This window comes from Terrabacter terrigena, assembly GCF_042676085.1.
GTDB classification, from domain to species: domain Bacteria; phylum Actinomycetota; class Actinomycetes; order Actinomycetales; family Dermatophilaceae; genus Terrabacter; species Terrabacter terrigena.
In genome coordinates this window covers 1-48,436 of the sequence record NZ_JBHTKH010000009.1, presented here as the reverse complement: position 1 = coordinate 48,436, position 48,436 = coordinate 1, and the positions used below count along the sequence as shown (strand labels likewise).

The 48,436-nt window shown below is 70.8% G+C and carries 77 protein-coding genes and 2 tRNA genes (1 of these 79 cut by a window edge); 66 read left to right on the top strand and 13 right to left on the bottom strand.

Annotated features, from left to right (window positions below):
• The 20 genes from ACFQ2V_RS14240 to ACFQ2V_RS14145 all read left to right on the top strand — a co-directional run.
• Positions 1–46, top strand: the 3' portion of a protein-coding gene (locus ACFQ2V_RS14240; protein ID WP_386053505.1) for a hypothetical protein. The gene continues 131 nt to the left of window position 1, outside the view; only the last 46 of its 177 coding nucleotides appear in the window; its start codon lies beyond the left edge, outside the window; its stop codon occupies positions 44–46.
• Positions 43–354, top strand: a complete 312-nt coding sequence (locus tag ACFQ2V_RS14235) for a hypothetical protein (protein WP_386053504.1) — start codon at positions 43–45, stop codon at positions 352–354. The genes ACFQ2V_RS14240 and ACFQ2V_RS14235 overlap by 4 nt, the downstream gene beginning before the upstream one ends.
• 88 nt (positions 355–442) lie before the next feature.
• Positions 443–1,159 (top strand): ParB/RepB/Spo0J family partition protein, encoded by a 717-nt coding sequence (locus ACFQ2V_RS14230; protein WP_386053503.1) that lies wholly within the window; start codon positions 443–445, stop codon positions 1,157–1,159.
• The gene (locus tag ACFQ2V_RS14225) at positions 1,156–1,461 is read left to right on the top strand and encodes a helix-turn-helix domain-containing protein (protein WP_386053502.1); all 306 of its coding nucleotides are present in this window, start codon (positions 1,156–1,158) and stop codon (positions 1,459–1,461) included. The genes ACFQ2V_RS14230 and ACFQ2V_RS14225 overlap by 4 nt, the downstream gene beginning before the upstream one ends.
• Positions 1,458–1,700: a hypothetical protein gene (locus tag ACFQ2V_RS14220; protein WP_386053501.1), complete on the top strand. Its 243-nt coding sequence runs from the start codon at positions 1,458–1,460 to the stop codon at positions 1,698–1,700. Before ACFQ2V_RS14225 ends, ACFQ2V_RS14220 begins: the two co-directional genes overlap by 4 nt.
• Positions 1,697–2,569, top strand: coding sequence for a hypothetical protein (locus tag ACFQ2V_RS14215; RefSeq protein WP_386053500.1), 873 nt, complete (start codon positions 1,697–1,699; stop codon positions 2,567–2,569). The genes ACFQ2V_RS14220 and ACFQ2V_RS14215 overlap by 4 nt, the downstream gene beginning before the upstream one ends.
• Complete coding sequence (locus ACFQ2V_RS14210) at positions 2,566–2,901, top strand: WhiB family transcriptional regulator (protein ID WP_386053499.1); 336 nt, start codon at positions 2,566–2,568, stop codon at positions 2,899–2,901. Before ACFQ2V_RS14215 ends, ACFQ2V_RS14210 begins: the two co-directional genes overlap by 4 nt.
• Positions 2,898–3,803, top strand: a complete 906-nt coding sequence (locus ACFQ2V_RS14205; protein WP_386053498.1) for a PD-(D/E)XK nuclease-like domain-containing protein — start codon at positions 2,898–2,900, stop codon at positions 3,801–3,803. Before ACFQ2V_RS14210 ends, ACFQ2V_RS14205 begins: the two co-directional genes overlap by 4 nt.
• The gene (locus tag ACFQ2V_RS14200) at positions 3,800–4,705 is read left to right on the top strand and encodes a recombinase RecT (protein ID WP_386053497.1); all 906 of its coding nucleotides are present in this window, start codon (positions 3,800–3,802) and stop codon (positions 4,703–4,705) included. The genes ACFQ2V_RS14205 and ACFQ2V_RS14200 overlap by 4 nt, the downstream gene beginning before the upstream one ends.
• Positions 4,702–4,884, top strand: a complete 183-nt coding sequence (locus ACFQ2V_RS14195; protein WP_386053496.1) for a hypothetical protein — start codon at positions 4,702–4,704, stop codon at positions 4,882–4,884. Before ACFQ2V_RS14200 ends, ACFQ2V_RS14195 begins: the two co-directional genes overlap by 4 nt.
• Positions 4,881–5,198, top strand: coding sequence for a hypothetical protein (locus ACFQ2V_RS14190; RefSeq protein ID WP_386053495.1), 318 nt, complete (start codon positions 4,881–4,883; stop codon positions 5,196–5,198). The genes ACFQ2V_RS14195 and ACFQ2V_RS14190 overlap by 4 nt, the downstream gene beginning before the upstream one ends.
• Before the next feature lie 14 nt (positions 5,199–5,212).
• Positions 5,213–5,587 (top strand): hypothetical protein, encoded by a 375-nt coding sequence (locus tag ACFQ2V_RS14185; protein WP_386053494.1) that lies wholly within the window; start codon positions 5,213–5,215, stop codon positions 5,585–5,587.
• Positions 5,584–6,132 (top strand): endonuclease domain-containing protein, encoded by a 549-nt coding sequence (locus ACFQ2V_RS14180; RefSeq protein WP_386053493.1) that lies wholly within the window; start codon positions 5,584–5,586, stop codon positions 6,130–6,132. Before ACFQ2V_RS14185 ends, ACFQ2V_RS14180 begins: the two co-directional genes overlap by 4 nt.
• Positions 6,129–6,632, top strand: coding sequence for a hypothetical protein (locus tag ACFQ2V_RS14175; protein ID WP_386053492.1), 504 nt, complete (start codon positions 6,129–6,131; stop codon positions 6,630–6,632). The genes ACFQ2V_RS14180 and ACFQ2V_RS14175 overlap by 4 nt, the downstream gene beginning before the upstream one ends.
• Positions 6,629–7,255, top strand: coding sequence for a hypothetical protein (locus ACFQ2V_RS14170; RefSeq protein WP_386053491.1), 627 nt, complete (start codon positions 6,629–6,631; stop codon positions 7,253–7,255). The genes ACFQ2V_RS14175 and ACFQ2V_RS14170 overlap by 4 nt, the downstream gene beginning before the upstream one ends.
• Positions 7,255–7,521, top strand: coding sequence for a hypothetical protein (locus tag ACFQ2V_RS14165; protein WP_386053490.1), 267 nt, complete (start codon positions 7,255–7,257; stop codon positions 7,519–7,521). Before ACFQ2V_RS14170 ends, ACFQ2V_RS14165 begins: the two co-directional genes overlap by 1 nt.
• Entirely contained in the window at positions 7,521–7,709 is a 189-nt protein-coding gene (locus ACFQ2V_RS14160) for a hypothetical protein (protein WP_386053489.1), read from the top strand. Before ACFQ2V_RS14165 ends, ACFQ2V_RS14160 begins: the two co-directional genes overlap by 1 nt.
• Before the next feature lie 391 nt (positions 7,710–8,100).
• On the top strand, positions 8,101–8,343 hold the full coding sequence (locus ACFQ2V_RS14155) for a hypothetical protein (RefSeq protein WP_386053488.1): 243 nt from the start codon (positions 8,101–8,103) through the stop codon (positions 8,341–8,343).
• A complete protein-coding gene (locus ACFQ2V_RS14150) occupies positions 8,340–9,038 on the top strand; it encodes a hypothetical protein (protein ID WP_386053487.1) in 699 nt (232 codons plus the stop codon). Before ACFQ2V_RS14155 ends, ACFQ2V_RS14150 begins: the two co-directional genes overlap by 4 nt.
• Positions 9,035–9,244, top strand: a complete 210-nt coding sequence (locus ACFQ2V_RS14145) for a helix-turn-helix domain-containing protein (RefSeq protein ID WP_386053486.1) — start codon at positions 9,035–9,037, stop codon at positions 9,242–9,244. The genes ACFQ2V_RS14150 and ACFQ2V_RS14145 overlap by 4 nt, the downstream gene beginning before the upstream one ends.
• A 152-nt stretch (positions 9,245–9,396) precedes the next feature.
• On the opposite strand, the gene ACFQ2V_RS14140 is transcribed toward ACFQ2V_RS14145, so the two are convergent.
• Complete coding sequence (locus ACFQ2V_RS14140; protein WP_386053485.1) at positions 9,397–9,594, bottom strand: type II toxin-antitoxin system HicB family antitoxin; 198 nt, start codon at positions 9,592–9,594, stop codon at positions 9,397–9,399.
• Positions 9,595–9,654: 60 nt separating this feature from the next.
• Between ACFQ2V_RS14140 and ACFQ2V_RS14135 the strand changes: the two genes are divergently transcribed.
• Positions 9,655–9,906: a hypothetical protein gene (locus tag ACFQ2V_RS14135; protein ID WP_386053484.1), complete on the top strand. Its 252-nt coding sequence runs from the start codon at positions 9,655–9,657 to the stop codon at positions 9,904–9,906.
• On the opposite strand, the gene ACFQ2V_RS14130 is transcribed toward ACFQ2V_RS14135, so the two are convergent.
• Positions 9,854–9,964 carry a hypothetical protein gene (locus ACFQ2V_RS14130; protein WP_386053483.1) on the bottom strand — a complete coding sequence of 37 codons (111 nt, stop codon included), beginning with the start codon at positions 9,962–9,964 and terminating at the stop codon, positions 9,854–9,856. The genes ACFQ2V_RS14135 and ACFQ2V_RS14130 overlap by 53 nt on opposite strands.
• 129 nt (positions 9,965–10,093) lie before the next feature.
• On the opposite strand from ACFQ2V_RS14130, the gene ACFQ2V_RS14125 reads away from it, so the two are divergent.
• The 37 genes from ACFQ2V_RS14125 to ACFQ2V_RS13945 all read left to right on the top strand — a co-directional run bounded on the left by ACFQ2V_RS14125 (position 10,094) and on the right by ACFQ2V_RS13945 (position 31,814).
• The gene (locus ACFQ2V_RS14125; RefSeq protein ID WP_386053482.1) at positions 10,094–10,249 is read left to right on the top strand and encodes a hypothetical protein; all 156 of its coding nucleotides are present in this window, start codon (positions 10,094–10,096) and stop codon (positions 10,247–10,249) included.
• Between the two features lie 127 nt (positions 10,250–10,376).
• Positions 10,377–10,676 (top strand): hypothetical protein, encoded by a 300-nt coding sequence (locus ACFQ2V_RS14120; protein WP_386053481.1) that lies wholly within the window; start codon positions 10,377–10,379, stop codon positions 10,674–10,676.
• Positions 10,677–10,764: 88 nt separating this feature from the next.
• The gene (locus ACFQ2V_RS14115) at positions 10,765–11,121 is read left to right on the top strand and encodes a hypothetical protein (RefSeq protein ID WP_386053480.1); all 357 of its coding nucleotides are present in this window, start codon (positions 10,765–10,767) and stop codon (positions 11,119–11,121) included.
• Between the two features lie 127 nt (positions 11,122–11,248).
• Positions 11,249–12,565, top strand: coding sequence for a DEAD/DEAH box helicase family protein (locus tag ACFQ2V_RS14110; protein ID WP_386053479.1), 1,317 nt, complete (start codon positions 11,249–11,251; stop codon positions 12,563–12,565).
• A gap of 10 nt (positions 12,566–12,575) precedes the next feature.
• Complete coding sequence (locus ACFQ2V_RS14105) at positions 12,576–13,799, top strand: phage portal protein (protein ID WP_386053478.1); 1,224 nt, start codon at positions 12,576–12,578, stop codon at positions 13,797–13,799.
• Positions 13,796–14,464 (top strand): HK97 family phage prohead protease, encoded by a 669-nt coding sequence (locus ACFQ2V_RS14100; protein WP_386053477.1) that lies wholly within the window; start codon positions 13,796–13,798, stop codon positions 14,462–14,464. The genes ACFQ2V_RS14105 and ACFQ2V_RS14100 overlap by 4 nt, the downstream gene beginning before the upstream one ends.
• Positions 14,465–14,607: 143 nt before the next feature.
• The gene (locus ACFQ2V_RS14095; protein ID WP_386053476.1) at positions 14,608–15,849 is read left to right on the top strand and encodes a phage major capsid protein; all 1,242 of its coding nucleotides are present in this window, start codon (positions 14,608–14,610) and stop codon (positions 15,847–15,849) included.
• A 40-nt stretch (positions 15,850–15,889) separates the two neighbouring features.
• The gene (locus ACFQ2V_RS14090; protein WP_386053475.1) at positions 15,890–16,342 is read left to right on the top strand and encodes a hypothetical protein; all 453 of its coding nucleotides are present in this window, start codon (positions 15,890–15,892) and stop codon (positions 16,340–16,342) included.
• 79 nt (positions 16,343–16,421) lie between these two features.
• Positions 16,422–16,991: a hypothetical protein gene (locus tag ACFQ2V_RS14085; RefSeq protein ID WP_386053474.1), complete on the top strand. Its 570-nt coding sequence runs from the start codon at positions 16,422–16,424 to the stop codon at positions 16,989–16,991.
• Positions 16,991–17,443: a hypothetical protein gene (locus ACFQ2V_RS14080; protein WP_386053473.1), complete on the top strand. Its 453-nt coding sequence runs from the start codon at positions 16,991–16,993 to the stop codon at positions 17,441–17,443. The genes ACFQ2V_RS14085 and ACFQ2V_RS14080 overlap by 1 nt, the downstream gene beginning before the upstream one ends.
• An 11-nt stretch (positions 17,444–17,454) precedes the next feature.
• Positions 17,455–17,769 carry a hypothetical protein gene (locus ACFQ2V_RS14075; RefSeq protein WP_386053472.1) on the top strand — a complete coding sequence of 105 codons (315 nt, stop codon included), beginning with the start codon at positions 17,455–17,457 and terminating at the stop codon, positions 17,767–17,769.
• 3 nt (positions 17,770–17,772) lie between these two features.
• Complete coding sequence (locus tag ACFQ2V_RS14070; protein ID WP_386053471.1) at positions 17,773–18,363, top strand: hypothetical protein; 591 nt, start codon at positions 17,773–17,775, stop codon at positions 18,361–18,363.
• Complete coding sequence (locus ACFQ2V_RS14065) at positions 18,356–18,883, top strand: hypothetical protein (RefSeq protein ID WP_386053470.1); 528 nt, start codon at positions 18,356–18,358, stop codon at positions 18,881–18,883. The genes ACFQ2V_RS14070 and ACFQ2V_RS14065 overlap by 8 nt, the downstream gene beginning before the upstream one ends.
• Before the next feature lie 11 nt (positions 18,884–18,894).
• Entirely contained in the window at positions 18,895–19,089 is a 195-nt protein-coding gene (locus ACFQ2V_RS14060; protein ID WP_386053469.1) for a hypothetical protein, read from the top strand.
• Complete coding sequence (locus ACFQ2V_RS14055) at positions 19,086–19,568, top strand: hypothetical protein (protein WP_386053468.1); 483 nt, start codon at positions 19,086–19,088, stop codon at positions 19,566–19,568. Before ACFQ2V_RS14060 ends, ACFQ2V_RS14055 begins: the two co-directional genes overlap by 4 nt.
• On the top strand, positions 19,568–21,640 hold the full coding sequence (locus tag ACFQ2V_RS14050; protein WP_386053467.1) for a phage tail tape measure protein: 2,073 nt from the start codon (positions 19,568–19,570) through the stop codon (positions 21,638–21,640). Before ACFQ2V_RS14055 ends, ACFQ2V_RS14050 begins: the two co-directional genes overlap by 1 nt.
• Before the next feature lie 3 nt (positions 21,641–21,643).
• Entirely contained in the window at positions 21,644–22,903 is a 1,260-nt protein-coding gene (locus ACFQ2V_RS14045) for a hypothetical protein (protein WP_386053466.1), read from the top strand.
• 18 nt (positions 22,904–22,921) lie between these two features.
• The gene (locus tag ACFQ2V_RS14040) at positions 22,922–23,425 is read left to right on the top strand and encodes a hypothetical protein (RefSeq protein ID WP_386053465.1); all 504 of its coding nucleotides are present in this window, start codon (positions 22,922–22,924) and stop codon (positions 23,423–23,425) included.
• Positions 23,425–23,784 (top strand): hypothetical protein, encoded by a 360-nt coding sequence (locus ACFQ2V_RS14035; RefSeq protein WP_386053464.1) that lies wholly within the window; start codon positions 23,425–23,427, stop codon positions 23,782–23,784. The genes ACFQ2V_RS14040 and ACFQ2V_RS14035 overlap by 1 nt, the downstream gene beginning before the upstream one ends.
• A gap of 3 nt (positions 23,785–23,787) precedes the next feature.
• Complete coding sequence (locus ACFQ2V_RS14030) at positions 23,788–24,054, top strand: hypothetical protein (RefSeq protein ID WP_386053463.1); 267 nt, start codon at positions 23,788–23,790, stop codon at positions 24,052–24,054.
• Positions 24,051–24,272 (top strand): DUF7620 family protein, encoded by a 222-nt coding sequence (locus tag ACFQ2V_RS14025; protein WP_386053462.1) that lies wholly within the window; start codon positions 24,051–24,053, stop codon positions 24,270–24,272. Before ACFQ2V_RS14030 ends, ACFQ2V_RS14025 begins: the two co-directional genes overlap by 4 nt.
• The gene (locus ACFQ2V_RS14020) at positions 24,269–24,694 is read left to right on the top strand and encodes a hypothetical protein (RefSeq protein WP_386053460.1); all 426 of its coding nucleotides are present in this window, start codon (positions 24,269–24,271) and stop codon (positions 24,692–24,694) included. The genes ACFQ2V_RS14025 and ACFQ2V_RS14020 overlap by 4 nt, the downstream gene beginning before the upstream one ends.
• Before the next feature lie 16 nt (positions 24,695–24,710).
• Positions 24,711–25,493 (top strand): hypothetical protein, encoded by a 783-nt coding sequence (locus ACFQ2V_RS14015; RefSeq protein WP_386053458.1) that lies wholly within the window; start codon positions 24,711–24,713, stop codon positions 25,491–25,493.
• Between the two features lie 26 nt (positions 25,494–25,519).
• The gene (locus ACFQ2V_RS14010; protein ID WP_386053456.1) at positions 25,520–26,101 is read left to right on the top strand and encodes a glycoside hydrolase family 25 protein; all 582 of its coding nucleotides are present in this window, start codon (positions 25,520–25,522) and stop codon (positions 26,099–26,101) included.
• The gene (locus ACFQ2V_RS14005; RefSeq protein WP_386053454.1) at positions 26,098–26,490 is read left to right on the top strand and encodes a hypothetical protein; all 393 of its coding nucleotides are present in this window, start codon (positions 26,098–26,100) and stop codon (positions 26,488–26,490) included. Before ACFQ2V_RS14010 ends, ACFQ2V_RS14005 begins: the two co-directional genes overlap by 4 nt.
• Positions 26,487–26,642: a hypothetical protein gene (locus ACFQ2V_RS14000; protein WP_386053452.1), complete on the top strand. Its 156-nt coding sequence runs from the start codon at positions 26,487–26,489 to the stop codon at positions 26,640–26,642. The genes ACFQ2V_RS14005 and ACFQ2V_RS14000 overlap by 4 nt, the downstream gene beginning before the upstream one ends.
• Positions 26,639–27,322 carry a hypothetical protein gene (locus ACFQ2V_RS13995; protein ID WP_386053451.1) on the top strand — a complete coding sequence of 228 codons (684 nt, stop codon included), beginning with the start codon at positions 26,639–26,641 and terminating at the stop codon, positions 27,320–27,322. The genes ACFQ2V_RS14000 and ACFQ2V_RS13995 overlap by 4 nt, the downstream gene beginning before the upstream one ends.
• Positions 27,323–27,440: 118 nt before the next feature.
• Complete coding sequence (locus ACFQ2V_RS13990; RefSeq protein ID WP_386053449.1) at positions 27,441–27,773, top strand: hypothetical protein; 333 nt, start codon at positions 27,441–27,443, stop codon at positions 27,771–27,773.
• Between the two features lie 4 nt (positions 27,774–27,777).
• A complete protein-coding gene (locus tag ACFQ2V_RS13985; RefSeq protein WP_386053447.1) occupies positions 27,778–27,963 on the top strand; it encodes a hypothetical protein in 186 nt (61 codons plus the stop codon).
• A complete protein-coding gene (locus ACFQ2V_RS13980; RefSeq protein WP_386053446.1) occupies positions 27,960–28,181 on the top strand; it encodes a hypothetical protein in 222 nt (73 codons plus the stop codon). Before ACFQ2V_RS13985 ends, ACFQ2V_RS13980 begins: the two co-directional genes overlap by 4 nt.
• 3 nt (positions 28,182–28,184) lie before the next feature.
• The gene (locus ACFQ2V_RS13975; protein WP_386053444.1) at positions 28,185–28,589 is read left to right on the top strand and encodes a phage tail fiber protein; all 405 of its coding nucleotides are present in this window, start codon (positions 28,185–28,187) and stop codon (positions 28,587–28,589) included.
• Complete coding sequence (locus tag ACFQ2V_RS13970) at positions 28,589–28,912, top strand: hypothetical protein (protein ID WP_386053442.1); 324 nt, start codon at positions 28,589–28,591, stop codon at positions 28,910–28,912. Before ACFQ2V_RS13975 ends, ACFQ2V_RS13970 begins: the two co-directional genes overlap by 1 nt.
• A gap of 6 nt (positions 28,913–28,918) precedes the next feature.
• Positions 28,919–29,647, top strand: coding sequence for a hypothetical protein (locus ACFQ2V_RS13965; RefSeq protein ID WP_386053440.1), 729 nt, complete (start codon positions 28,919–28,921; stop codon positions 29,645–29,647).
• Between the two features lie 12 nt (positions 29,648–29,659).
• On the top strand, positions 29,660–29,860 hold the full coding sequence (locus ACFQ2V_RS13960) for a hypothetical protein (RefSeq protein WP_386053438.1): 201 nt from the start codon (positions 29,660–29,662) through the stop codon (positions 29,858–29,860).
• Entirely contained in the window at positions 29,853–30,299 is a 447-nt protein-coding gene (locus ACFQ2V_RS13955) for a hypothetical protein (protein ID WP_386053436.1), read from the top strand. Before ACFQ2V_RS13960 ends, ACFQ2V_RS13955 begins: the two co-directional genes overlap by 8 nt.
• 6 nt (positions 30,300–30,305) lie before the next feature.
• On the top strand, positions 30,306–31,535 hold the full coding sequence (locus ACFQ2V_RS13950) for a hypothetical protein (protein WP_386053434.1): 1,230 nt from the start codon (positions 30,306–30,308) through the stop codon (positions 31,533–31,535).
• Positions 31,536–31,544: 9 nt separating this feature from the next.
• A complete protein-coding gene (locus ACFQ2V_RS13945; protein WP_386053433.1) occupies positions 31,545–31,814 on the top strand; it encodes a phage fiber-tail adaptor protein in 270 nt (89 codons plus the stop codon).
• A 139-nt stretch (positions 31,815–31,953) separates the two neighbouring features.
• Here ACFQ2V_RS13945 and ACFQ2V_RS13940 read toward each other — a convergent pair whose 3' ends face one another.
• The gene (locus ACFQ2V_RS13940) at positions 31,954–32,409 is read right to left on the bottom strand and encodes a hypothetical protein (RefSeq protein WP_386053432.1); all 456 of its coding nucleotides are present in this window, start codon (positions 32,407–32,409) and stop codon (positions 31,954–31,956) included.
• Between the two features lie 229 nt (positions 32,410–32,638).
• Here ACFQ2V_RS13940 and ACFQ2V_RS13935 point away from each other — a divergent pair, with 229 nt between their 5' ends.
• Positions 32,639–33,070, top strand: coding sequence for a helix-turn-helix domain-containing protein (locus ACFQ2V_RS13935; RefSeq protein ID WP_386053430.1), 432 nt, complete (start codon positions 32,639–32,641; stop codon positions 33,068–33,070).
• 15 nt (positions 33,071–33,085) lie between these two features.
• Here ACFQ2V_RS13935 and ACFQ2V_RS13930 read toward each other — a convergent pair whose 3' ends face one another.
• The 4 genes from ACFQ2V_RS13930 to ACFQ2V_RS13915 all read right to left on the bottom strand — a co-directional run bounded on the left by ACFQ2V_RS13930 (position 33,086) and on the right by ACFQ2V_RS13915 (position 35,407).
• On the bottom strand, positions 33,086–33,460 hold the full coding sequence (locus ACFQ2V_RS13930) for a hypothetical protein (RefSeq protein ID WP_386053428.1): 375 nt from the start codon (positions 33,458–33,460) through the stop codon (positions 33,086–33,088).
• An 80-nt stretch (positions 33,461–33,540) separates the two neighbouring features.
• Entirely contained in the window at positions 33,541–34,086 is a 546-nt protein-coding gene (locus tag ACFQ2V_RS13925) for a hypothetical protein (protein ID WP_386053426.1), read from the bottom strand.
• Positions 34,087–34,112: 26 nt separating this feature from the next.
• Complete coding sequence (locus ACFQ2V_RS13920; protein ID WP_386053425.1) at positions 34,113–35,081, bottom strand: hypothetical protein; 969 nt, start codon at positions 35,079–35,081, stop codon at positions 34,113–34,115.
• Between the two features lie 255 nt (positions 35,082–35,336).
• Positions 35,337–35,407, bottom strand: a tRNA-Gly gene (locus ACFQ2V_RS13915).
• A gap of 130 nt (positions 35,408–35,537) precedes the next feature.
• Here ACFQ2V_RS13915 and ACFQ2V_RS13910 point away from each other — a divergent pair.
• Positions 35,538–35,611 (top strand) — tRNA-Pro (locus tag ACFQ2V_RS13910).
• Between the two features lie 72 nt (positions 35,612–35,683).
• On the opposite strand, the gene trmB is transcribed toward ACFQ2V_RS13910, so the two are convergent.
• The 4 genes from trmB to ACFQ2V_RS13890 are packed head-to-tail and all read right to left on the bottom strand — an operon-like array spanning position 35,684 to position 38,824.
• Positions 35,684–36,442 (bottom strand): tRNA (guanosine(46)-N7)-methyltransferase TrmB, encoded by a 759-nt coding sequence (trmB, locus tag ACFQ2V_RS13905; RefSeq protein WP_386053423.1) that lies wholly within the window; start codon positions 36,440–36,442, stop codon positions 35,684–35,686.
• 49 nt (positions 36,443–36,491) lie between these two features.
• Positions 36,492–37,607, bottom strand: coding sequence for a PP2C family protein-serine/threonine phosphatase (locus tag ACFQ2V_RS13900; RefSeq protein ID WP_386053421.1), 1,116 nt, complete (start codon positions 37,605–37,607; stop codon positions 36,492–36,494).
• 57 nt (positions 37,608–37,664) lie between these two features.
• A complete protein-coding gene (locus tag ACFQ2V_RS13895) occupies positions 37,665–38,147 on the bottom strand; it encodes a ribose-5-phosphate isomerase (protein WP_386053419.1) in 483 nt (160 codons plus the stop codon).
• A gap of 26 nt (positions 38,148–38,173) precedes the next feature.
• Positions 38,174–38,824, bottom strand: a complete 651-nt coding sequence (locus tag ACFQ2V_RS13890; protein ID WP_386053417.1) for a mycothiol-dependent nitroreductase Rv2466c family protein — start codon at positions 38,822–38,824, stop codon at positions 38,174–38,176.
• A gap of 149 nt (positions 38,825–38,973) precedes the next feature.
• On the opposite strand from ACFQ2V_RS13890, the gene pepN reads away from it, so the two are divergent.
• The 4 genes from pepN (at position 38,974) to ACFQ2V_RS13870 (ending at position 43,850) form a co-directional block, all read left to right on the top strand.
• Positions 38,974–41,547 (top strand): aminopeptidase N, encoded by a 2,574-nt coding sequence (gene pepN, locus ACFQ2V_RS13885; RefSeq protein WP_386053415.1) that lies wholly within the window; start codon positions 38,974–38,976, stop codon positions 41,545–41,547.
• Between the two features lie 210 nt (positions 41,548–41,757).
• Positions 41,758–42,681, top strand: coding sequence for a mechanosensitive ion channel family protein (locus ACFQ2V_RS13880; RefSeq protein ID WP_386053414.1), 924 nt, complete (start codon positions 41,758–41,760; stop codon positions 42,679–42,681).
• Positions 42,682–42,712: 31 nt separating this feature from the next.
• The gene (locus ACFQ2V_RS13875; protein WP_386053412.1) at positions 42,713–43,099 is read left to right on the top strand and encodes a globin; all 387 of its coding nucleotides are present in this window, start codon (positions 42,713–42,715) and stop codon (positions 43,097–43,099) included.
• A gap of 130 nt (positions 43,100–43,229) precedes the next feature.
• Positions 43,230–43,850 (top strand): hypothetical protein, encoded by a 621-nt coding sequence (locus tag ACFQ2V_RS13870; protein WP_386053410.1) that lies wholly within the window; start codon positions 43,230–43,232, stop codon positions 43,848–43,850.
• 66 nt (positions 43,851–43,916) lie between these two features.
• On the opposite strand, the gene ACFQ2V_RS13865 is transcribed toward ACFQ2V_RS13870, so the two are convergent.
• Positions 43,917–44,324, bottom strand: a complete 408-nt coding sequence (locus ACFQ2V_RS13865; RefSeq protein ID WP_386053409.1) for an NUDIX hydrolase — start codon at positions 44,322–44,324, stop codon at positions 43,917–43,919.
• A 475-nt stretch (positions 44,325–44,799) separates the two neighbouring features.
• Between ACFQ2V_RS13865 and ACFQ2V_RS13860 the strand changes: the two genes are divergently transcribed.
• A complete protein-coding gene (locus ACFQ2V_RS13860) occupies positions 44,800–45,285 on the top strand; it encodes a MarR family winged helix-turn-helix transcriptional regulator (protein ID WP_386053407.1) in 486 nt (161 codons plus the stop codon).
• A 76-nt stretch (positions 45,286–45,361) separates the two neighbouring features.
• On the opposite strand, the gene ACFQ2V_RS13855 is transcribed toward ACFQ2V_RS13860, so the two are convergent.
• The gene (locus ACFQ2V_RS13855; protein WP_386053405.1) at positions 45,362–46,216 is read right to left on the bottom strand and encodes an LLM class flavin-dependent oxidoreductase; all 855 of its coding nucleotides are present in this window, start codon (positions 46,214–46,216) and stop codon (positions 45,362–45,364) included.
• Positions 46,217–46,325: 109 nt separating this feature from the next.
• Here ACFQ2V_RS13855 and ACFQ2V_RS13850 point away from each other — a divergent pair, with 109 nt between their 5' ends.
• Positions 46,326–48,128: a glycoside hydrolase family 13 protein gene (locus tag ACFQ2V_RS13850; RefSeq protein WP_386053403.1), complete on the top strand. Its 1,803-nt coding sequence runs from the start codon at positions 46,326–46,328 to the stop codon at positions 48,126–48,128.
• Positions 48,129–48,436 lie beyond the last annotated feature (308 nt).

Below are 48,436 nucleotides of genomic sequence, written 5' to 3'. Positions count from 1 at the left end.
CGGCATCTACCGCTCGCACGTCTCCGCCATCCGGGGCCGACGATGACCGCCCAGCCGACCGCCCCGCCGCGCAGCGACGTCGAGGTCCTCGAGGCCCTCGACTTCCAGCCCGCACCTCCGTGTGAGTGGCTCCTGACTGGCCAGCCGTGCGGGGCTCCGGCCGACCTCCTCGTCGTCAACCGCTCGCGGTGCGGCTGCCCCAACCCGCCCATCCCGACCTGCGCCCCGTGCTGGGCCCGGCTCGGGCAGCTCGCGCCGGCGTGCTGGCACTGCGGCCGCTGCAACGTCCACATCGGGCGCAGCCGCGACGAGACGCTCGTGATCGTCTGCCACCTGAGAGGCGGCAGACCGTGAGCTGGCGCATGTTCCTGACCTGCCTCGCCGGGTTCGCCGTCGTCGCGGCCGTCATCGCGTCGCTGCTGATGCTGACAGGGGCGGTCCGATGAGCACCGTCACCCTGCGCAGCGTCCCCACCGACCAGCTCGTCGCGAACCGCCGCAACGTCCGCGAGGCCCTCGAGGACATACCCGAGCTCGCCGCGTCGATCCGCGCCAACGGCCTGCTGCAGCCGATCATCGTCAACGACCAGGGCGGACGCCTCGTCGTCACCGACGGCCACCGCCGCCTCGAGGCCGCCCGGCTCGCCGGCGTCCCGACGGTTATGTGCCTCGTCACGACGGGCGCCAGCGTTCGCCGCGTCACGACAACGATGCTCGCGGCCGCCATGCACAAGGAACTGCGGCCGCTCGAGCAGGCCCGCGCGTTCAAGGCGCTGCAGGACGAGGGCGTCATCGTGGCCGAGATCGCCCGGTCGACCGGGTACTCGCAGGCGCTCATCCGGGGCCGGCTGCTGCTCCTCGAGCTGCCGGCCGAGGCGCAGGACATGGTCGAGGATGACGAGCTGACGATCGGGCAGGCGACCGAGCTCGCGAAGCAGGTGCGCTCGCGCAAGTCCGGCGGTGTCGCGCAGGTCGGCAGCGGCAAGGAGACAGGCCGCTACTGGCAGGGACACCCTCTGCGCGGCGTCGTCAACGACTTCTGCACCCATCGGGACATCCGCCGCACGCTGGGCGGCCGCATCGGCGGCTGCGCGCCTTGCTGGGAGCAGGTGATCCGCGCCGACGAGCGCGAACGGATGGCAGAGGAAGCCGCGTCATGAGCGCCGGCACCAACGGCGGCTACGGCCGCGGCCGGCCCCGGTTCACGGACGAGCAGCGCCGAGACATCCTCGCCCGCCACGACCGCGGCGAGAGCGCAGCCGCGATCGCCCGCCACTACGGGTGCGTCCCCGCAGCCGTCTACTACCACCTCAAGACCACCCTGCGTCACGTCCCCATCAAGGACCGCTACTCCGTAGCAGCCACGACAGCGGCCGGCGGCACGTGCGTCCGCTGCGGCATCGACATGGGTCGCCCGGGCATGTGCATCGACTGCCTCGAGGTCGAAGGAGTCCTCTCATGAGCCCCGACGAGCCGATCGACCTCGTGCCCACCGAGAAGGCGTACGAGCTGCCCGACGACCTGTCCGTCGTCCGGGCGGGCGACATCGTGCAGGTCGGCAAGGGCAAGCGCCGCTGGACCGTCAAGGACTTCTGGCAGCCCGCGCGCGGCGGCGTGCTCGCCAACCTCACCATCGACGGCTACGTCAACCAGTCCGTCGAGGTCGGCCGCCTGACCGTCGTCGAAAGGCCGAATCCGTGACCCGGATCCACACCGACCTCGGCATCGTGCGCCGCGCCCTCGACATCGCCGACGCGCGCGGCGTACGTGCCGCAGAGCGCGAGACCGGCGTCCTCCGTCAGACCGTGGCGAAGTGGAAGAAGGCGCGGGCCGCTCGCTACCCCGAGTGGCCCACCCCGGCGGACATCGACGCCTGGCGCGCCGACGACGAGGCGAACCGCGAGAAGCGGGCTCGAGGAGTCGCGAAAGCCACCGACTACCGCAAGAGGCGGTACCTCGGGCTCGTCCCGAAGCCGGTCGCCCCGGTCGGCACGATGCGGCGCCTGCAGGCGCTCTACGCCCTCGGCTGGACCTGCCCGGAGATCGGCGAGCGGCTCGGCGTCTCGGACTCGCGCGTGGGCCACATCATGACCGGCCTCTACAAGCGCGTCACGCCCGAGACGGCCGCCCGCGTCCGCGCCGTCTACGACGAGCTGAGCATGACCGTGCCGGTCGACAAGCCGATGGTCCGCCGCGGCGACTGCCCGATCCACGAGCGCGGACGCAACGACGCCCGCCGCCGCGGCTACGCCCCGCCCCTCGCGTGGGACGAGGAGACCATCGACGACCCGTCAGCCAGGCCGGCCCACCTGCTGCGGCGGGCCGCCCCGCGCGGGTTCGACGAGGCCGCCGTACGGCGCCGCATCGACGGCGACCAGGCGGTGCAGCTGAGCGACGCCGACCGCCGGGAGGTCGTCCGACGCCTGCACACCCGCGGCCTCAGCGACGGCGAGATCGAGCAGCAGACCGGCGTCAGCAAGCGGCAGGTGCTTCGGGACCGGCAGACGCTCGGTCTGCCCGCGAACGAGCTCGACTCCTGGGCGGCCGCCGGCAGGAGGGCCGCGTCGTGATCCGCCTCCACGAGCCCCGTGTCATCACGCCGCGGCCGCAGCTCGACTCCGAGCCCTCCCACGACTGGCGCGTCCTCGGCCTCTGCGCGCAGACGGGCCCCGTCGACGACGTATGGCTGCCCAGCAAGGGCCAGCCCGCCCGGCACGGCAAAGCGATCTGCCTCAGCGGCTGCCCCGTCATCCGCGAGTGCCTGCTCTTCGCGCTCAACAGCGACAGGCAGCTGGAGGGCGTGTGGGGCGGCACGTCCGAGTCGGAGCGCCGCGTGCTGCGCCGGAAGTGGCGGGCGCGCAAGGCGGCCGAGGCCGCGCGACGTCAGGCGGGTGCAGCATGAAGGTGCAGGACGGAAGCCGCCGGGTTCGGATCACCCGTCCCGGGATCTTCGCCGGCCTCCCTGAGGACCGGTACCACGCCGACCCCGTCCCCGAGACTTCGCTGTCCTACTCCGGCGCGAAGCTCCTGCTCGACTGCCCCGCCCGGTTCCAGCACGAGCGGCAGCATCCCCGCTCGACGTCCACGTTCGACGAGGGCCGCGCCGCCCACGCGAAGGTCCTCGGCGTCGGCGAGCCCACGATCGCCGTGCCGGCCGAGCTGCTGTCGTCGGACGGCGGCATACGCAGCAACGACGCGAAGGCGTGGGTCGCCGAACACAAGACCGCCGGCTACACCGTCCTCAAGCCCGACGTCGTCGACCGCATCGACGCCATGGCCGAGCAGCTGCGCCAGCACCCGATCGCGGCCAAGCTGCTGCGCGACGGCGAGCCCGAGCGGTCCCTCTTCGACCGCGACCCCGAGACGAGCATCATGCTGCGCTGCCGGCTCGACTGGACGACCAGGTTGCGCTCCGGCCGGCCCTGCATCGTCGACTACAAGACGAGCACCACCGCCGACCCGGACCGGTTCGGGAAGACCGCGAACGACTTCAACTACGTGATGCAGGACCGCTGGTACCCCGAGCTCGCTGACCGGCTCACGGGCGAGTCGCACGCGTTCCTGTTCATCGTCCAGGAGAAGACCGCGCCGTACCTCGTCAGCGTGTGCGAGCTCGACGCCGAGTCGAGAGCCGTTGGGGCGCAGCGCAACCGGGACGCACGTCGGCTCTACCTCGACTGCATGACGTCCGGCTTGTGGCCCGGCTACGAGGCCCGCGTGCACCGCGTCTCGCTGCCGCCGTACGTGCTGCGCGACGCCCCCATCGACATCGACGAGATCCCCACCGAAGGAGAAGCCGCATGACCACCGAGCAGCAGCAGCAGGAGCAGCCGGGCGCCGACGTCGCCCTGCCGTCCGAGCGGCCGGCGCCGCCCACCCTCACCGAGCAGGTGCGCCGCATGGAGCAGCAGTTCGCCCTAGCGGCCCCGCGCGGCGTCGAGGCGAAGCAGATCGTCCGCGACGTCCTCACAGCCCTGTCGAAGAACCCCGACCTGCACAAGTGCACCCACGCCTCCGTGCTCGGCGGCGCGATGACGATGGCCCAGCTCGGACTGCGCATCGGCGTCCTCGGCCACGGCTGGCTCGTCCCGTTCTGGAACCGGAAGGCCATCTGGATCGAGACCCTCGACGACGGCTCCACCCGCGAACGCCGCGGCGCCTGGGAGGCGCAGCTCATCATCGGCTACCAGGGCCTCGTCGAGCTCGCCCACCGGTCCGGACAGATCCAGTCGATCAGCGCCCGCACCGTCCACGAGAAGGACTACTTCGCCCGCGAGTACGGCGTCGACGAGAAGCTCGTCCACCGGCCGGCAGCCGGCCCTCGAGGCGAGCCCGTCGCCTACTACGCGGTGGTCCGGTTCGCCAACGGCGGCACCTCGTTCTACGACATGACCAGGGCCGAAATGGAGGTCTACCGCGACCGGTACGCCATGGCGAAGACCAAGGAGGGCAAGGTCGTCGGGCCCTGGGCGACCGAGTTCGACGGCATGGCCAAAAAGACATGCGTCCGGCAGCTGTCGAAGTTCATGCCGAAGGGCACCGACCTCGCCGTCGCGCTCGCCGTCGACGACACCGTGCGCGTCGACCTGACGCCGACGTCGCAGCCGGAGCTCGTCTCGTCGCACCCCGAGCGCGACGTGCACGACGACAGCGCCGCGGTCGCCGAGGGCGAGATCGTCGACGACCAGGCAGGAGCCGAGTCATGAGCGACGACCAGGGCACCCGCGTCACCTGCGAGGACCTCGACACTGGCGAGAGCCAGAGCGCTGTCATCGCCAACGACTTCCTGGTCATCACCGACGGGAACCGCTATCTCGACGGTGTGCAGCACTACCCCGGCACCGGCACCACCATCCTCACGATCAAGACGAGGGCCGAGTCGTGAGCCGCTACAGCGGCTGGCAGGGCGCCGGGGCGGCCCGCAGAGCTCGCGAACAGCGCCGGCGCGAGGCAGAGGCCCGCAACGCCCTCACGCCGCCCGAGAGGCGCGCCAGCGCGCGCCGGCCCTGCCCTTCCGGGAAGCGGAAGCTCACGGAGCACCAGGCGCAGTGCGAGCTCGTCGGCGCCACCGTCGACCGCAACCGCGGCCGCGTCCACCGCCGCGAGCGCCGCGCTTACCAGTGCCCGCTGTGCGGAGCCCACCACCTCACCAGCAAGCCCCAGAAGAAGCGACGAGAGCGAAAGGAGGCCGCCGCCTGATGGGACTCCCCTGGGTGCGACTCGACTCAAACATCGCCTCGCACGACAAAATCCTGGCGCTTTTGAGCGACCCGTCGCCCAAAAAGTGGCAGGCGTGGGCCAACTACATGGCCAGTTTCGCGTGGTCTGGCGGGCAGGGCACCGACGGTCGGATCCCGAATTACGCCCTGTCGAGCATCCACGCGACGACCGGAACGGCACGACTCCTGCAGAAGTACGGCCTGTGGGACGACGCCCCGGGCGGCTGGCAGATCCGAAACTTCACCGCCCGTCAGCCCTCGGCGGCCGCCACCGAGTCGGTTCGCGAGACGAAGCGTCGCGCGTCTGCCAAGGGCAACTGCGTCCGCCACCACGGGCCCGACTGCGGCTGCTGGCGGGAGGCGTCATGATCCGCACGAAGCAGTGCGCGACCTGCGGTCGTCGACGCTCCGTCGAGCTCTTCGGGCTGCGCGATTCGAGCCGGGATGGGCTCGAATCCTCCTGCTGCACATGCCTGTCGGACGCCGCCCAGCGCCGCAAGCACGGGCTCGGCTCGCATGAGAAGGCCGCCGTGGCTGCTGCGCAGGATGGTTGTGCGATCTGCGGCAGCACCGTCCCGGGCCGCAAGGGCTGGGTCGTCGACCACGACCGCTCCTGCTGCCCGGGTGACAAGTCGTGCTCCGACTGCCGGCGGGGAGTGCTGTGCCAGTGGTGCAACTCGGCACTGGGCTACGCCTTCGACTCTCCCGAGACGTTGCGCCGCATGGCTGACTACCTTGCGACCGGAACGAGGCTCGCGGACGCGCCTCCCGTCTGCGACTCCCATGTGGGACTCCATACGGACGGACACAACGGACGGACTAACGGAGAAACATGGCTGAGGACCAGAGATCACCTGACCTCAAGTGACGCGCGGGCGCGCATACCGGGATTCCACTCGAGGGTCGAATCATGATGGCCGCCGAGCGGCAGCGGATCGCCCGCTCCGTCGCCGCCATCCGAGGCGACTGGACCGTCGAGGCCGTCGACGCGTTCCTGCGACTGCACCTCAAGAACCATCCCTACCGGGACGTCCACCTCGCCCTCAGCATCGTGGCCCACCTCGACCGCTCCACCCCCGAGACCGTCCTCGACCCCAAAGGCCGCTGGTGGAAGCTCATCGCCGACCTCGGCGGCATCGTCCCGGCCAAGATCCAGCACCCCCAGTGCCCGATGCACAAGACGTGCATGGCGCACGAGGACCACCCCGTCGGCGCCGACCGCTGCCCCGACTGCTCCTCGACGCTCGTCACGGACGAGGCGACCGCGAAGGCACTCGCCGACGCTGTCCGCGCGGAGATCCCCGCGCACCGGCGCACCAGGCGAAAGGCGAAGGCGGACCCCATCGCGGCCTCGCGCCCGCCGGCGGAGCACGTCGACGCCGCCCGCACCCTCATCGACCAGGAGACGAGATGACCGAGCAGCAGTGCCAGCACCGCATGATCGCCAAGACGACCTACGACGACGGCTGGATCTGCGTCGACGAGGCGGCGTGCCATCGACGGTTTTGGTTCGACGCCGAGCTGCGTCGGCGGCTGGCCGACTCCGAGGAGGAGGTCGCCCGCCAGTACCACGAGGCCCAGGTTGCCGAGGCCAAGGTGGCGCGAGTCGAGGCGGCTGCCCGAGCGGTGCTCACCGCCGACGACGGCATGGTCACCTACGAACCGTGCGACGACTGCCTCCGCTCCGGCGTCGTGCTGGTGACCGCCGAGAGCGACGCGGCGATGGACGCTGCGCTCGACGATCTCCGCGCCGCGCTGGCCGTCGGTCCCGCGGAGCCCGCGACGTCAGGTGGCGCCCCGGACGTTTCTCCCCTCCCGAGGGACGATGACGCACACCGGGGCGCCCAGCACAACGTACCCGCCGAGGTGGAGCAGGTGCTCTCGGACGTGTGGTCACTCGAGGGCGTCCGGCGCTGGTGGACAGCCCGCAACACGATGCTCCGAGACCGCATCCCCCGCGACGTCTACCGCGAAGGCCCCGAAGGCGTCCAGGCGGTCATCGACCTCGCCAACCACCTCGCAGACGGGAACTGGTGATGACCAGGTTTCCGTACCGCTTCAGGCACGGCGGCCCCAGCACACCGAACGGCATCCCCGTCATCTACAGCCGGACCCTCGAGTTCACCCACCCCAACGTGACGTCGCTGTTCATCGTCGCGAGCCTCGAGGGCCGGTCCGTCGCCTACACGAACGACCCCGACTACCAGTGGACGTTCTACCGCGCCGAGTGCCACGACCAAGCCCGCCGCATCGTCCGCGACGGCCTCCGCAGGCGGCTGCCCTGGCTGAGAGCGAGCAACTGATGCGCGTCTTCACCGAGACCACGTACCTGCGGATCCGCACGTTCCGCGACGAGGCCGCACGTCGAGACGCGATCGCCCGAGCGCGAGCAGCCGCCGCCCAGAACGGGTTCCGCGGCCGCGTCCAGTTCGCCTGGCGCAACGCCGGCCACGCCGGCGACCTGATCGCCGTCCGGGTCTGGGCCCGCTGATGCCAGCGCTCAAGGGCAGCGCCCTCTCCGCCGGCCCCTGGCGCAACCCACGCCGGCTCGGCGGCCGGATCTCCCAGACGTTCTGCGCCGCCGGCTGCGGCACCCGCCTCCACGAGGAGCTCGTCGCCCGCGGCATCGGCACCCACCCGAACTGCGCCCCTGACGACCGGCGCGACGAGCCGCACGCGGCCGGGCCTGCACCGGACGGCATGGTCGCTGGCACCCTCGACAACGAGGTTGGCGGCGGTGAAGACTCGTGTGACGCTAGGGGGTGCGCCACCGCCCGAGCCGCACTGTTGGAGCATCCGGGCGGTGGCGCTAGGGCCCCCCTACCCAACTCCTCCCGGGCCGCGCGGGCCGCTCGTGCCGGGGTTATCGAGGCGGGTCCCTGATGCCCTGCTCCCCCGGCATGGCGGCGTGCCGGCGCCGCAACCCCGCGTGCCCGCACCTGCAGTTCGTGCGGGAGTACCGCGACGCCCGCGAGGCCGCCGAAGCCAAGCGTGACGCCGAGTGCCTCGGCTACGACACCGAGACCGCGGCATACACGCCGATCGTCACGTTCCACACCTGGCTCGTCGACATGACGGGCTGGTCAGGCCGGCACCGCGTCGAGGAGCTCGAGGAGGCGTCGTGACCGGATGCAGGCGAGGATGCACCCTGCTGGGGCTCCACCAGCCCGACTGCGGCTGCACACGCGAATGCCCCGACCACGACGACCACTGCCGCGGCTGCCTGCCCAAGCCCGCCGTCATCGGCGGGTTCTGCCAGCACTGCGGCATCCAGCTCCGCGACACCATCGACGCCCTGCCCCCCTGCATCACCGCGCTGCACCGCATGCCCGGCGGCCGCCTCGCACCCCCCGACCAGCCCACCGGAGACCCCACCCGCCGCGCCACCAAGGTCGACCAGATCAGCCCCTCCCCCGCCCACGACGCCGCCGACGACGCCGCACGCTGGCTCCACTCCTGGGCCACCGCTGTCGCCGACGAGCTCTCCGAGCGCGGCCCCTTCGAGTACCGCACCGACGGCGTGCCCGTCCCCGACGCCTGGGCCGAGGCCCGCTACCTCAACGCCCGCCTGCCCCACATCACCACCCAGAGCTACGCCAACGACATCGCCGAGGAGGCCGAGCAGCTCCTGCGCACCCTCACCCTCATCACCGGCACCGACGACGCCGACCAGCGCATCCCCACCCGCTGCCCCAGCTGCAACCAGCGCACCCTCGTGCGACCCAACGGCGAGGAGTACGTGACGTGTCGGAACCGTCACTGCGCGAGCGTGTGGCAGTCCGACCATTTCGGCATCCTCGCCAAGGTCGTGACCGCGTGATCTGGCGCCCGCACCGCCGGCTGCTCACCATCGAGGAGGCGGCCCGGTCGGCCGGCTGCAAGCCCGGCACCATCCGGCGGTGGATCCGCACCGGCCGGCTTCGGGTCGTCGCGCACAAGCGGCGCCAGCCCCTGCTCCTCGAGTCCGACGTGCTCGAGGCCGACGCCCGCATCCATCGACGCCGCGCCCGGCCACGGTCCACTTGACAAATGTGGACACACCGAATGCTAGTCTGGCGCCGTAGGCGGTCGTCCACCCTTCCCGTGAGCGACCGCGTGCGACGTACGGCCCGTCTTGCTCCCCTGTCGAGGCGGGCCGTTCGCATGCCCCACGGCTCGAGGTGCCAGGCGATCGGGGATCAGGCGAACGTCCAGGCGATCCCCGGGCGGGCGTCATCGTCGAGGTCGTCCATCAGGACGATGACCTCGCGGACAGAGTCAGCGAGCCCAGCCTCCGAGCGGGCGAATGTGTGGGCGCCCGGCACGGTCGGGACGTCGGCCAGCCACGCCCCATCCTCGCGGGTGACGACCACCTCGTAGGTGCCCTCAGAAGCCATCTCACGAGGGTACGTCCAACGTGCGGCCGCGGACAGGTCGCGAGCGCTACAGTCCGGCTCATGACCGCACGAGAGCGCCTCACCGGCATCGCCGGGCTGATCGTGTTCTTCGGTCTCGTCGCAGGGTGCAACGCCCTCACCTCGACCCGGCTCCCGGACGAGGAGCCCGGCCGCGCCTACTGCGAGCAGGTCGGTGGACGCTACGTCCCGGCCCCCGCGCATGGACTCCCGAAGTGCATGAGCCCCGCCGGCACGGAGATCACCTACGGGCCCGGGAACCCAGACAACAGGGACCTCGACCCGCTCCACTGACGCGGGCCCCTCCACCTCCGGCAGCCTCGGCCCGACGCGGTGCGATGAGGCTGACCAACGCCCGATGCAGAGCACGGGCTCAACGGCCGGCCGAGCCACGCTCCCCGGCCCGCGACGTTGGGAGACGCGCATGGTCACCACCGCGCATATCGCAGACAGCTGCGACCGCCACCCCTCCGCGGCAGGCATGACCGCCTGGTACCGAGCACGGGACCGGCGCCTCGTCATCCTCTGCGCCCACTGCACCCACGAGCACGACATGGCCCTCCTCGAGCAGGGCTTCGAGCTCAGCATCGACAACCGTGACAGCCTCCTGCCCGAGCCCGCCACGCAGACAGCGTGAGCCGACCCGACAACGTCTGCCCCGTCTGCAGGCGAGAGACCCCCGTCGACCGCATGCCCCACAGGCCCTGCCCCGGCTGGCCCAAGCGGAAGCCGGCCAAGCGCACAGCCCGCAAGGGCTGACCCCCATGCCGTTCAAGAAGGGCCGGCCCACCGCCTCCCTCTACCGCAGCGCCAAGTACCAAGCCGACCGGACCGCCCTCGTCAAGGCCTTCAAGCCCGGCCAGGCCTGCGTCCTCTGCGGCCACCCCATCCACGTCGTCAAGTACGTCGAGGCCCAGCACATCCCGGGCACCGACCAGCTCCTCGGCCTCGCACACGGCACACGCAACCGATGCACCGTATGCCGGCGGCCCTGCAACCAAACCGACGGCGCCCGACGCGGGCGAGCCCGACAAGACAACCGCGAGACGCGGACACGGCTCTGACTTTTTGGACAGGGACCGCCTCCCGACCCGCGTGTCGGCCGGCTTCTATCTGTGAGCGTTTTTTCTGTTTGCTCGGTGGGGGTGGTGGGTGGTGGCGGCTGTGCGGAAGTTGTCGGTTGTGACGCCGGCGGGCACCACCCGGTCGGCGAGGAAGACGCCGGCGAAGAAGGCGGCGGCGCCTCGGAGGCCGCGCGCGAAGAGCCTCGACCAGGTGATCGCGGAGGGCGACTACCTCGAGATCTTGAAGGCGTTGCGGCTGCAGGCGGCGAAGGACGTGAAGACGGAGAAGGGCCCGGCGAAGGCGGCCATGCTGCGTCAGATCCTGCAGCTGTCGACGGAGATCGCGGCGTTGGAGGCCGAGCGGAAGGCGGCGGCGGCGGAGGACGCGGAGAGCGACGACGGTGGCGACGAGGACGACGAGCCGTTCGACGCCGAAGCCCTCTGAGCCGCTGCGGCTGACGGACTTCGCGAAGCACGTGGCTGCCCCGTCGGGGATGACGTCGACGAGGTGGCCGCAGGTCGAGCGGAAGTGTCGGGAGCTGGGGATCCGGTTCCGGCCGTGGCAGCCGCCGGTGGGTCGCCTGATCCTGGCGAAGAGGGCGGATGGGAAGTACGCCTCGACGATCGGCGGGACGGGCCTGTCGATCCCACGGCAGGTGGGCAAGACGTTCCTCGTGGGCGCGATCGTGTTCGCGCTGTGCCTGGTGTGCCCGAATCTCACGGTCATCTGGACGGCGCACCGGATGCGCACCGCCGAAGAGACATTCGGCAAGATGCAGAAGTTCGCGCGCCGGCGTCGGATCAAGCCGCACGTCAAGCGCGTCGTCCTGGGCTCGGGCGAGGAAGCGATCGAGTTCCGAAACGGGTCGCGGATCCTGTTCGGCGCCCGCGAGTCCGGGTTTGGTCTCGGTTTCGACGAGGTCGACGTGCTGATCTTCGACGAGGCGCAGCGGCTCAAGGAGTCGACGCTCGAGGACATGATCCCGGCCACGAACCAGTCGCGGCAGCCGACCTCGGCGCTGCTGCTTTTCATGGGCACGCCTCCGCGGCCGACGGACGCCGGCGAGGTGTTCAAGCGGATGCGCACGGAGGCGCTGTCCGGTGAGGACGACGACACCGGGTGGGTCGAGCTCGGCGCGGACGATGACTACGTGCCGACGCCGCTGCCGGCACCCATGACCGAGAAGGACTGGGCGCAGATCGCGAAGGCGAACCCGTCCTTCCCCGAGGACACTCCGCACGAGGCGATCCTGCGCATGCGCAAGAAGCTCGGCTCCGACGCGTTCCTGCGCGAGGGCGCCGGCGTGTGGGACGCCGACCAGGCCGGGGGCGACGGCCTGTCGTACGCGGCGTGGCGAGACCTCGCCGACCCCGACGCGCCACTGCGTCGCGACCTCGTGCTGGGCGTAGACGTCGCCGAGGACCGGTCGGCGTGGATCGGCGCCGCCTGGCGCCGCGACGACGGGTCCTCCCAGGTGATGCTTCACGTGACCGACGAGTTCCCTGACGGCAGGTTCCCCGCGTACCGGGTCGCCGACGAGGTGGCGCGGCTGACGGAGAAGTACCGCACCACCGCGATCTCGGCGAAGTCGATGGAGGCAGACCTGGTGCGCGCCGGCGCGAAGGTGTCAGCTGTGACGGCGACGGAGTTCGCGGCCGCCTGCGGCGCCCTGGCCGACGCCGTCACCGAGGGGCAGATTCACCACGGCAACCAGACGGCGCTCAACACCGCTGTCAAGGCGGCCCGGTGGCGCTCTGCGGGAGTTTCCGGCGAACGCGCGTGGAAGCTCAAGGACTGCCCGGAGATCGGCCCGCTTGCGGCCACAACGCGCGCACTTCACGGACTTTCCAACCGGCCCGCATACGACCTGCTGCAGTCCGTCTGGTGAAGGAGGCCCTGTGAGCTTCTGGCGTTCCCTACTCGGCCTGCCCGAGAAGTCTGAGCCCGAGCAGCGCACCATCACCAGCCTCCCCTGGTCCGGCGACTACGCCCCCTTCAACGCGCCCACGTTCCCCGACGCCGCCTCGCTGACGCCGCACCGGGCCCTCAGCCTCTCGTCCGTGTACGCCGCGAACCGACTGCTCGCCCAGTCCATCTCCACGCTCCCGCTCAAGCCGTACCGGCGGATCGGCGAGGACCGGCAGCCCATGAGCTCGCTGCCGCAGCTGTTCGCGCAGCTCGTCGCCGACGGCCAACTCGTCCCGTGGCTGCACCAGTGCGTCACGTCCCTCGGGCTGCGCGGCAACGCGTTCGGCCTCGTCACCGCGCGCGACGGCTTCCAGTTCCCGACCGCGATCACGTGGCTAGACCCGGGCCAGGTGCAGGTCGACCCGCGGACGGGCAAGAACGGCTGGCTCTGGAAGGGTCGCGAGGTCCCGCTCGAGGACGTCGTGCACATCCCGCTCTTCGCGATGCCGGGCGAGCGGCTCGGCCTGTCACCTATCGCGTCGTTCGCGCAGACCCTCGGCGTCGGCCTGCAGGCGCAGACCTACGCCTCCGACTGGTTCGCCGCCGGCGGCTTCCCGCCCGGCACCTTCCGCAACGAGGAGCGGACGGTGCCGCAGGAGGAGGCCGACGTCATCAAGGCCCGGCTCGTCTCCTCCATCCGCACCCACACCCCGCTCGTGCACGGCTCCGACTGGAAGTACGACCCGATCTCGGTGCCGCCGAACGAGGCCCAGTTCATCGAGACGATGAAGATGACGACCAACCAGATCGCCGCCATCTACGGCATCCCGCCGGAGATGATCGGCGGCGAGTCCGGCTCGTCGATGACGTACGCGAACGTCGAGCAGCAGCAGATCAACTTCGTGATGTTCACGCTCCGGCCGTGGCTCGTCACGCTCGAGGCCGCCTTCTCCGCGCTGCTGCCCGACCGGCAGTACGTGCGCTTCAACTCCGACGCGCTGATCCGGGCCGACCTCAAGACCCGCTGGGAAGTCAACCAGATCCGCCTCAACGTCGGCGCCGCCAACGTCGACGAGATCCGCGCCCAAGAGGAGCAGCCGCCCCTGCCGAACGGCCAGGGACAGCAGTACGGCCCCACACCAGCCCCGGCGACTCAGGCGCCGCCGGCCGACAACCCACCTGGCGTCACGCCGATTAGGAGAGTCCCATCATGACCGATCTCGAGCGCCGGTTCACCCCCGGGCAGGTAGAGGTGCGCGCCTCCGCTGAGAAGCAGCGGACCATCGGCGGGTACGCGGCCAAGTTCAACGTCCAGTCGCGCAACCTCGGCGGCTTCGTCGAGCGCATCGCGCCAGAGGCGTTCAACAAGTCCCGCGGCGACGGCTGGCCGGAGGTGATGGCCAGGTACAACCACGACGACAACATGCTCCTCGGCACGACCGTCGCCCGCACCCTGCGCCTCACCGTCGACAACGTCGGGCTCAACTACGACGTCGACGTGCCGCAGGCCCGCTCCGACGTCTACGAGCTCGTCTCGCGCGGCGACGTCGCCAAGTCGTCCTTCGCGTTCATCGTCCCGCCAGGCGGCGACGACTGGTCCCTCAACGACCTCGACATCCCGCTGCGGACGCTGCTGTCGGTCAAGCTCGTCGACGTCGCGCCGGTCAACACCCCCGCCTACCTCGACACCAGCACCGGTCTGCGATCCCTCGCCCGCAAGGTCGAGGCGCCGCTCGAGGACGTGCGCCGGCTCGCCGAGCAGAACGAGCTGCGCCGCTTCTTCAAGCGCACCGACGGCGGCACGGAGGCGGCGAAGCACGACTTCGGCGCGGCCGCGCGAATGTCGCTGCTCAACCGGCAGCGCGACCCCTGGGCCTGAGCGCCCAGGACCCGAAACCCAACTGACACCCCCGGCAGGGCCGTTCCCACCGGGCGATCAGTGCTGCACCACCCCCTGTGAGGCAGGGCCGCTCCCACCTCGCGCACTCAACACACCGAAACCTCTTGGAAGGAGACCGCCTCATGTCTGAGGTCGTCAAGAGGCTGCGCGAGCGACGGGCCAACGTCTGGGAGCAGGCGAAGGCCCTCGCGGACCGCGCAGCCGATGAGAACCGCAACTTCAACGGCGAGGAGCAGTCCTCCTGGGACACGCTCAACGCCGAGCTCGACGCGCTCGACAAGCGCATCAAGGCCGTCATCGACGGCGAGCAGCGAGCCAAGGAGACCGAGGAGGCCTTCTCCCGGCTCGAGGCCAAGCCCGACCAGCGCGGCGGCGACCAGGCCGCCGACGACGAGTCGCCGGAGGTCGCGCAGGTCCGCGCGATGCTCCGCGGCGAGGCCGGCGCGCCCCGCGGCATCGAGGTCAACCCGACCGGGCGGACGAACTTCCGTACCCTGTCGAAGCTGACCGCCGGCGCCGGCGCCAACACGGTCAAGACCTCGTTCTACGACCAGCTGGTCCAGAACATGATCGAGACCAGCGCGGTCCTTCAGGCCGGCGTCACGATCCTGCGCACGAGCAGCGGCGAGACGATGCAGGTGCCCAAGACCACCTCGCACTCGACCGCCGCGATCGTCGCGGAGGCCGCGTCGATCGGCGTCTCGGACCCGTCGTTCGGGCAGGCGTCCCTCGGCGCCTTCAAGTACGGCGTCATGGTGCAGCTGTCCCGCGAGCTCGTCGACGACGCGTCGGTCGACCTCGAGGGCTACCTCGCCATGGAGACCGGGCGCGCGCTCGGCAACGCGTTCGGCGCGCACCTGGTCACCGGCACCGGCACCAACCAGCCGCGAGGCATCCTCGCCGACACGACGCTCGGCGTCACCACGGCGACCGGCACGTCCGGTGTCCCCACGGCGGACAACATGCTGGACCTCTACTACTCGGTGATCGCCCCCTACCGCAACGCCTCCTCGGCCGCGTACCTGATGAAGGACACGACCGTCGCGGCGCTGCGGAAGGTCAAGGACACGACCGGGCAGTACCTGTGGCAGCCCTCGCTGCAGGCCGGCGCCCCGGACCGGTTCGGCAGCGTGCCGATCCTCACCGACCCGTTCATGCCGGCGACGGCCCTGAACGCCAAGTCGGTCGTGTTCGGCGACTTCAGCCGGTACTTCGTCCGCCTCGTCGGCGGCATCCGGTTCGAGCGGAGCGACGAGTTCGCCTTCAGCACGGACCTCATCACCTACCGGGCGCTCCTGCGCGGTGACGGCGCGCTGATGGACACCACCGGTGCCCTGAAGCACATCGTCGGCGCCGCGACCTGATCGCCGCCGGATCCGGAACCGAGAGAAGGGAACCAGTCACATGAAGGTGCGACTGACAAGCGAGATCAGCGGCTCCCGCGACGGCAAGCCGTGGCCGGCCGCTGGCGAGGAGATCGACCTCCCGGCCGACGAGGCAGCCAGCCTCGTCGCCTCCGGCGCCGCGGTGCCGGCCGGGCGGGGAGCCGGCGACGTCGAGACGGCCGTCGTGCTCGACCCCGCCACCGAGGCGCGCGTGAAGCACGCCACCACCACCCGGGAGCGGTCGTCCAGGTCGAAGCGGGCTCACGAGCCCGTCAACCTGGGCCTCGCCGAGACCGAGCAGCCCGTCGAGGACGACAACGGCCCGCGGCTGCCGGAGATCAACGCGGACGAGTCGGCGAAGGTCGAGGACCCCGCCGAGGCGACGCAGAGCGACGACGGCCCCACCGGCGAGACGGCCAAGCCGTCCGTCGACGAGGGCAAGAGCCGCCGGAGCCGCAGCCGCAGCAAGTGAGTGCACGACACCGCCGGGGTGCGCGCCCCGGCGGTGTCGTGCACCGCCCCATACCCGTCGAGGTGAGAGGACGCCCACCGTGTCACTGTCCATCGACGCGACCACTACGGCGATCGTCACGCTGCCGGAGGTGCTGCGGCAGGCGAACGTCCCCGCCGACGCCGACGGCCGTCAGCTCGCCGAGCTCGACATGATGCGCGAGGCCGCGCAGGAGGTCGTCGAGGGCATCGTCGGGCCCGTCCTGTGGCGCACCGTCACCGACACCGTCCAGGCCTACGGCGGCCTCGCCGTGCTCGGCACCAGGCCGGTCGTGTCCATCACCAGCGTGACCGACAGCAACAGCACGGCCGTCACCTTCACCACCACCGGAACCGCCGGCGTCCTCACCGGGCTCGGGCGCTGGCTCAGTGGCCGGAACCTGACCGTCAGTTACGTCGCCGGCCGAACGTCATGCCCTACAGCGATCCGGCTCGCGACGCTCATCATCGCCGTCCACCTCTGGCAGACGCAGCTCGGCAATACCCCCGCCGCCGGCGCGCTGCCTGTGGAGCAGCCTCTCGACGGCACCCAGATCATCGCCGGCTACGCGATCCCCAACCGGGCGATCGAACTTCTGGCCCCATACCGGCTGCCAGCTGGGATCGCCTGATGGCCGTCGCATGGCACAAGGTCCGGGCCAAGCTCGCCGCCTCGCTGCCCGGCATCATCGGTCCCGGCACGACGTTCGGCGTGTCGATCTTCGACGGCCCCGTCGTCACGGGCGAGAACCCGCCGGCCGCGTTCACCATCGCCTACGCGCCGTCGCTCGCCGAGCCGACCGTCGGCCGGTTCACGCAGGAGCAAGGACCCGACGGCTACACCGCCACCGAGACCGGCGCGCTCGTCTGCGAGCTGGCGATGGCGACCGGCTACACCACCGTCCCCGACGTGTTCGGGGCGTTCGACGCGATCGCGTCGTGGATCCAAGCCGACCAGACCCTGGGCGGCACCCTCTCCCCCGCGTCGACGTGCACCGCGGCAGCGGACGTCGTGCAGGCGCAGAGTTCGTCCGGGGCCGTGCAGCGGCTCATCGTCACCATCAGCTACCGCACCAACCTCTAGGAGAACCTCCCATGGCCGAGATGACCATCGACGAGTACCTCGCCGCGCAGAAGGCCGAGTGGGGCACCTACGTCGCCGCTGAGCCGATCGACATCAACGGCGCCCGCGCGTTCAACCCGGGTGACGCAGTGCCGCTGTCCCACGTCGAGAACGGGGTCGTCCACCCGTCCTCGGTGACGAAGGCGCAGGTGGACCCGCCGGCCAGGAACGCCAGCCGCGAGCAGTGGGCCGCGTACGCGCTCACCCGCGACGGTGTCACGGAGCCCGACATCGCAGACCTCTCGCGGGACCAGCTCGTCGAGACCTACGCCCCCAAGGAGGGCTGATCCATGGCTCACTCAGTCGCCGCACCGGTCGTCCTGACCGACCCGGGCATGCTGTGGCTCGCCGCGCTCGGGACCGCCGACCCGACCAACACGGTTGCCGGCAGCGTGTTCACCGACGACCCGGCCGTCGCCTACATCCCGCTCGGCGCGACCGAGGACGGGTCGACGTTCCAGTACCAGACGAACGTCGAGGCCGTCTCCGTCGCGGAGTTCTTCGACCCGATCAAGTACGCGACGACGAGCCGGTCCGGCTCCATCGCGTTCAACCTGGCGTCCTGGACGCTGTCGAACTACAACCGTGCGCTCAACGGTGGCGTCGCCGCTCTGACGGCGACCTCGGGCACCGGCGCCACCTCCCTGTTCAAGGTGGAGCCCCCCACCCCGGGCAACGAGGTCCGCGCGATGATCCTGTGGGAGTCGACGGACCGTACGCTGCGGCTGCTGTGCCGGCAGACGATCCAGGGCGGCACGATCTCGACCGCGTTCAAGAAGGCGCCCGACAAGGCCGTCATCCCGTGCACCTTCAACATGGAGATCCCCACCGGGCTCACCACCCCGTTCACCATGTGGAGCGCAGGGACCAGCCGTGGCTAAGCGCAACAAGCGCCGCCGCGACATGGTGCCGGACCCGACGCGCGACGTCACCGGCGCGGCCGCGGTCGCCGGCGAGCTCGCCGCCCCAGCGGCCGTGCTCACCTTCCAGGGGGAGGCGTTCGAGCTCGCACCGCGGCTCGGGATGATGCCGCTGCTGAAGTTCGCGCACCTCGCCAAGCAGGACATCGACTCGAACGAGCTCGACGGCCTGGTGGCGATGTACGACCTGCTCCGCAACGTCATCGCTGACGATGACTGGCAGAGGTTCGAGGAGCACGCAACCCTCGTCCGCGCCGACGGCGACGACCTGATGGAGGTCGTGTCTCAGGCGATCGAGGCAATCACTGCCCGCCCTACCGCCCGGCCCTCCGACTCCTCCGGTGGGCCGGCGACAACGAGGCCCTCATCTGCGGACGACTCATCCTCGCGGGTCGTGCGCCGGCTCGAGCTCGAGGGGCGGCCCAGCATCGCCCTCATGGTGCGGCAGCGCCAGGAAGTCGTCTCACGCGCCTCGGCCTGAGCGTCGCCGACGTGTGCGACGTCGCGTACGCGCTCTTGGTCGAGGAGTTTCAGGGCGACGGGCGCGCCGTCGTGTCCGCCGGCGAAGAGCGGCCGCCGGCGAGCTTCCGGGCGCTGCTCGACGAGGTGCTGATCGCTGAGGGGCCGGCGGGCCGGGACGTGCCGCCCGAGGAGCGGGAGCTGCGGGACGCGCTGGGGGTGGCATGAGCGACTTCGAGGTCACAGGTGCGGACCAGCTGAAGCGGCTGGCAAAGGCTCTCGGGGAGGTCGACGACGTCAGGTTCCGCAAGGAGCTGCACAAGGGCCTACGCGACGCCGTGACGAGGCAGAAGCCGGTCGTGGCGCAAGGCCTCGAGAAGGCGCTGCCTGCACGCCTGAGGGCCCGCGGCGCCGCTGTGAAGCAGTCCGTGAGCGTCAACGCGTCCCACGACCCCGGCGTCACGGTCGCGATCCGGTACGGGAACGCGGGCCGCGGCATTGGCGCCGTCAACGCGAAGCTCATCAACCAGCAGGGGATCCTCCGGCACCGCGTGTTCGGGAGCAACCAGTGGGTCGACCAGCGGGTCGGCGGCCAGGGCTGGTTTGACAAGGGCTGGCAGAACGCGGCCCCGGCGGTGCGCGCCGAGATCGAGAAGGTCGTCGAGCGCCTCGAGGACGAGATCGTGCAGAAGGCGAGGGCGCGCTGATGGCTGGACTCGCGATGGCGTTCGACATCATCGCCCGCGACCGTGCCTCCAAGACGTTCAAGGACGTCGGGAAGGCCGCCGATGACACCGGCCGATCCGTCGCCGACGCAGGCAAGCATGGCGGCGCGTTCGGCGAGAGACTGCACAAGGGCGCCAAGGCTGCAGGGGTCGGGCTCATCGCCGCCGGCGGCGCCGCCGTGCTGTTCGGCAAGCAGTCCGTCGACGCGTTCACCAGCAACACGAAGGCCGCGATGGGGATGCAGCGGGCCATCGGCGGCTCGATCGAGGACGCCTCGCGGCTGAACTTCGCAGCGCGCGAGTCGGGGGTCAGCCAGGAAGCCCTGTCCAAGAGCATCAAGCTCCTCGAGAAGAACATCGCGTCGGTCGCCGGGAAGGCCGGCCCGGGCGCGAAGGCGCTCGCGTCGATCGGCGTGAACGCGAAGGACTCGACCGGCAAGATCCGGCCGATGGCGGACCTGCTGCCCGACATCGCCGAGAAGTTCGCGAAGATGCCGAACGGTGCCGAGAAGTCGGCGCTCGCGATGAAGCTCTTCGGCAAGGGCGGCCTCGAGATGCTGCCGATGCTGAACAAGGGCAAGGAAGGCATCAAGGACCTGATGGCGGAGTCCGACAAGTTCGGGCTGACGGTCGGGCAGAAGCAGGTCGACGACCTCAAGAAGAACATCAAGCAGCAGCGCGAGTGGCATGCCGCGCTCGACGGCGTGAAGGTCCAGGTCGGCTCGGCCGTCCTGCCCGTCATGACTGCGTTCAGCGGCGAGATGAAGAGCCGGCTGATGCCTGCCATCCACGGCGCGACCCAGTTCCTGATGGACAACAAGGACACGATCGCCGCCCTCACCGCGACCCTCATCCGGTTCCTCCCGCAGATCCTCATCGGCATCGGCCTGTTCAAGACCATCACGTCGATCACCAAGGGCTACACGATCGTCCAGCAGCTCCTGAACATCGCTATGCGGATGAACCCGATCGGCATGGTCATCACCGCCCTTGGCCTGCTCGCGATCGGCCTCAAGTACGCGTGGGACCACTCCGAGACGTTCCGGCGCGTCGCGACCACCGCCTTCCAGAAGATCCAGGAGGCGGCGGCCTGGATGTGGAACAAGGTCATCGCGCCCGTCATCCGGTTCCTCATCAACGGGTTCTCCACCGTCGCCGACTGGATCGGCAACATGCTCGACGCCCTCTCCCACATCCCAGGGTTCGGGTGGGCGAAGGACGCCGCCGACAAGATGCACGGCGCCGCGAAGTCGGCGAAGGACATCGCGAACAACATCCGCGACATCCCGCCCACCAAGACCGTCACCGTCGAGGTCGGCCTGTCACCGAAGGGCGCGAAGGCGCTGCAGGCCGCGCAGGCTCGCCGGAACCCGACGATCTTCTTCGGAGGCGGCGGCGCCGAGTTCTCCGGCGTCCTCACTGGCGCCCTCGGGCGGCCCGTGCCGCAGCCGATCGGCACCGGCTGGAACGGCTACCCCGGCCACAAGGGCTACGACTTCCTCGCCCCGCTCGGCACCCCAATCCGCGCTGTCATGAACGGCGTCGTCGCCCGAGACGGCTGGGACCCAGGCGGATTCGGCTACCACGTCCGCACCATCGACGCCGACGGCAACATGACCATCCTCGGCCACATGACGCGCGAGATCGTCAAGGTCGGACAGCGCGTCACCAAGGGCCAGTTCATCGGCTACTCCGGCAGCACCGGCCGCTCGTCCGGGCCGCACGTCCACATGGAACGCCGCCACCCCGGGTTCGGCCTCGGCACCGCCTACCCCTTCCTGTCGGGCGTCCGCGGGTTCGCGCGCGGCGGCCGCAACATCCCGGCCGGCTGGGCACTCGTTGGCGAGGGCGGCCCCGAGCTCGCCTACCTCGGCCGCGGCTCGGCTGTGCTGCCTGCGCCGACCGCGCGTGAGGTCATGGGCGGCGGCATCCACATCGAGCAGGCGAACTTCTACGGCGTCCAGGACGTCAAGACCCTGGCCCGTGAGCTCGAGGACTACTCCAACCAGAACGGGCGCGGCATCCGCATCAAGATCACCCCCACGGGGCGGTAACCCATGCCCGACCTGCCCGACGTCACAGCCCTCATCAACTTCGACGCCGCCCCGGGCGTCACCAACTACTTCCACCTCAACGACCCCGTCTACGGGCTCCTCGACGACAACCCCCTCTCCGCCGGCGACGTGTGGGCCGACGTCACCCCATACCTCGTGTCGTGCTCGTCCACCCGGGGCGCGAACAACTCCAACGACCCTGTCCCGCAGTGGGACGCCGGCGAAGGCACGGCACTCCTACGCAACGACGACCGCCGCTTCGACCCGACCAACCTCGCCGGACCCTACGTCGAGGCGGGCGTCACGACACAGGTCGTCCCGCGTCGCATCTTCAAGTGGCTGGCCTTCTGGAACGGCGTCACCTACCCGCTCTGCACCGGGTTCATCAAGTGGCGTTACGGCTACGAGGGGCCGCAGTCCGCGACCGCGACGCTGCAGCTCGCCGACGCGTTCTCGATCCTGTCGACCCCGCAGGGCACGACCGCGCCCGTCGGCGCCGGCGAGACGTCCACCGCCCGCGTCAACCGCATCCTCGACACCGCCGGCTGGTCCGCCGCCGACCGCGACGTCGCCGGCGGCGCAGTCACCATGCAGGCAACGACGTTCGGCAACAACGCCCTCTCCGACTTGCAGGTCGTCAACGACTCCGAGCTCGGCGAGCTGTACGTCAACGGCGACGGCGACGTCGTGTTCCGCGGCCGCTCCGACATCCTCACCCGCACCCGGTCGACCGTCAGCCAGGGCATCTTCGGGTCCGACGTCGCGAACGGCGAGCTTCCCTACGTCGACGTCGAGATCTCCTACGACGGACCCCGCGCCACAGCGGTTTACGCGACACGCGTCGGCGGCGTGGAGCAGGTCGCGTCCGTGTACGACAAGTACCCGGTCGGCTACTCCAAGGACGGGCTCATGCTGCAGACCGACGCGGCTACCGCGGGCTGGGCGCGTCGCGTCATGGGCATGTCGAAGGACCCGTCGCTCCGGTTCTCGTCCATCACCATCGACCCTCGAGCGAACCCCGACGCGCTGTTCCCGCAGGTCCTCGGCCGGCAGATCGGCGACCGCATCACCATCCGTCGCCGGCCTCCCGGAGGCGGCGCGGTGATCGAGCAGGACGTGTTCATTCGCGGCATCAGCCACGAGTACGGCCCCGGCCGTCGCTGGCTCACGACCTGGACTCTCGGGCCAACGGTCGCGGCGACGTTCCTCATCCTCGACGACCCGGTCCAGGGCCGCCTCGACGACTACAAGCTCTCCTACTGAACGGGATCCATCATGGCCATGAAGTCGTTTCAGCCCGAAGAGCTGCTCACGTCGAGCGACCTCAACACCTACTGCGTCAACTCGATCGCGGCACGGAAGACGTCGAACTTCTCGCAGGCGTCGACGGTGACGATCGTCGACGACAACCACCTCTTCGCCACGGTCGCCGCGAACAGCGTCTACCAGTTCCAGTCGCTGCTGAAATACACCAGCGCGTCCGCGACCCCGGGCATCACGTACGCCTGGCAAGGCCCGGCAGGCGCCACCCTCTCGTACCGCACCATCGGCCTCGTCGTCGGCGCGACGTCCCAGTCGAACATCGCTACCGTCCCGTCCTCGCTCGGCTCCACCGTCAGCCTGGGCACGCTCGCGGGCGCCACCGAGTACATCGACATGCACGGGCTGCTCGTCGTCGGCGGCACCGGCGGCACGTTCAAGCTGCAGTGGGCGCAGCAGACCTCGAGCGCCACCCAGACGTCGCTGCTGCAGGACTCCTTCTTCGTCCTGCGACGGATCGACTGATGCCCCGCCCGCTCCCGTCCGCCGGCGACCGCGTCAAGGTCTACCTCGTCGGCGCCGTCACCGGGTTCAGCGCCGCCGGCATGGGCATGACGACCGACGCCGGCACCGCCGTCACGATCCCCGCAACGCTCCGCGACGACGACGGCTTCGGCTGGGAGATCCAAGAGAAGCCCGAGCCCGTCTACCTGCCCGGCGAGGTGTACCGCGACCAGCGTGGCAGCGTGTTCCTCCGCAACGAGGACACGCCCTACCCCGGCGACGCGTGGACCGTCGTCCGTGCCGACGACGAGGTCCCCGGCCAGCGGGTCTCCGACGACCGACCGAGCCGGCCGCTGCGGCGGCTCATCCCGGAGGCGTAACGGATGGGCGACGTTCCCCTGGCCCAGCTGCTCGCCGGCGGCGCCTGGTTCACGTCGCTCGTCGTCCTCTGGTGGATGCTCGCCACCGACCGGCTCGTCACGGGCGCAGCGCACCGCCGCGAGCTCGCCTACCGCGACAAGCTCGAGGACAAGCAAGAGCAGACGATCACCGTGCAGCGTGAGCAGATCGACAAGCTGTCGGTCGTCGGCGAGGCGTTCGTGCGGATCATGACGGCCGTCGAGGCCCTGGGCGCGAAGGCGAAGCGATGAGGCTCCTCTGGTGGCGCCACGACGATGAGGACCACGCGGCCGTCCAGGCGCTCGACCAGGAGCGCCTGCAGCGCGCCCAGCGAGCTCTGCGGCAGGCGCACGCGACCACGCCGCACGTCGACCGGCTCGCCACCCGGATCCAGCGGCAGCTCGACGAGAACCACCTCGGCGACAAGGTGGCGGCTGCGTTCCAGGCCCCCGAGGAGGACGACCGATGACACCCGACCTGCCCCCGCCCATCCCCGGCCTCCTCATGGCCGGACTGCTCCTCGACGTCATCTGTGCGCTCGAGTGCTGGGTCTTCGTCTGGATGTACCGGCCGATCAAGAAGAGCCCCGAGGGCCGGCACCTGTACCGGCTGTCGCGGCTCCTCGGCATCATCTTCACCCTCACCGTCGCGTTCGCGTGGCTACCGGCGCTCGCGTTCAACCTCGGCGGCATGCGCGCCCTGATCGCCGTCATGCTCGGCGGCGCACTCGTGCAGATCGTGCTGCTCGTCTACATGGCCGCCGAGCTCTGGGTGCGGATCGACCTCCTGCGAACGAACCAGCGGATCGCGCATGGCCGCGGCGAGCACCCGCCGCCGGACGACGCAGCCGAACCCCTCGAGGCCCCGCCCAGTGCGGGGCCTTACGCATGACCAGGAGGTACGTCTGATGGTGCTCCCCACCGCCAACACACCCGGCTACGGCCTTCTCGACGGGCACGTCGCCTGCGACTGCCTCATCGCGTGGACGCCCGTGTTCCAGCGTCTCTGCGAGCTCAAGGGCTACGGGCACCCGGTCGTGTGGCAGGCGACCGGGCTCAACCCGAACAGCGTCGGCACGCACGCGGCCGGCGACACGATCGACTTCGGCGGCCTCGGCAACGCCCGCGCCATGCTCGCCCGCGAGATGGGTGCCTGGGCGACCTGGCCGCGTGACTGGGCACCCGCCGACGGTGGTCAGCACACCCACTGCGTGCTCGCCGGCGGCCCGCACAACGCGAACACGTCGCGCTACCAGACGACCGCTGTCCGAGCTGGTTACAACGGCCTCGGCCCGGACGGGCGAGCCGGCCGCGACCCGCTCTCACCTCCGAAGACCTACCGCACGTGGAAGCAGGGCATCGCCTGGGCCAAGGGCGAGATCAACCGAATCGAGGAAGCGATGTATACCGACGCCGACCGAGCCCGCGACGTAGCCACCAAGGCCGCCGTCGACCGGCTCATCGCCCAGGAGGCGTCGCGCGACGCCGCCTTGCAGGCCGCGATCGACGGGCTCGGCTCCGCGGAGTCCGGCCGGTATGGCTACTACAGCCAGAAGCTGAACCAGATCCTCGCCGACATGGCCGCCGACGACGCCTCGCCGGTGACGATCTCGCCCGACCAGGTCGGCACCGTCGCGGACGAGGTCGCCCGCCGGGTCGTCGCGTCACTCCCAAAAGCCCCGACCCCGTAGCCCCCGTCGCGGCATACGGGGTCGACGTGTCCGGCTACCAGAGCGTCGCGCAGGTGCAGGCCCTCACCACCGACCCGACCAACGCGTTCGTCATCGTCAAGGCCACCCAGGGCCTCGCGTACGTGTCGTCCGGGTGGCCGACCAGGCGCGACGCCGCCGGCGACAAGTTCGTCGGCGCCTACCACTACTGCGAGCCCGGGCACCTCGCCCTCGACGAGGCCGACCACTTCCTCACCACCGTCGGCCCGGACGTGCCGTTCATGGCGCTCGACGTCGAGGCCGCCGTCACCCCCGACTTCGTCCTCTCCTGGCTCGACCAGGTGAAGGCCCGCACCGGCCGCACCCCGGCCGTCTACACCAACTGGGCGTGGCTGCCGAAGCTGAGGACGGCGTGCACCGTCGAGCAGTGGGAGGGGCTCGTCGAGTACCCACTGTGGCTCGCCGAGATCGCGCCGGTCGGGAAGCACAGCAGCGTCGACCCGAAGCCCGGCAGCGGCAAGAGCTGGCCCGTCCTCGTCCACCAGTACGCCTACACGCCCGACTCGACGGGAGCGCAGGTCGACCGGGACTGGACCGGTGACCTGGCACGGCTCAGGGGCGCGTCATGAGGTACCCGACGCCGGCGCTGTGGCGGATCCGGCCGCTCTTCGCGCACGACGGCGACACCGTCTACGCGATCGTCGACCGAGGCGGCGAGAACAAGCAGCAGGAGACGTGGCGGATCCGGCTCAAAGGCGTCTTCGCTCCCGAGATCTCGCCGCCGCAGGAGGGCGCCGTCGAGTGCCAGCGGTTCGTGCAGGAGTGGCTCGCCCGGCACGGCGACGGCAGCGACTGGCCGCTGATGCTCGAGACGTTCCGCACCCCGAAGTCGGACGTGGACATCTACACGCTCGGCCGGATCATCGGCGTCATCACCGCCGCCGACGCCGCCGTTCTCAACGACGAGATCCAGGCGTTCGTCACCGCGAACGGTTACCCGGGCGGGATCGGCTCATGAAGGCCGTCGACCAGCGCCCCGAGCTTGAGCGGCGCCTCGCCCGCGCCGGCAAGGTCGCCGCCTGCGCGTTCGCCGGCTGGGTGCTGCTCTGCGGCGCCGCGGCCGCCGAGGTCGCCATCCACTACACGCGAGCACCAGGAGGCGCACCGTGACGCACGCCCTCGGCCGGAAGGTCAACCACGACCCCCGAAGCCTCGACTACCCGGCCTCGTACGCCGGCACGCACCGGCCGGTCACGCACCGCACCTACGGACCCGTCCTCGACCAAGGCAACCTGCACGCGCAGGGCATCCGCGCTCCTGGTGGCGAGGACGCGCTGGGCTCGTGCGTGCTCAACGCTGCGGCGCACGCGCTCAACACCGCCGGAAGCCACCGCAAGGGCCAGCGGCTCATGCGCGAGCAGGACGCCGTCGACTGGTATGGCCCGACCACGGCCAGCGACCCGTTCTCGGGCACCTATCCGCCTGACGACACCGGCACCGACGCGAACAGCGCCGCGAAGTACCTCCGCAACCAGGGCCGCATCACGTCCTGGTCGCACGCGTTCGGGCTCGAGCAGCTGCTCGGCGCGCTGCAGCTGAAGCCGGTGATGCTCGGCATCTCGTGGCACCAGTCGATGTTCCGCCCCGACAAGGACGGCTTCGTGCACCCCGACGGGAACGTCGTCGGCGGCCACGAGACCCTCATCCGCGGCGACGACGCGGACCACTCGGTGCTGGTCCGGAACAGCTGGGGCTCGAGCTGGGGGCTGCGCGGCCACTACCGGCTCACCTACAGCGACCTCGCCGCCCTCCTCGCCGACGGCGGCGACGCCGTCGTGCTCAACGTCTGATGCCCGCAACCCGCTGCCCCTGCATCTGGCAGTGGCGTGACTACGGCACCCATCGAGTCCTCGTCATCGACCCGGACTGCGGCTACCACCGCGCCCACCCCCCGAAGGAGACAGAACCGTGAACCCACTGAGCGACTACCCGAAGATCCGCAAGGCGCTCTACACCGCCTTCTGGGTGCTCGGCGGCATCCTCGTCGTCTGGCAGGTCGTCGTCGGCGCCGTGCCCGGCATGACCCAGCCGGCCGTCCTCGTCGCGCTACTCGCTGCCTACCCGGCGGCCGGCGCGTACATCGGCTACCAGGCCCAGCAGAACACGCCGGTCCCACCCAGCACCCCCCGGCGCGGCGACGACGTCAACTACCCTGACGGGCCGACCGGCCGCTCGAGCGGCCCGTCCGTGCACATGGGTTCCCCGAAGCCGCGCCGCAAGGTGTGGGGCTGGGGCGGCTGAACCCATGAGAGCCAAGGGTCCGATCGCGACCGCCATCGAGAAGATCATCCTCGAGGCAGTCGCGCAGCGGATCCCCTTGCGCCGCCGGACCCGGCTCCTGCTGTCCCGGTTCGGCGGCTACTGGGGCGGCGTCATCATGCGCTCCCTCGATTTCCTCCACCGTCTCCCACCACGGAAGAAGAAGCCATGAACGCGACCCGCTGCGACCAGTGCGGCCAGATCGACGACCACCCGAAGGTGCACGTCTTCAACGGCGGCACCTTCCACCACGACTGCCTCTCGTACGACCTGCGCTCGGACCTGATGCAGGACGACCGCGTCGCGGCGATCATCACCGCCGCGGAGGGCGGCACCCGCGGCGCGAAGCTCCGCGCCCACATCGCCAAGCTCGACAGCCAGGAGGCCTGAGCCATGACCGCCCTCGACGCCGCCCACGCGGCCAACATCGTCGACGCGTCCCTCGGGACCGCCGCGTTCGTCGCCACCACGACCCCGATCCGCGTCCGCTATATGACCGCGAACGGCACCGCGACCGCGAACGGCACCGAGCTCGCCACCTCCGGCGGGTACACGTCCGGCACGGGCGCCCCGTCGGTCACGTTCGCGTCCGCGTCGACGACGACCGGGCAGGCCGCCAGCAACGCCGCCGTCACGACGACGAACATGCCGGCGACCACCATCGTCGGCGTCGAGTTGTGGGACTCCGCGGCGACCCCGAAGCGGAAGTGGCAGGGCGCGCTGTCGGCGTCGAAGACCACGAACGCCGGCGACACGTTCACCATCCCGTCCGGCTCGCTCACGGTGACGGACCTCTGATGCCGCTGCCTCCGATCACGTCCCCGTTCTTCTACGACACGGGCGGCGACTACCAGGACAACCACCTCACCATCACGATCCCGTTCGACGAGGTCACCCGGCTCATCCAGGACGGCGGCGTCATCCACCGTGACCCCGGCTGCGTCTACAGCGTGATCGTGTGGGACAACCCGTCGGACCCGCAGAAGGCGAAGCGGCTCGCCGGCGTGCCCGACGGTGACACCGTCGTCACCGCCAGGCAGATCAAGCAGGCGACCGGGTTCACCACCGCAGAGGACCTCGTGTCCGTGCAGATCACCGCCGAGCCGGGCGGCGGGAAGTAGCAGCTCGTGGCGCTCGCCCTCGACGCGTCGGCCCCGGCGGCCGTGACGATCGCCGCCGCCGGCCAGCCGACGACGGCGTCGTTCACGCCGCCGAGCGGGTCGCTCCTCGTCGTCCTCTACTCCGCCGGTGACACCCTCGGCGGCACCGACGAGTCCATCACCTCCATCACGAACACGGGCACCGCGATCACCTGGACGCGGCGGGTCCGCAAGAACCGGAACGCGGCATCTGACGGTGGCGCGTCCACGGTCGACGGCGGCGCCGAGATCTGGACCGGCGTCGGGAACGGCACGGCCATCACCGTCACCGTCAACGGCGTGTCCGGTGACGTGCGGCTGATGAAGGTGATGGTGCTGACCGGCGCGGACACGAGCTCGCTCGCCAACACAGCCGCCCTGGCCGCCGCCAACTCGACGCCGTCACTGACGGTTCCGTCCTGCTTGGTCGGCTCGTACGTCTTCGCAGCCTCGTCGGACCAGCGCAACCGTGGGGCCGGCACCGCCGGCACCGGCCAGACGATCATCGCCGAGCAGGCGTCCGCCACCACGAACCACCAGTGGCGGACCACCAACACCCTCGCGTCTGCCGGGTCACAAACGATGAACCTCACCGCCCCGACCGGCCAGGACTACGACCTCGTCGCGCTCGAGGTCCGCGCGGGCGCCGCCTCGAGCGCCCCACCTCAGCGTGGCCAGGTCCGCACCTTCGCCGTCACCCGCGCCTCCACCTACTGAAGGAGCCCTCCCGTGCCCAAGACTCCCCCGACCCGGCTGTCCGACGACGGCCGCGACTACGAGTGCGCCCTCGACGGCGCGAAGATCCCCGACGGCGCCCTCGTCCACGGCCAGTGGTCCCGCGGCAAGCTCGTCGGCGTCAAAGTCACCAACGGTGACGGTGACGTGCTGCACGAGTGCGGCGACCCGGTGACGGGTGACGGCCGTGGCTGAGGTCTACGGCGCCACCAACGGCACGGTCGCGCTCGCCGCCGCCACCGCGAAGACCGTCATCGAGGTCGCCGCCGGCGCGACCGTCACCGCCCGCATCGTCGCCGCGTCCGTGTCGTTCGACGCGTCCGCGGCGGCCGCCGGCATCAAGGTCGAGCTCGTCCGGTACGCCACCACCGGCACCGGCACCGCGTACACGCCGCTCAAGTACAACGGCGAGGGCCAGGCGCGCGCCGCCCTGTGCACGTGCAAGGTGAACGACACCGTCGAGCCGGGCACCCCGGTCGTCGTCGAGACGTACTACGTCCCGAACACGGCCGGCCAGTTCTGGCAGATCCCGCTCGGGCGTGAGGCGTACCTGCCGAGCTCGACGCTGATCGGGCTGCGGGTGACGTCGGCTGCGGTCGTGAACTGCGCCGCGAACCTGCAGTGGGAGGAGTGACCTAGCGTGCCTCGGTTCGGGCGTGGGTTTCCGTCCCGCCCGATCCGGACCCGTCCGGCTCCGGCCTCCTCGGGCCCGGCCACCGTCTCGGGTGCGGCCGGCCTGGTCGCGACCGGCACGCTCGGTGCCGCCGCCACCGACACCGTCAACGCCGCCTCGAGCCTCACCGCCGTCGGGACCCTCTCGAGCAGCGCGACTGTCTCCCGCATGGGCGCGGCCGGCCTCGTCGCCACCGGCGCCCTGGGTGCCGCCGCGACCGACACAGTCCCCGCCGCCGCGCCGCTCACAGCGACCGGCAGCCTCGGCGGCGCCGCCGTCGACACCGTGCCGGCGAGTGCCGGCCTGGTGGCCGCGGGAAGCCTCGGCGCCCCCGCCGCCGACACGGTCCCAGCAGCCGCGTCGCTCACCGCCACAGGCATCCTCGTCGCGACCCCGCCGGCCACGCAGGGCGCGGCATCACTGGTGGCCACAGGCACCCTCGGCGCGATCGCCACCGTCACCGACGTCGCCGCCGCATCCCTCACCGCGACCGGGTCCCTCGGCGCAGCCGCGACCCTCACTCGGCTCGGCGCAGTCGCCCTCACCGCGGCGGGCGTTCTCGGCGCGGCCGCCACCGACACCGTCCTCGCGAGTGTCACCTTGACCGCCACAGCGGCCCTGTCGGGCGCCGCCACCATCACCCGGGCAGGGGCAGCCGGCCTGACCGCGGCAGGCGTCCTGTTCGCCGCGACGGGCGGCACCCAGACCGCCGCGGCCGCGCTCGTGGCCACCGGCGTCCTGGCCTCGGCCGCCACCGACACCGTGCCAGCCGTGGTCGCACTCACCGCCGCAGCGGCCCTCGCCGGCACAGCCGTCGTCACCAGGCCAGGCGCGATCTCCCTCGTCGCCGTTGCGTCGATCGCCCCGACCGCGACCCGCACAACCCTCGGCACGGTCGCACTCGTCGCCGTCGCGGCGATCGCGCCGACCGGCACCAGCCTCGTCCCCGGCGTCGTCCTTCTCCTCGCGGCCGCGCAGCTCGACGTCGCGGCCACGGTGACGCCCACGTTCACTCCGCCGGCACCCACGCCGCTGGCGCGCACCCTCGTCGTCCGGGTCGAGGTGCGCACCGTCATCGCCACCCGCGAGACGACGCCGCTGGTGCGCCCGGACTCCGCGTCGCGGACCCTCGTCGTCGCCGGCGAGACGCGGACGCTGCGCGTGCCGGCCGACATCCGCATCGCCCTCACCGTCTAGGAGCAGCTCATGGAGAAGGACCCGCAGGCGAAGCTCGACTACGCGGTCGACTGGACCGCCTGGCTGCAGCCGTCCGAGACGATCACGACGTCCACGTGGACGGTGCCGGCTGGGCTCACGAAGGCGAGCTCGCCGGCGGAGTCCGTCGTGGGCGGCAAGGCGACCGTGTGGCTGTCGGGCGGCACGGCCGGCACGCGGTATGACGTGACGAACCACATCATCACGAACCAGGGACGCGAGGACGAGCGCACCCTTGTCATCCTCGTCAACGACCGCTGACGAGCTCTGTCGGCGCCGGCGTGTAGCCTGCCCGGCGCGACCACATCGCAACAGCTGGCCCGGAGCCCCACTCCACAACGACGGCCAGCGCGGAGGCCCCCGTCCACCTTCGGGTGGGCGGGGGCCTCCTCTTCGCGTGTCAGCGCTTCGCCCAAGAGCCGCAGTCGTGCGTCTCGAAGTCCTGACCCTTGCGCAGCGTGACGACCGGGTGCCCGCCGGTCGGGGTGCCGTTGTTGATGATGTCGGAGCCGTTGCTGCCCGACTTCGTGATCGACCAGTAGCAGCCGTCCGTCACGGCGTCGATGGTCCGGTAGGTGCCCGGCTTGATGTCGGAGCCGACGGTCCACACGCCCTCCTCGATCGCGGCGACAGGAGGCGGCGGGGGTGCGGTGACGGTGCGCGTGACCTGGACGGTGGTGGCCGCCGGTCCGGGCACCTTGACGGTGGCGGTCGCGGTCGTCGTGACGGCCGGGGCCGCGACGGTGATGGTGGTTGCCGGCGCCGCAGCGGGCTGGTCGCCGCTCGAGCCGCAGCCCGCGAGGGTGAGGGCGAGAGCTCCGGCGAGGGCGGCGGCAGCGGGGGTTCGGTTGTTCATGGGCGTGTCCTGGTGGTGGGTGGTGCTGGTGCCTCTGCTTGACCCCCTCACAGTGTGCGCGCGGGCCGGCCTGATACATCGGATGTTGCGCGCCCTTTCCATGTCTGCTCTTGTCGAACGACAAGCCGTACGGTAGACTGAACTTGTCAGCAATCGAGAGGGAGCAGAGTTAGTGCCCCGGTCGCCCGTCCGGTCCATCATCACACCGAGCACCGGAGGCCCGCCACAGATGAGCACCCACTACGTCGTCGAGCTCGAGCTCGACACCAAGCCGGCCGAGGCCGTGGTAAGTCGCGCTCTCGATCTGCTCGAGGCTTACCACCCCGCCGCGGCCGAGTCGCCCGCCGGCCTGCTCGAGGTGGCCATCACCCTGCCCGCCGACGACCTGCGGCAGGCCGTCACGACCGCGCTCGCACTCGCCCGCCCGATCGCCGGCGTCGTCGCCGTCTCTGCGCTGCCTGAGGCGGTCCGCGACCGGCGCCAGGGCTGGGACGTCGTCGACGAACTCGTAGGCGTGAGCCAGGCCGGCGAGATCCTCGGCGTCTCCCGACAGCGTGTCCTGCAGATCATCAACGAGGGGAAGCTGCCGAACCGGAAGGTCGGCCGCGAGTACGCGATCCCGCGCGCCGCCGTCGAGGCGCTGCTTCCCCGCATCGACTGAGCGCGCCTCGCGGGGTCAGCCGTTGCTGAGCTCGTCGTTGATCCTCTTGATCTCGGCCTGCAGCTGTTCGTTCATCTGCTCGTTCTCCTTCACGATCCTTGGCGCCTCACGTCCGGCGATGATGACCAGGCGGCGGACCGTGTTCGTGTCCTCAGCGAACCCGTCCGGGGAGGTCTCGAAGTGGACGCCTCGCTGGTTGAGGATTTGGGCGAAGATGCCTTCGTTGGCCAGCCATCGAAGGATGAGCCGGCTCTCGATCTGAGACGGCTCCCGCGTGAGCCAGGCCCACGCGTCGATGCGCCAGCTGGCGAGGTCGGCTACGTCGTTGCCGGGGTCCTTCCACTTCGTGTGGTCGGGGTCGATGCTCGAGACGCGAAGGGTTTCAGTCATGCCGGAACCGTAAGGGGCGCTCGAACCTCATCGTGAGCGAAACGCCAACGGACTAGGCGCTGGCGTCAGAAGTCCGTCGATCACACGCGACTGTGATCGTCGGCGCCGTCCCGTGCGGTTTGGTACGCATCGAAGACCAGGTTGACGATGATGATGAAGTGCAAGGCCAAGGACGCGCCGAGGGCCACGACAAGGCTCGCCAGCCAGCCGGCGACGGGCTTGTTCTCCCCGGCGGAGTTCGAGCCGATCACGGTGACCACGGCGCCGGCGCCGGAGACAAGCGCACCCACAAGCGTGTGGTACGTCGCCTCGTCGATGGCTTCACGCGCAGGCCGCTCGACCTCGACGTAGCCGTTTCGGGCGCGGTCATTGAGCCGAAGGCGCCATGCCGCCAGTTGCACGAACAGCGCGACCAGGGTTGCCGCCAGCAGGCCGAACGCGGCGAGGACAGAGCCGGCGTCCGCCAGCTCGAAGTTGCGGACCCAGGCGACGACGGCCAGCACGAGCGGGAGACCGAAGAGCACCAGCTGTGCGAGCCGGTCCGGGCGGTCGCCGGACACATCTCCCCGACGCATGGAGTCACGCTGCGCCTTGAGCAGCGCTCCGACGCTGAATCTGTCCGTCATGGCCCACTCCCACGCCCCTGGAAAGATCAGAACTCTACCGGTATACGCTCCATGACCGACAGTCCGTGGGCCCGGTCGCGAGTGGCGGATCTCCACGTGTCCGGCCGCGGGCGTCGATCACCGAGCGGATACGTGAAGAGCTCCTGGATCTGGCCGGGTGCGATGACCTTCGTGCCGCTCGGCGCCTCGACGCGCACCTCAGGGAGGTTGAACGTCATGTTGGCCTCTCTGAGCTTGTCCCGGTTGAGGCCGAGCAGGCGCATGGTGCGTCGGATGGCGCCGGCCGTATCGCTGTCCTGACGAGCCCAGTGCAGGATCTCCTCGGCGAGCGCGTAGGACTGCGTCTCCGAGATCTCGTTGATGGTCAGCACGCGGTCCCGGGAGGTCCGCTTCCGGCGGGCAGTCTGCTCGGTCTGGATGAGCCGCACCTGTGTCTTCGTCGAGTTGCGGATCAGCCCAAGCAGGTAGTCGTGGTCCGCAATCTGCTCCACCTGGAGCTTCACCCACGATCCGTCGATGTCGCCGAGAATCTCCGCGTGACGCCGGGCGATCCATCGCAGGAGCAGGTCGACCGGGCACGTGCCACCGTTGGCCTCGGCGACGAGTATGCCGGTGTCCCCGTCTTGGGGAAAGTAGAAGTCGAAGCGGTAGCGCCGGCTCGCTGCCTTGTTGTCGATCTCCTCGTCGACGTCGTCGCTCAGGAGGTCCTCGTGAGCCCCGCGCGTCCCGTGCGAGATCTCGCAGCTGACCCGGTTGCCAGATGCGGTGACCTCGCGGACGCGCATGGCCTGCATGCCCTGCTCCGGGTCAGGCATCTCATCGAGGAGCGCGAGGTAGTTCGGCTTGTCGTAGAGGACGCCGCTCGAGGTGAGCGACTCGACGACGGTCGGCAGTGTGCGGATGTACGCGTCACCGGAGGTCTGCGCCAGGTCGACCTTGCTTCGTGTGCGGCGGACGGTCGCCGAGAAGCGATAGACGCGGTATCCGTACCCCATGAAGCCCCTGCTCCCCTGTTCGACCCGGAGCCGCCTCCGTGCGCCTCCGAGCGACACCGTAGCGCTAGACGCCCTGTCGTCGACGCCATGGGCTGCGGACACGCACGATCGGTCGAAGTGGTGCAGGACACATCACTGCGCAGGGGCCCAGCCACCCCCCAGCCCATGCCCTGCACCCATGCGGAGAGATGACCGGAAGTGGATGGGCATACGAAAGGGCACACCCAGCGGAGGCGGATGTGCCCTTTCGTGCTGAGCGGGCGACGAGAATCGAACTCGCGTAATCAGTTTGGAAGACTGAGGCTCTACCATTGAGCTACGCCCGCAGGCCGCCGGTCGGTGCCGGCGATCCGAGGCGACAGCCTACTGGTTCGCCTCCGGTCCACCGAAATCGACCCGCCCATGGGCACTCGCAGGTCGGCTCGTCACCGCGCGTCGGCTACGATTCCGACGCCACGGGGTGTGGCGCAGCTTGGTAGCGCATTGCGTTTGGGACGCAAGGGCCGCAGGTTCAAATCCTGTCACCCCGACATTTCGCGAAGGCCGTGCTGGGAGCGACGAAGCGCCCGAGCACGGCCTTCGCTCATGCCGGGGGGCGAGACCTACGGGAGCAGGTCCAGGCGCAGCTCGTTGATGGTGCGCCCGGCGGCGATGCCCTTCGCCTCGAAGCCGTCGCCGGGGCGCCAGGCCGGCCGTTCGACGCGCCGCGCCGCGAAGCGCGGGTGCGTGGCCACCTCCGCGAGGACGTGCTCGGCGTAGAAGTCCTGGTCGGTCGCCACGAGCACGTGCCCGCCGGGCTTCAGCACCCGCGCGAGCAGGTCGAGGTTGCCGGGGCTGACGAACCGGCGCTTCGTGTGCTTCTGCTTGCGCCACGGGTCGGGGAAGAACAGGTGCACGGCATCGATCGTCGCGTCGGCGACACGCTCCTCGAGGAACAGGACGGCGTCGCCGATCTCGACCCGGAGATTGGGCACGCCGACCTCGTCGGCGTCGGCGAGCATCCGGGCGAGCCCGGGGGTGTGGACGTCCATGGCGAGGATGTCGTGCTCGGGGAACGCAGCGGCATACGCGATGGCCGCGTGGCCGTGGCCGCACCCGATCTCGAGGACGACGGGCGCGGTGCGCCCGAAGGCGGTCCCGGCCTCGAACGGACCCTCGGGCAGCGAGCGGGCCGGGCCGAGACGCTCGACACGCTCACGCGTGAGCGACGAGAGCCGGCCGCGGCGCACGAAGGTCCGCACGCGGGCCGGCGTCACGCCCGCAGGGAGCTCGGGCACCTGGTGCTCCTTCCGACGGACGGGCCGGGAGGGGTCGGTCCGGTCGGTCACGTCGCTCGAGAGGTCGCTGGGGTCGTCGGTCACGCGGGCATCGTAGTGAGAGTCACCGGGACGGTGACCACCCCTCGGCGCGTCAGGTGCGCCAGATCGTCACGACCGCGCGGTCGTCACCGAGGCCGGAGGCGGCCTGGTCGCACAGCCTCTGGGCGAGCCCCTCGAATCCCGTGCGGATGAACGACTCGGCACGCCCGAGCATGCGGTCAATGCCGTCGTCGAGCGCCTTGTCACGCGCCTCGATGACGCCGTCGCTGTAGAGCACGAGCGCGTCGCCCCGCCTGAGCGAGCCTGTCTCGCGGGGGAACTCGGCTTGCTCGATCACCCCGAGCAACGGGCCGCGGCCACCGGCGAGCATGCGCCAGCGCCCCGACCCGGCGGTGAACTGCGCGGCTGCCGGGTGGCCGGCATACCCGATGGTGAAGTTGCCGGTCTCGAGGTTCACGGCGACGTGCACGGCCGTCGCGAACCCCTCGCTCCAGCGCAGGCGCAGCATGTGGTTGTTCGCCGACTGGAGGAAGTCGCGTTCGCTCAGCTCACCGAGCAGACCACCGAGCGCGCCGGAGAGCAGCAGCGAGCGGGCACCCACCTCGCGGCCCTTGCCCGAGACGTCGACGAGTGCGACCTCGAGGGTGCACCCGTCGGTGGAGCGGCTGGCCACGACGAAGTCGCCGGAGAAGCCGTCACCGAACGCCGACTCGAGAGCGACCTCGGCCCCCCATGACGGCGGTAGCGGGGGCAGCTCGCCCTGGGCCCGTAGCCGGTCGCGCATGTCGACGAGCATCGACTCGCCGCTGACCCCGACGACCCCCACTTGGGCCCGCGCGTGCGAGAGCCACAGCATGAGCATCATCGTGGCGACGGTCACGATCTGCGCGCCCGTGGTGGTGGTCTTCGTCCCACCGAGGTAGGCCCCGAGGATCGCCATCGCCAGGAAGAGCCCGATGTAGACCACGAGCAGGAAGCGCGGCTCGAGGAAGAGTCCCGCCAGCACGACGATGAAGCCGTAGACGCCCCAGGGGACGCTCTCAGGGAACTTTCCGACGGCCGCCGTGGCGATGACGCTGAGGAGGAGGAAGAGGCAGACGAGCGCCCAGGGCGCCCGGCCGAGCCACGGGCCCAGCAGGCGGAGGCGTCTGATCGGTCCGGCACCGTAGCGTGAGTGTCGAGAGACGATGCTCTCGTTGTGGGCCACGGGCCTCCCTTGCGGCGTTGAGGGGAAACGACAGGGGGAAGTGAGGACGCGGCCGCGTCAGAGCGCGCCGGCGTCAGGTAGTGCTGGCAGATCCCCCGAGTTCTCGTACGCGGAAACCATACCCAGACGCCGGCTGTGGCGCTCTTCATCCGTGAACGCGGTGGACACGAACGTGTCGACGATCTCCTTGGCCACCGCGTCGGAGGTGAATCTCGCCCCGATGGAGACGACCTGCGCGTTGTTGTGCTCGCGGGCCAGGCTGGCGAGCTCCGCGTTGTAGGCGAGGGCGGCCCGGATGCCCGACACCTTGTTGGCCGCGATCTGCTCGCCGTTGCCCGACCCGCCGAGCACGACGCCGAGCGAGCCCTCGTCGGCCGCGACGGCCTCGGCGGCGCGCAGCACGAAGACCGGGTAGTCGTCCTGGGCGTCGTAGGAGAACGGGCCGTGGTCGACGACGTCGTGGCCGGCCTCGCGCAGGTGCGCGAGGAGGGACTGGTGGAGCTCGTATGCCGCGTGGTCGCCGCCGATGTGGATGCGCATGTGGGTCCTTGGGTGCGTTGGGGTGGTCAGTCGAGGATCGGGCCGAGAGTACGGGTGCGCTTGAGCTCGAAGAAGCCGGGTGTGCTCGCGACGAGGACGCAGCCGTCCCACAGCTTCGCAGCGTCCTCGCCCTTCGGGGCGGGCGTGACGACGGGACCGAAGAACGCGACCCCGGCGACCGAGATGATCGGCGTGCCGACATCGGTGCCGACGAGGCTGATGCCGCGCTTGTGGCTGCGGTGCAGGGCGGCGTCGAACTTCTTGTGGTGGGCCTCCTTCGCGAGCGCGGCGGGCAGGCCGACCTCCTCGAGGGACTCGCGGATGACCTGGTCGAAGTCGTTCATCCTGCGCAGGTGGATGCGCGTGCCCATCGCGTCGTAGAGCGGCTTGATGACGGAGTCGCCGTGCCCCTCTGCGGCCGCGATGATGACGCGGACCGGGCCCCATGCCTCGTCCATGCGCGCCCGGTAGGCGGCGTCGAGGTCGTGACGGTGCTCGTTGAGCACGGCGAGGCTCATCACCGACCAGGTCACGTCGATGGCGCGCAGCGTCTCGACCTCCATCAGCCAGCGCGACGTCATCCACGCCCAGGGGCAGATGGGGTCGAACCACATCTCCACCGCGGCTCGGGAAGCGTCCGTCTCTGGGCCCGTCCGGATGTCTGTCGTCTCGGCCATGCGGCCCATCATGGCACTGCCGTCCGCCCGTCCCCCGGGCCGTCCCTGGGGGTGGCGGACGTCCCGGGTTTCCGTGCGAGGATGGCCCGCGACGGCGCCGTCGGACCGACGCTGCGCCGTGCCCCACACCTGTCCCAGGAGGTCCCTACGTGCCCGGCAAGAACCTGACCCGCGACGAGGCGGCGACCCGCGCAGCGATCCTGCGTGTCGACGCGTACGACGTCAGCCTCGACCTGACGACGGGTCCGGAGAACTTCCGCACCGTCACCTCGGTCACGTTCTCCTGCTCGGAGCCCGGCGCCGACTCGTTCATCGACCTCATCGCCGACTCGGTCGAGCGGGTCACGCTCAACGGGGTCGACCTGGACCCTGCGGAGGGCTTCGCCGACTCGCGCATCGCGCTCCCGGGCCTGGCCGCCGACAACGAGCTCACCGTCGACGCGACCGGGCGCTACACCAACACCGGCGAGGGCCTGCACCGCTTCGTCGACCCGGTCGACAACGAGGTCTACCTCTACACGCAGTTCGAGGTCCCCGACTCACGACGCATGTATGCCGTGTTCGAGCAGCCCGACCTCAAGGCGTCGTTCCGCTTCACGGTGACCGCACCCGCGCACTGGAAGGTCATCAGCAACTCCCCCACCCCCGCGCCGACGGCGGCCGGCGTGGCCGACGGTGTCGAGCGCGCGACCTGGTCGTTCGAGCCGACGCAGCGCATCTCCTCGTACATCACCGCCCTCGTCGCCGGCCCGTACGACGAGGTGCGCGACGAGGTGCAGACCCGGGGCGGCGTCGTGCCGCTGGGCGTGTTCTGCCGCAGGTCCCTCACGCAGCACCTCGACGCCGACAACATCTTCGACTGCACGAAGAAGGGCTTCGCGTTCTTCGAGGCGGAGTTCGACCAGCCCTACCCGTTCGCGAAGTACGACCAGATCTTCACGCCCGAGTACAACATGGGCGCGATGGAGAACGCCGGCGCCGTGACGTTCACCGAGATCTACGTGTTCCGCTCCAAGGTGTCCGAGGCGAAGATCGAGCGTCGCGCGCTGACCATCCTGCACGAGCTGGCCCACATGTGGTTCGGCAACCTCGTGACGATGAAGTGGTGGGACGACCTGTGGCTCAACGAGTCGTTCGCCGAGTGGGCGTCGACGACGTGCCAGGCCGAGGCCACCGAGTGGACCAGCGCGTGGACCACCTTCGGCACCTCGGAGAAGGCATGGGCATACACCCAGGACCAGCTCTCCTCGACCCACCCCATCGCGGCCGACATGCGCCACCTCGAGGACGTCGAGGTCAACTTCGACGGCATCACGTACGCCAAGGGCGCGTCGGTGCTCAAGCAGCTCGTCGCGTACGTCGGTCGTGAGCCGTTCGTGGCCGCGCTGCGCGAGTACTTCAAGAAGCACGCGTGGGGCAACACCACTCTGTCCGACCTGCTCGGTGAGCTCGAGAAGGCCTCCGGACGCGAGCTGACCGAGTGGAGCAAGCTCTGGCTCGAGACGGCCGGCGTCAACACGCTGCGGCCGGTCTTCGAGGTCGACGCCGACGGTCGCTACGGCTCGTTCGCGATCGCCCAGACCGCCACCGAGGACTACCCGACCCTGCGTCCGCACCGCATCGGCATCGGCCGGTATGCCGTCCGGCCGGGTGCCGCGGGGGACGTGCTCGAGCGCATCGGCTACGACGAGGTCGACATCGCCGGTGAGCACACCGACATCGCCGAGCTCGTGGGCCAGGAGCAGCCCGACCTGCTGCTGCTCAACGACGACGACCTCGCCTACGGCAAGATCCGCCTCGACGACCGGTCGCTCGCGACGGCCCTCGCCCTCCCCCGCGCATTCCGGGACTCCCTGCCCCGTTCGCTCGTGCTCGGCGCGACGTGGGACATGACGCGCGACGGCGAGATGCCGGCCCGCGACTTCGTGCGGTTCGTCCTCGAGTCCCTGCCGGGCGAGACCGACTCGACGCTGCTCCGCGTCCTGCTCGGCCAGGCGTCCACGGCCGCCCGCCTCTACACGGCCCCCGAGCACCGCGCCGAGGTCTCGGCCCTCCTGTCGTCCTCGCTTCGCTCGCTGGCCGAGTCGGCCGAGCCGGGCAGCGACGCCCAGTTCCAGCTCGTCGAGGCGTGGGCGGGCAGCACCGCCGACCGCGCCGACGAGCCCCGGCTGCGCGCCCTGCTGACCGGCGAGCAGACCCTGCCCGACCTGACCGTCGACACCGAGCTGCGCTGGACCTTCACCAAGGCGCTCGCCGCCATCGGCGCTGCCGACGAGGCCGAGATCCGGGCGGAGCTCGACCGTGACCCGACGGCCACCGGCAAGGAGCGCGCCGCCGAGGCCCTTGCCGCCCGACCGACCGCCGAGGCCAAGGCAGACGCGTGGGCCAAGGCCGTCGAGCGCAACGACTTGTCCAACCAGATGGTCGAGGCGATCGGTGCCGGCTTCCGGCGCAGCGCCGACCTGTCGCTGCTCGAGCCCTACGTCGAGCGCTACCACGCGATGCTCGTCGACGCGTGGGCCGAGCGCAGCGTCGCCATCGGCGAACGCGTCGTCGGCGGCTTCTACCCGTTCTCGCTCGCGAGCCAGCAGCTCAAGGACGCCTCGGACGCCTGGCTCGCTGCCAACCCCGACGCGGCCCCCGGCCTCGTGCGCACCGTGGCCGAGAACCGCGACGCTGTCGCACGCGCCCTCGCCGCGCAGGAGCGCGACCGCCGCGGCTGACCCACGTCCGCAGGCCGGCCTGCACCGTCAGGCCGGTCCGCGGACCGCACCACCCGCCCGCCACGCACGCGTGGCAGGCGGCAGATCCACCCGAACCCGACCCCTGACTGAGACTCTGTGACCCACGCCTTCACGAACCTGACCACACTTCACATCCCCGACGCGACCGCGCCGCCGACCCCCTCCCCGTCTCCCTCGCAGGAGCTTCCCGTGGACCTCTCGATGCCTGACCTCGCGAGCCTGACGTGGTCCGGAGTCGGCGACTGGCTCGTCGGCACCCCGCTGCTGATCATGACCGTGATCGCCGTCGGCCTCGTCGCCCGGTTCCTGCTCCACCGCCTCATCAACCGCGTCGTCGCGACGGCGACCTCCCGCCGGGCCGAACGGATCGCGAGCCTCCCCAGGGCCGGCCGGGCCCTGCAGGCGGTCGGTGTCGCCAACGTGCGGCACGTCCAGCGCACCCAGACGATGGGCGCCCTGCTCAAGAGCATCACGACGTTCGTCGTCGGTGGCATCACCGCCCTGACCGTGCTGTCCCTCGTCGGCATCCCGCTGGGCCCGATGCTGGCCTCGGCCAGCGTCGGGGGCGTGGCGCTCGCGTTCGGCGCCCAGAGCCTGGTCAAGGACTTCCTCTCCGGTGTCTTCATGATCGTCGAGGACCAGTACGGCGTCGGCGACGTCATCGACACCGGGGAGGTCGTCGGCACCGTCGAGAACGTGTCGCTGCGCGTGACGCAGCTGCGCGACGCCGACGGCATGACCTGGTACGTCCGCAACGGCGAGATCATCCGCATCGGCAACAAGACGCAGGGCTGGTCGACGGCGATCGTCGACATCGCCATCGCCTACGACCAGGACACCGAGAAGGCGATCAAGGTCATCCGCGACGTCGTGGGCGTCATGGACGACGACGAGGCGTACAAGGACATCCTCCTCGAGGAGCCGAACGTCGTCGGCGTCGAGTCGATGGCCAACGGCGCCCTCACGATCCGCGTCATCGCCAAGACGGTGGCCAACGAGCAGTTCGGTATCCAGCGCGAGATGCGCGAGCGGATCAAGACCGCGCTCGACCGAGCCGGAGTGCGCAGCCCTCTCCCGGTCATGCCGCCGTACGGCGGGCCCCCTCACAAGTGAGCCTCCCCGTGGCTCTGGGAGACTGACCGACGTGACGTACTACGACGACTTCGGTGGCCGCGAGACCTTCGCCAAGCTCGTGCGCGAGTTCTACCGGGGTGTCGCCGAGGACGAGCCGTTGCGCGCCCTGTACCCCGAGAGCGACCTCGCCCCGGCCGAGGAGCGCCTGCGGATGTTCTTCGAGCAGTACTGGGGCGGTCCGACCACCTACTCCGAGCAGCGCGGGCACCCGCGGCTGCGGATGCGGCACATGCCCTTCCAGGTCACGCCCGACATGCGCGACCGGTGGCTCCTGCACATGATGAACGCCGTCGACACGCTGGAGCTGACCCCCGAGAACGACGACCGCCTGCGCGACTACCTCACGCGGGCGGCATACTCCCTCGTCAACTCCCCGGGGCCTGACGGCACCTTCTGAGGCGGCCGGGCGCACTCACAGCAACTCACAGCCTGTTCACGGCTCGCTGCTGCGGCCACGGGTGTTCTCTGGGACTCAGGTGAACCCACCGTCGGGCGGCATGCCCGGCGACGCGACGAAGGGACCGGACATGGTGTCCATCAACAAGAAGGCCGCCAGCGTGGCAGTCGTGGGCGCGGCTGCCGCCGTGATCGGGCTCGGCGTCTCGCAGGTCGCACGAGCCGACGACGCCACCACCCCGGCGCCGACGCCGACCGCCACCTCGACCCAGGGCGACCCGGACAAGGGAACGACCGACAGCACGACCCCCGGGGACCGCGACGGCGACGGGCGGGGATGGGGACCGGGTGGGCACCACGGCGGTCCGGGCGGTCTCGGCTTCGGCCGTGGGGCCGACCTCTCCGCGCTGGCCACCAGGCTCGGGGTCGACGAGACGAAGCTGAAGGACGCCCTGACGGCGGTCCGTGACGAGCTCCGCGCCGCGCACACCCCGGGTCAGGGCAGGCCGGACTTCAGCGCGCTCCAGGACGAGCTGGCCACCAAGCTGGCGGCCAAGCTCGGCATCGACGCCGCCAAGGTCAAGGCGGCCGTCGCCGACCTGAGGGCGGCCCACGAAGCCGACGAGCAGAAGGCGTTCGACGACCGACTCGCGCAGGCTGTCAAGGACGGCAAGCTGACCCAGGCGGAGGCCGACGCCGTGAAGAAGGCGGCCAGGGCGGGGATCATCGGGATGCACGGCGGGCCGCGCTGACGCGGACGCCGACCGGCACGGGCGCCACCCGTCGACGTGGAGGTCGGTCGGGTGGCGTCACCGCACTCAGCAGCCGGTGAGGTGCGTTCGGAGGGCGGGTACGACATGGTTGCGCAGCAGTGGCGCCAGGTCGTCGGGCAGCTCGTCGTCGAGCCCGAGCCAGCGCTGCTCGGCGATCTCGGCCAGCGGTGTCGGTGCGTGGTCCGGCTCGAGGTCCGCGACGAAGACCGTCGCGTCGACCCACGAGTCGGGCTCGTTGGCGGCGACGTCGTGGAACCGGCCGAGTGGCAGCCCCAGACCGGCCACGTCGACGCCGACCTCCTCCATCACCTCGCGAACGGCAGCCTCCCGCGCGCTCTCGCCCGGGTCGATCTTGCCGCCGGGGAGCATGAACCGCTGCGAGCCGGCCTTGCGGACCGTCAGCAGCCGCCCGTCGCGCACGAGACAGAAGGCGGCCGTGACAAAGGTCGTCATGCCCCAGACGGTAGTGCGGGGTCGGCGGTCTCCTCCCACCGGACCCGGTGGCCGGTGACCCAGGCGGTCGAACTCTCGGTCACCACGTAGCGGAAGGCCAGCCGCATCATGGCGTCACGGACTGCCCGCCCTGCCCGGCCGGGATCTTGGAGCTGCTGCTCCGCGCCCCGGCGGCGACGATCCACTCCACGCGGGCGCGCGGCGCCGTCTCGTATGCCGCCAGCCATCGGTCCGCGGCGCCAGCGGGCGACCCGGGGCAGGTCGTGGGTGTGTCGGCCCAGAGCTCGAGGCGGCCGGTTCGGACGAGCTCAGCGGCGGGACCGGCGTCCGCTGCGCACAGGCCCGCCGGCTCGGACCTTCGCGAGCGCGAGTGTCGTGGGGGTCCGCGATGCCCCTCCCACGACCAGAGCCTCCATATTGGTAGCCTTCCTTACGAGAATCAGATGTTTTGATAATCGAAAGGTAGGTAGGCTCCATGGCCGCATCCGGTCACGCGCCTCGTGAGCCGCTCGTCCACGCCCTCGGCGACGCCATGCAGCGGTACCAGCGATCGGTGCAGGCGTTCGACGACACGGTCGGCCGACGGCTCGGTCTGGGACCGGCCGACCTGCGCTGCCTCGACTGGCTCGTCGACGGCCCGACGTCGGCGGGCGTCCTCAGCGCCGCCACCGGACTGCGGCCGGCCGCGACGACAGCGCTCATCGACCGGCTGGCGCGCCGCGGCCTCGTGCGCCGGCTTCGGTCCGAGACCGACCGGCGCACCGTGCTCGTCGAGATGACCGAGCTCGGCCAGCAGCTGACCTGGGAGGCCTACGGACCACTCGTGCACGCGGGCCAGCCTGCCCTCGAGGAGCTGTCGGTGGAGCAGCTGTCGTTCCTCACGGAGCACCTGGAGCGCATCACCGCGCTCACGGACGAGCACCGTGAGCTGCTGGCGAAGCAGGGAGTCCGGGACTTCTGAGCTCCGCCGCCGCCCCGCGGGTTCGACGCAACGGCGCCCGCACACCCGGGGCCGCACGCTCACGCGAGCGGGTCGTTCAGCGCAGCGCCGGCGGCCCGGCCTCGACGCGACGACGCACCTCGGCGAGACCCTCGGCGCCCTGAGGTACGTCCCACCAGCTCTCGACCCACCACGTCGCGCCGGCCTCCTCCCACGCCGCCGGCTCGGACGGTTCGAGGCGGGTGAAGTCACCCCAGGAGTCGGCCTCGATGACGACGTCGAAGCCCGCCCAGGGCAGCCCCCGCTCCTGGCGGAGCCGGCGCACCGGCTCGACGACGGCTGCGAAGACGTCGAGGGTCTTGGGCCCGCCGTCGGTGGGGTGGATCGCCGGGATGAGCCCCTGCCATCGGGCTGCCCGCTCCAGCGAGCGCTGTCGCCCCCGGCCGGGTGTCGGCGCACCGACGACCCAGACCGGCGGATGGGGACGCTGCGGCGTTGGCGGCGGCAGCACGAAGTCGTTGGCCGCGGCACTGTAGTGCTCGCCGGCATACGTGAAGGACGCCGCGTCGCCGAGCAGTCCCGCATAGATGTCGAGGCACTCGTCGAGCTTCTTCGCGCGGACGGCGCGGCCCTCGTCGGCCTCGAACGCGAGCCACCCCGGGTGGAGCGCCCCGAGCCCGACGGACATGACGGCCCTGCCGTTGCTGATGCGGTCGACGGAGCCGACCCTGGAGGCGAGGTCCCACGGACGGTGCCGTGCCGCAGGCGTGAGCAGGGTGCCGAGGCGGATGCGCTCGGTCACCATGGCGGCCGCCCCGAGCTGGACCCACGCGTCGACGCCGTAGAGCGCCTCCCAGCCGAAGACGGCATCCCACCCGCGCTCCTCGCCCAGGCGTGCCAGGTCGGCGAACTCGCGCTCGGTGGCATACGGGATGACGAAGCCGCTCCTCATGGCTCGTTCGTACCAACGAGCACCGACATCGGGACGCCCAGCGACCGCTCTGCAAGAAGTTGCATTTCTTTCTTTGAGTTTTCGTCTCCATGCGGAACGATGGTGGCCCGTGACGCGATCAGCAACCCAGACCCTGACCCACCCCCTCGGCGACCTCGAGGTGCGTGAGGAGACCACCCCCGTCCACGCCGCGGACCGGCCCGACGCCGCCTGGTGGCGACAGGCCGTGATCTACCAGATCTACCCGCGCTCATGGGCCGACGCCGACGGCGACGGCATCGGTGACCTGCCCGGCATCACGTCGCGTCTCCCCCACCTGCGGGCCCTCGGCGTCGACGCCATCTGGCTCTCCCCGTTCTACACGTCGCCGCAGGCCGACGCGGGCTACGACGTCGCCGACTACCGCGACGTCGACCCCATCTTCGGCACCCTCGCGGACGCCGACGCGATGATCGCGCGCGCCCACGAGCTCGGCCTCAAGGTTATCGTCGACATGGTGCCCAACCACAGCTCCGACGAGCACGTCTGGTTCCAGGCGGCCCTCTCGGCCGGCCCCGGCTCCGCCGAGCGCGAGCGCTACATGTTCCGCGAGGGACGCGGCGAGCACGGCGAGCTGCCGCCGAACAACTGGGAGTCCGTCTTCGGCGGTGCCGCGTGGACGCGCGTCACGGAGGCCGACGGCCTCCCGGGCCAGTGGTACCTGCACCTCTTCGACCCCAAGCAGCCCGACTTCAACTGGGAGCACCCCGAGGTGCGCGCCGAGTTCGAGTCGATCCTGCGCTTCTGGCTCGACCGTGGCGTCGACGGCTTCCGCGTCGACGTCGCACACGGCCTCATCAAGCAGCAGGGCCTGCCCGACACCGAGGAGGAGCGCACCGTCATGCTCGGCCACGCCGAGCACGACGACGACGCCACGCCGGCCGCGGCCCAGCCCGAGGACGCCCCGCGCATCGACCACACCAAGCGCAGCCCGATGTGGGACCAGGACGGTGTGCACGAGGTCTACCGCGCGTGGCGCAGGATCCTCGAGTCCTACGGCACGCCGGACCGCATCCTCTGCGCCGAGGCGTGGGTGGAGCCGCAGGAGCGCGCCGTCAAGTACGTGCGCTCCGACGAGATGCACCAGGCGTTCAACTTCGACTTCCTCACCTCGTCGTGGATCGCCGAGGACCTCAAGGCGGTCATCACCTCGTCCCTGCAGGCCGCCGACTCGGTCGGCGCCCCCTCGACGTGGGTGCTGTCGAACCACGACGTGGTGCGCCACGCCTCGCGTCTCGGGTTCGCTCCGGGCACGCCGCGGATGAACGGCATCTCGGCGACCGACCCCCAGCCCGACCGTGCCCTCGGCCTGCGTCGTGCCCGTGCGGCGACCGCGCTCATGCTCTCGCTCCCGGGCGGCGCCTACATCTACCAGGGCGAGGAGCTGGGGCTGCCCGACTCCACCGACATGCCGGCCGAGTTCCGTCAGGACCCGACGTTCGCGCGCACCAACGGCGCTGAGACGGGCCGTGACGGCTGCCGCGTGCCGATGCCGTGGTCCGCCGACGGCCCCTCACTCGGCTTCGGTCCCGGCGCGAACACCTGGCTGCCCCAGCCCGACGTGTACGCGCACTACGCGGTCGACCAGCAGGAGGGCGTCGCCGGGTCGACCCTCGAGCTGTACCGCGCCCTGCTGGCGAACCGTCGCCGCCTGTCCCTGGGCACCGGGTCGCTGACGTGGGTCGACGGGTATGCCGCCGACGTCGTCGCGCTGACCAACGGCTCCGACCAGCGTGAGCGGGTGCTCGTCGTGGCCAACCTCGGCGACGCGCCCGTGGCCCTCCCCGAGGACGCCGAGGTCGTCGTCGCCTCCGGTCCGCTCGAGGACGGGCTCGTGCCCAGCGACACGACGGTCTGGGCCATCTGGTCCTGACCTGCTGACCGGCCGCCCGGCCGGCAACGCCGCGAGGCCCCGTCCGCCCGGACGGGGCCTCTCGGCGTACCGGGCCCGTGGAGGAGCGCCCACGCCTCCTCGACCGGCCTCCACCGTCGACGCAGACGCGCTTCGTTCGACACCAAGGCGTGGCCCGCGAGCGCAGGGCGCCGGCCCACGACCCGCCGGTCGGCGCGAGTGCGCCTCGGCCCGGGCCGGATAGCCTCAAACTCAGTGTCAGGGTGACAGCACCGCTCACGCGGTGGTTGGGTCCTGATCATCGGTCGTCTGGCTCATAGCCTCGGTGC

What these genes read in the sequence shown, in the direction of transcription:
- ACFQ2V_RS14235 (WP_386053504.1), top strand. Translation starts at nt 43, where the DNA reads ATGACCGCCCAGCCGACCGCCCCGCCGCGCAGCGACGTCGAGGTCCTC.
- ACFQ2V_RS14230 (WP_386053503.1), top strand. Translation starts at nt 443, where the DNA reads ATGAGCACCGTCACCCTGCGCAGCGTCCCCACCGACCAGCTCGTCGCG.
- ACFQ2V_RS14225 (WP_386053502.1), top strand. Translation starts at nt 1,156, where the DNA reads ATGAGCGCCGGCACCAACGGCGGCTACGGCCGCGGCCGGCCCCGGTTC.
- ACFQ2V_RS14220 (WP_386053501.1), top strand. Translation starts at nt 1,458, where the DNA reads ATGAGCCCCGACGAGCCGATCGACCTCGTGCCCACCGAGAAGGCGTAC.
- ACFQ2V_RS14205 (WP_386053498.1), top strand. Translation starts at nt 2,898, where the DNA reads ATGAAGGTGCAGGACGGAAGCCGCCGGGTTCGGATCACCCGTCCCGGG.
- ACFQ2V_RS14200 (WP_386053497.1), top strand. Translation starts at nt 3,800, where the DNA reads ATGACCACCGAGCAGCAGCAGCAGGAGCAGCCGGGCGCCGACGTCGCC.
- ACFQ2V_RS14195 (WP_386053496.1), top strand. Translation starts at nt 4,702, where the DNA reads ATGAGCGACGACCAGGGCACCCGCGTCACCTGCGAGGACCTCGACACT.
- ACFQ2V_RS14180 (WP_386053493.1), top strand. Translation starts at nt 5,584, where the DNA reads ATGATCCGCACGAAGCAGTGCGCGACCTGCGGTCGTCGACGCTCCGTC.
- ACFQ2V_RS14175 (WP_386053492.1), top strand. Translation starts at nt 6,129, where the DNA reads ATGATGGCCGCCGAGCGGCAGCGGATCGCCCGCTCCGTCGCCGCCATC.
- ACFQ2V_RS14170 (WP_386053491.1), top strand. Translation starts at nt 6,629, where the DNA reads ATGACCGAGCAGCAGTGCCAGCACCGCATGATCGCCAAGACGACCTAC.
- ACFQ2V_RS14165 (WP_386053490.1), top strand. Translation starts at nt 7,255, where the DNA reads ATGACCAGGTTTCCGTACCGCTTCAGGCACGGCGGCCCCAGCACACCG.
- ACFQ2V_RS14160 (WP_386053489.1), top strand. Translation starts at nt 7,521, where the DNA reads ATGCGCGTCTTCACCGAGACCACGTACCTGCGGATCCGCACGTTCCGC.
- ACFQ2V_RS14155 (WP_386053488.1), top strand. Translation starts at nt 8,101, where the DNA reads ATGCCCTGCTCCCCCGGCATGGCGGCGTGCCGGCGCCGCAACCCCGCG.
- ACFQ2V_RS14140 (WP_386053485.1), bottom strand. Translation starts at nt 9,594, where the DNA reads ATGGCTTCTGAGGGCACCTACGAGGTGGTCGTCACCCGCGAGGATGGG.
- ACFQ2V_RS14135 (WP_386053484.1), top strand. Translation starts at nt 9,655, where the DNA reads ATGACCGCACGAGAGCGCCTCACCGGCATCGCCGGGCTGATCGTGTTC.
- ACFQ2V_RS14125 (WP_386053482.1), top strand. Translation starts at nt 10,094, where the DNA reads ATGACCGCCTGGTACCGAGCACGGGACCGGCGCCTCGTCATCCTCTGC.
- ACFQ2V_RS14120 (WP_386053481.1), top strand. Translation starts at nt 10,377, where the DNA reads ATGCCGTTCAAGAAGGGCCGGCCCACCGCCTCCCTCTACCGCAGCGCC.
- ACFQ2V_RS14100 (WP_386053477.1), top strand. Translation starts at nt 13,796, where the DNA reads ATGACCGATCTCGAGCGCCGGTTCACCCCCGGGCAGGTAGAGGTGCGC.
- ACFQ2V_RS14095 (WP_386053476.1), top strand. Translation starts at nt 14,608, where the DNA reads ATGTCTGAGGTCGTCAAGAGGCTGCGCGAGCGACGGGCCAACGTCTGG.
- ACFQ2V_RS14090 (WP_386053475.1), top strand. Translation starts at nt 15,890, where the DNA reads ATGAAGGTGCGACTGACAAGCGAGATCAGCGGCTCCCGCGACGGCAAG.
- ACFQ2V_RS14080 (WP_386053473.1), top strand. Translation starts at nt 16,991, where the DNA reads ATGGCCGTCGCATGGCACAAGGTCCGGGCCAAGCTCGCCGCCTCGCTG.
- ACFQ2V_RS14075 (WP_386053472.1), top strand. Translation starts at nt 17,455, where the DNA reads ATGGCCGAGATGACCATCGACGAGTACCTCGCCGCGCAGAAGGCCGAG.
- ACFQ2V_RS14070 (WP_386053471.1), top strand. Translation starts at nt 17,773, where the DNA reads ATGGCTCACTCAGTCGCCGCACCGGTCGTCCTGACCGACCCGGGCATG.
- ACFQ2V_RS14055 (WP_386053468.1), top strand. Translation starts at nt 19,086, where the DNA reads ATGAGCGACTTCGAGGTCACAGGTGCGGACCAGCTGAAGCGGCTGGCA.
- ACFQ2V_RS14050 (WP_386053467.1), top strand. Translation starts at nt 19,568, where the DNA reads ATGGCTGGACTCGCGATGGCGTTCGACATCATCGCCCGCGACCGTGCC.
- ACFQ2V_RS14045 (WP_386053466.1), top strand. Translation starts at nt 21,644, where the DNA reads ATGCCCGACCTGCCCGACGTCACAGCCCTCATCAACTTCGACGCCGCC.
- ACFQ2V_RS14040 (WP_386053465.1), top strand. Translation starts at nt 22,922, where the DNA reads ATGAAGTCGTTTCAGCCCGAAGAGCTGCTCACGTCGAGCGACCTCAAC.
- ACFQ2V_RS14035 (WP_386053464.1), top strand. Translation starts at nt 23,425, where the DNA reads ATGCCCCGCCCGCTCCCGTCCGCCGGCGACCGCGTCAAGGTCTACCTC.
- ACFQ2V_RS14030 (WP_386053463.1), top strand. Translation starts at nt 23,788, where the DNA reads ATGGGCGACGTTCCCCTGGCCCAGCTGCTCGCCGGCGGCGCCTGGTTC.
- ACFQ2V_RS14025 (WP_386053462.1), top strand. Translation starts at nt 24,051, where the DNA reads ATGAGGCTCCTCTGGTGGCGCCACGACGATGAGGACCACGCGGCCGTC.
- ACFQ2V_RS14020 (WP_386053460.1), top strand. Translation starts at nt 24,269, where the DNA reads ATGACACCCGACCTGCCCCCGCCCATCCCCGGCCTCCTCATGGCCGGA.
- ACFQ2V_RS14015 (WP_386053458.1), top strand. Translation starts at nt 24,711, where the DNA reads ATGGTGCTCCCCACCGCCAACACACCCGGCTACGGCCTTCTCGACGGG.
- ACFQ2V_RS14005 (WP_386053454.1), top strand. Translation starts at nt 26,098, where the DNA reads ATGAGGTACCCGACGCCGGCGCTGTGGCGGATCCGGCCGCTCTTCGCG.
- ACFQ2V_RS14000 (WP_386053452.1), top strand. Translation starts at nt 26,487, where the DNA reads ATGAAGGCCGTCGACCAGCGCCCCGAGCTTGAGCGGCGCCTCGCCCGC.
- ACFQ2V_RS13985 (WP_386053447.1), top strand. Translation starts at nt 27,778, where the DNA reads ATGAGAGCCAAGGGTCCGATCGCGACCGCCATCGAGAAGATCATCCTC.
- ACFQ2V_RS13980 (WP_386053446.1), top strand. Translation starts at nt 27,960, where the DNA reads ATGAACGCGACCCGCTGCGACCAGTGCGGCCAGATCGACGACCACCCG.
- ACFQ2V_RS13975 (WP_386053444.1), top strand. Translation starts at nt 28,185, where the DNA reads ATGACCGCCCTCGACGCCGCCCACGCGGCCAACATCGTCGACGCGTCC.
- ACFQ2V_RS13970 (WP_386053442.1), top strand. Translation starts at nt 28,589, where the DNA reads ATGCCGCTGCCTCCGATCACGTCCCCGTTCTTCTACGACACGGGCGGC.
- ACFQ2V_RS13945 (WP_386053433.1), top strand. Translation starts at nt 31,545, where the DNA reads ATGGAGAAGGACCCGCAGGCGAAGCTCGACTACGCGGTCGACTGGACC.
- ACFQ2V_RS13940 (WP_386053432.1), bottom strand. Translation starts at nt 32,409, where the DNA reads ATGAACAACCGAACCCCCGCTGCCGCCGCCCTCGCCGGAGCTCTCGCC.
- ACFQ2V_RS13935 (WP_386053430.1), top strand. Translation starts at nt 32,639, where the DNA reads ATGAGCACCCACTACGTCGTCGAGCTCGAGCTCGACACCAAGCCGGCC.
- ACFQ2V_RS13930 (WP_386053428.1), bottom strand. Translation starts at nt 33,460, where the DNA reads ATGACTGAAACCCTTCGCGTCTCGAGCATCGACCCCGACCACACGAAG.
- ACFQ2V_RS13925 (WP_386053426.1), bottom strand. Translation starts at nt 34,086, where the DNA reads ATGACGGACAGATTCAGCGTCGGAGCGCTGCTCAAGGCGCAGCGTGAC.
- ACFQ2V_RS13920 (WP_386053425.1), bottom strand. Translation starts at nt 35,081, where the DNA reads ATGGGGTACGGATACCGCGTCTATCGCTTCTCGGCGACCGTCCGCCGC.
- ACFQ2V_RS13895 (WP_386053419.1), bottom strand. Translation starts at nt 38,147, where the DNA reads ATGCGCATCCACATCGGCGGCGACCACGCGGCATACGAGCTCCACCAG.
- ACFQ2V_RS13890 (WP_386053417.1), bottom strand. Translation starts at nt 38,824, where the DNA reads ATGGCCGAGACGACAGACATCCGGACGGGCCCAGAGACGGACGCTTCC.
- ACFQ2V_RS13870 (WP_386053410.1), top strand. Translation starts at nt 43,230, where the DNA reads ATGGTGTCCATCAACAAGAAGGCCGCCAGCGTGGCAGTCGTGGGCGCG.
- ACFQ2V_RS13865 (WP_386053409.1), bottom strand. Translation starts at nt 44,324, where the DNA reads ATGACGACCTTTGTCACGGCCGCCTTCTGTCTCGTGCGCGACGGGCGG.
- ACFQ2V_RS13860 (WP_386053407.1), top strand. Translation starts at nt 44,800, where the DNA reads ATGGCCGCATCCGGTCACGCGCCTCGTGAGCCGCTCGTCCACGCCCTC.
- ACFQ2V_RS13855 (WP_386053405.1), bottom strand. Translation starts at nt 46,216, where the DNA reads ATGAGGAGCGGCTTCGTCATCCCGTATGCCACCGAGCGCGAGTTCGCC.